The sequence below is a fragment of the Acidovorax radicis N35 genome (assembly GCF_000204195.1).
Taxonomy (GTDB): domain Bacteria; phylum Pseudomonadota; class Gammaproteobacteria; order Burkholderiales; family Burkholderiaceae_C; genus Acidovorax; species Acidovorax radicis.
This window is the reverse complement of sequence record NZ_AFBG01000022.1, coordinates 171701-226219: the sequence shown is the minus strand read 5'-3', so window position 1 is coordinate 226219 and position 54519 is coordinate 171701. Positions and strand designations below refer to the sequence as shown.

61 protein-coding genes and 1 other RNA gene (2 of these 62 only partly in view) are annotated in these 54519 nt (G+C 63.5%); 36 read left to right on the top strand and 26 right to left on the bottom strand.

The annotated features are described in order from the left end of the window. From ARADN35_RS0121150 to gyrA, 11 genes are all read right to left on the bottom strand, one after another. A protein-coding gene (locus ARADN35_RS0121150) for a monovalent cation/H+ antiporter subunit A (protein ID WP_010465753.1) crosses the window boundary here: on the bottom strand, positions 1-1598 show its 5' portion. 1360 nt of this gene lie to the left of the window's left edge; only the first 1598 of its 2958 coding nucleotides appear in the window; it begins with the start codon at positions 1596-1598; its stop codon lies off the left edge, out of view. Positions 1599-1713: 115 nt separating this feature from the next. After that, positions 1714-2145, bottom strand: coding sequence for a helix-hairpin-helix domain-containing protein (locus tag ARADN35_RS0121145; protein WP_010465752.1), 432 nt, complete (start codon positions 2143-2145; stop codon positions 1714-1716). A gap of 136 nt (positions 2146-2281) precedes the next feature. Beyond that, on the bottom strand, positions 2282-3439 hold the full coding sequence (gene lapB / locus ARADN35_RS0121140; protein ID WP_010465751.1) for a lipopolysaccharide assembly protein LapB: 1158 nt from the start codon (positions 3437-3439) through the stop codon (positions 2282-2284). Beyond that, positions 3429-3758 (bottom strand): LapA family protein, encoded by a 330-nt coding sequence (locus ARADN35_RS0121135; RefSeq protein ID WP_010465750.1) that lies wholly within the window; start codon positions 3756-3758, stop codon positions 3429-3431. Before ARADN35_RS0121135 ends, lapB begins: the two co-directional genes overlap by 11 nt. A 121-nt stretch (positions 3759-3879) precedes the next feature. Further along, complete coding sequence (locus tag ARADN35_RS0121130; RefSeq protein ID WP_444547883.1) at positions 3880-4215, bottom strand: integration host factor subunit beta; 336 nt, start codon at positions 4213-4215, stop codon at positions 3880-3882. 100 nt (positions 4216-4315) lie between these two features. Beyond that, positions 4316-6001 carry a 30S ribosomal protein S1 gene (gene rpsA, locus ARADN35_RS0121125; RefSeq protein WP_010465748.1) on the bottom strand — a complete coding sequence of 562 codons (1686 nt, stop codon included), beginning with the start codon at positions 5999-6001 and terminating at the stop codon, positions 4316-4318. A gap of 209 nt (positions 6002-6210) precedes the next feature. Beyond that, positions 6211-8253 carry a bifunctional 3-phosphoshikimate 1-carboxyvinyltransferase/cytidylate kinase gene (locus tag ARADN35_RS0121120; protein ID WP_010465747.1) on the bottom strand — a complete coding sequence of 681 codons (2043 nt, stop codon included), beginning with the start codon at positions 8251-8253 and terminating at the stop codon, positions 6211-6213. A 50-nt stretch (positions 8254-8303) separates the two neighbouring features. Then, positions 8304-9188 (bottom strand): prephenate dehydrogenase, encoded by an 885-nt coding sequence (locus ARADN35_RS0121115; protein WP_010465746.1) that lies wholly within the window; start codon positions 9186-9188, stop codon positions 8304-8306. Between the two features lie 12 nt (positions 9189-9200). Beyond that, positions 9201-10298, bottom strand: coding sequence for a prephenate dehydratase (gene pheA / locus ARADN35_RS0121110; RefSeq protein WP_010465745.1), 1098 nt, complete (start codon positions 10296-10298; stop codon positions 9201-9203). Between the two features lie 68 nt (positions 10299-10366). Continuing rightward, the gene (gene serC / locus ARADN35_RS0121105) at positions 10367-11476 is read right to left on the bottom strand and encodes a 3-phosphoserine/phosphohydroxythreonine transaminase (RefSeq protein WP_010465744.1); all 1110 of its coding nucleotides are present in this window, start codon (positions 11474-11476) and stop codon (positions 10367-10369) included. A gap of 109 nt (positions 11477-11585) precedes the next feature. Further along, a complete protein-coding gene (gene gyrA, locus ARADN35_RS0121100) occupies positions 11586-14258 on the bottom strand; it encodes a DNA gyrase subunit A (protein WP_010465743.1) in 2673 nt (890 codons plus the stop codon). A gap of 224 nt (positions 14259-14482) precedes the next feature. On the opposite strand from gyrA, the gene ompA reads away from it, so the two are divergent. From ompA to ssrA, 4 genes are all read left to right on the top strand, one after another. Continuing rightward, positions 14483-15124: an outer membrane protein OmpA gene (ompA, locus tag ARADN35_RS0121095; protein ID WP_029414265.1), complete on the top strand. Its 642-nt coding sequence runs from the start codon at positions 14483-14485 to the stop codon at positions 15122-15124. A gap of 92 nt (positions 15125-15216) precedes the next feature. After that, positions 15217-15927 (top strand): bifunctional 2-polyprenyl-6-hydroxyphenol methylase/3-demethylubiquinol 3-O-methyltransferase UbiG, encoded by a 711-nt coding sequence (ubiG, locus tag ARADN35_RS0121090; RefSeq protein ID WP_010465738.1) that lies wholly within the window; start codon positions 15217-15219, stop codon positions 15925-15927. An 11-nt stretch (positions 15928-15938) separates the two neighbouring features. Then, positions 15939-16604 (top strand): HAD family hydrolase, encoded by a 666-nt coding sequence (locus ARADN35_RS0121085; protein WP_010465737.1) that lies wholly within the window; start codon positions 15939-15941, stop codon positions 16602-16604. 12 nt (positions 16605-16616) lie between these two features. Next, positions 16617-17003, top strand: a transfer-messenger RNA (tmRNA) gene (ssrA, locus tag ARADN35_RS27535). A gap of 112 nt (positions 17004-17115) precedes the next feature. Here ssrA and ARADN35_RS0121080 read toward each other — a convergent pair. The 5 genes from ARADN35_RS0121080 to ARADN35_RS0121060 form a co-directional block, all read right to left on the bottom strand. Further along, a complete protein-coding gene (locus ARADN35_RS0121080; RefSeq protein WP_029414264.1) occupies positions 17116-18297 on the bottom strand; it encodes a site-specific integrase in 1182 nt (393 codons plus the stop codon). Continuing rightward, positions 18258-18518, bottom strand: a complete 261-nt coding sequence (locus ARADN35_RS0121075) for a hypothetical protein (RefSeq protein ID WP_029414263.1) — start codon at positions 18516-18518, stop codon at positions 18258-18260. Before ARADN35_RS0121075 ends, ARADN35_RS0121080 begins: the two co-directional genes overlap by 40 nt. A gap of 111 nt (positions 18519-18629) precedes the next feature. After that, positions 18630-18761: a hypothetical protein gene (locus tag ARADN35_RS28720; RefSeq protein WP_258070079.1), complete on the bottom strand. Its 132-nt coding sequence runs from the start codon at positions 18759-18761 to the stop codon at positions 18630-18632. Between the two features lie 36 nt (positions 18762-18797). Continuing rightward, a complete protein-coding gene (locus ARADN35_RS0121065; RefSeq protein WP_010465730.1) occupies positions 18798-19091 on the bottom strand; it encodes a hypothetical protein in 294 nt (97 codons plus the stop codon). Next, complete coding sequence (locus tag ARADN35_RS0121060) at positions 19088-19699, bottom strand: hypothetical protein (RefSeq protein ID WP_139019222.1); 612 nt, start codon at positions 19697-19699, stop codon at positions 19088-19090. The genes ARADN35_RS0121065 and ARADN35_RS0121060 overlap by 4 nt, the downstream gene beginning before the upstream one ends. Before the next feature lie 39 nt (positions 19700-19738). On the opposite strand from ARADN35_RS0121060, the gene ARADN35_RS0121055 reads away from it, so the two are divergent. The 7 genes from ARADN35_RS0121055 to ARADN35_RS28715 all read left to right on the top strand — a co-directional run bounded on the left by ARADN35_RS0121055 (position 19739) and on the right by ARADN35_RS28715 (position 22809). After that, on the top strand, positions 19739-20179 hold the full coding sequence (locus ARADN35_RS0121055) for a discoidin domain-containing protein (RefSeq protein WP_029414262.1): 441 nt from the start codon (positions 19739-19741) through the stop codon (positions 20177-20179). Continuing rightward, positions 20176-20808: a hypothetical protein gene (locus ARADN35_RS28605; protein WP_010465725.1), complete on the top strand. Its 633-nt coding sequence runs from the start codon at positions 20176-20178 to the stop codon at positions 20806-20808. Before ARADN35_RS0121055 ends, ARADN35_RS28605 begins: the two co-directional genes overlap by 4 nt. After that, positions 20805-21074 carry a holin gene (locus ARADN35_RS0121045; protein ID WP_010465723.1) on the top strand — a complete coding sequence of 90 codons (270 nt, stop codon included), beginning with the start codon at positions 20805-20807 and terminating at the stop codon, positions 21072-21074. The genes ARADN35_RS28605 and ARADN35_RS0121045 overlap by 4 nt, the downstream gene beginning before the upstream one ends. Then, positions 21071-21697, top strand: coding sequence for a glycoside hydrolase family 108 protein (locus ARADN35_RS0121040; protein ID WP_010465721.1), 627 nt, complete (start codon positions 21071-21073; stop codon positions 21695-21697). The genes ARADN35_RS0121045 and ARADN35_RS0121040 overlap by 4 nt, the downstream gene beginning before the upstream one ends. Beyond that, on the top strand, positions 21694-22059 hold the full coding sequence (locus ARADN35_RS0121035; RefSeq protein WP_010465719.1) for a hypothetical protein: 366 nt from the start codon (positions 21694-21696) through the stop codon (positions 22057-22059). Before ARADN35_RS0121040 ends, ARADN35_RS0121035 begins: the two co-directional genes overlap by 4 nt. Continuing rightward, complete coding sequence (locus ARADN35_RS0121030; RefSeq protein WP_029414260.1) at positions 22056-22331, top strand: hypothetical protein; 276 nt, start codon at positions 22056-22058, stop codon at positions 22329-22331. The genes ARADN35_RS0121035 and ARADN35_RS0121030 overlap by 4 nt, the downstream gene beginning before the upstream one ends. A 355-nt stretch (positions 22332-22686) precedes the next feature. Further along, entirely contained in the window at positions 22687-22809 is a 123-nt protein-coding gene (locus tag ARADN35_RS28715; protein ID WP_010465715.1) for a hypothetical protein, read from the top strand. 280 nt (positions 22810-23089) lie between these two features. Here the strand turns inward: ARADN35_RS28715 and ARADN35_RS0121020 are convergent, their stop codons facing one another. Genes ARADN35_RS0121020 through ARADN35_RS0121010 form a run of 3 tightly spaced genes read right to left on the bottom strand, consistent with a single transcriptional unit; the run spans position 23090 to position 24927 of the window. Then, a complete protein-coding gene (locus ARADN35_RS0121020; protein ID WP_010465713.1) occupies positions 23090-23569 on the bottom strand; it encodes a hypothetical protein in 480 nt (159 codons plus the stop codon). A 10-nt stretch (positions 23570-23579) separates the two neighbouring features. Then, a complete protein-coding gene (locus ARADN35_RS0121015) occupies positions 23580-23900 on the bottom strand; it encodes an STAS-like domain-containing protein (protein WP_010465711.1) in 321 nt (106 codons plus the stop codon). Position 23901: 1 nt separating this feature from the next. Then, a complete protein-coding gene (locus tag ARADN35_RS0121010) occupies positions 23902-24927 on the bottom strand; it encodes an ATP-binding protein (protein ID WP_139019221.1) in 1026 nt (341 codons plus the stop codon). A gap of 605 nt (positions 24928-25532) precedes the next feature. Between ARADN35_RS0121010 and ARADN35_RS0121005 the strand changes: the two genes are divergently transcribed. The 25 genes from ARADN35_RS0121005 to ARADN35_RS0120880 all read left to right on the top strand — a co-directional run bounded on the left by ARADN35_RS0121005 (position 25533) and on the right by ARADN35_RS0120880 (position 48289). Then, positions 25533-25844 carry a type II toxin-antitoxin system HigB family toxin gene (locus ARADN35_RS0121005; protein WP_010465707.1) on the top strand — a complete coding sequence of 104 codons (312 nt, stop codon included), beginning with the start codon at positions 25533-25535 and terminating at the stop codon, positions 25842-25844. 16 nt (positions 25845-25860) lie between these two features. Beyond that, positions 25861-26232, top strand: coding sequence for a helix-turn-helix domain-containing protein (locus ARADN35_RS0121000; protein ID WP_010465705.1), 372 nt, complete (start codon positions 25861-25863; stop codon positions 26230-26232). Between the two features lie 1322 nt (positions 26233-27554). Then, entirely contained in the window at positions 27555-27815 is a 261-nt protein-coding gene (locus tag ARADN35_RS27525; protein WP_081474688.1) for a hypothetical protein, read from the top strand. A 633-nt stretch (positions 27816-28448) separates the two neighbouring features. Continuing rightward, positions 28449-28649: a hypothetical protein gene (locus ARADN35_RS28080; RefSeq protein WP_139019220.1), complete on the top strand. Its 201-nt coding sequence runs from the start codon at positions 28449-28451 to the stop codon at positions 28647-28649. Positions 28650-28657: 8 nt separating this feature from the next. After that, entirely contained in the window at positions 28658-28966 is a 309-nt protein-coding gene (locus ARADN35_RS28600) for a hypothetical protein (RefSeq protein WP_244265934.1), read from the top strand. A gap of 161 nt (positions 28967-29127) precedes the next feature. Continuing rightward, complete coding sequence (locus ARADN35_RS0120975) at positions 29128-29595, top strand: Spy/CpxP family protein refolding chaperone (RefSeq protein WP_010465699.1); 468 nt, start codon at positions 29128-29130, stop codon at positions 29593-29595. Positions 29596-29612: 17 nt separating this feature from the next. Beyond that, entirely contained in the window at positions 29613-29939 is a 327-nt protein-coding gene (locus ARADN35_RS0120970) for a hypothetical protein (RefSeq protein WP_035198355.1), read from the top strand. Between the two features lie 17 nt (positions 29940-29956). Beyond that, positions 29957-30682: a response regulator transcription factor gene (locus ARADN35_RS0120965; RefSeq protein WP_010465696.1), complete on the top strand. Its 726-nt coding sequence runs from the start codon at positions 29957-29959 to the stop codon at positions 30680-30682. Continuing rightward, complete coding sequence (locus ARADN35_RS0120960; protein ID WP_010465694.1) at positions 30679-32082, top strand: HAMP domain-containing sensor histidine kinase; 1404 nt, start codon at positions 30679-30681, stop codon at positions 32080-32082. Before ARADN35_RS0120965 ends, ARADN35_RS0120960 begins: the two co-directional genes overlap by 4 nt. Positions 32083-32492: 410 nt before the next feature. Next, positions 32493-33458, top strand: a complete 966-nt coding sequence (locus tag ARADN35_RS0120955) for an ABC transporter substrate-binding protein (protein WP_029414257.1) — start codon at positions 32493-32495, stop codon at positions 33456-33458. A gap of 136 nt (positions 33459-33594) precedes the next feature. Next, positions 33595-34431 (top strand): ABC transporter permease, encoded by an 837-nt coding sequence (locus ARADN35_RS0120950; protein WP_010465690.1) that lies wholly within the window; start codon positions 33595-33597, stop codon positions 34429-34431. Further along, the gene (locus ARADN35_RS0120945; RefSeq protein WP_010465688.1) at positions 34428-35207 is read left to right on the top strand and encodes an ABC transporter ATP-binding protein; all 780 of its coding nucleotides are present in this window, start codon (positions 34428-34430) and stop codon (positions 35205-35207) included. The genes ARADN35_RS0120950 and ARADN35_RS0120945 overlap by 4 nt, the downstream gene beginning before the upstream one ends. Positions 35208-35213: 6 nt before the next feature. Then, complete coding sequence (gene hutC / locus ARADN35_RS0120940) at positions 35214-36032, top strand: histidine utilization repressor (protein ID WP_010465686.1); 819 nt, start codon at positions 35214-35216, stop codon at positions 36030-36032. Between the two features lie 182 nt (positions 36033-36214). After that, complete coding sequence (gene hutH, locus ARADN35_RS0120935; RefSeq protein WP_010465684.1) at positions 36215-37759, top strand: histidine ammonia-lyase; 1545 nt, start codon at positions 36215-36217, stop codon at positions 37757-37759. A 40-nt stretch (positions 37760-37799) separates the two neighbouring features. After that, positions 37800-39536, top strand: a complete 1737-nt coding sequence (hutU, locus tag ARADN35_RS0120930) for a urocanate hydratase (RefSeq protein ID WP_010465680.1) — start codon at positions 37800-37802, stop codon at positions 39534-39536. A gap of 105 nt (positions 39537-39641) precedes the next feature. Then, the gene (locus tag ARADN35_RS0120925; RefSeq protein ID WP_010465679.1) at positions 39642-40388 is read left to right on the top strand and encodes an IclR family transcriptional regulator; all 747 of its coding nucleotides are present in this window, start codon (positions 39642-39644) and stop codon (positions 40386-40388) included. 31 nt (positions 40389-40419) lie between these two features. Continuing rightward, on the top strand, positions 40420-41169 hold the full coding sequence (locus ARADN35_RS0120920; protein ID WP_010465677.1) for a glutamine ABC transporter substrate-binding protein: 750 nt from the start codon (positions 40420-40422) through the stop codon (positions 41167-41169). 29 nt (positions 41170-41198) lie between these two features. Continuing rightward, positions 41199-41867, top strand: a complete 669-nt coding sequence (locus tag ARADN35_RS0120915; RefSeq protein WP_010465675.1) for an amino acid ABC transporter permease — start codon at positions 41199-41201, stop codon at positions 41865-41867. Then, positions 41864-42658, top strand: coding sequence for an amino acid ABC transporter ATP-binding protein (locus ARADN35_RS0120910; RefSeq protein ID WP_279626872.1), 795 nt, complete (start codon positions 41864-41866; stop codon positions 42656-42658). The genes ARADN35_RS0120915 and ARADN35_RS0120910 overlap by 4 nt, the downstream gene beginning before the upstream one ends. 58 nt (positions 42659-42716) lie before the next feature. Beyond that, entirely contained in the window at positions 42717-43604 is an 888-nt protein-coding gene (locus ARADN35_RS0120905; RefSeq protein ID WP_010465671.1) for a phytanoyl-CoA dioxygenase family protein, read from the top strand. Between the two features lie 17 nt (positions 43605-43621). After that, on the top strand, positions 43622-44242 hold the full coding sequence (locus ARADN35_RS0120900) for a HutD/Ves family protein (RefSeq protein ID WP_010465669.1): 621 nt from the start codon (positions 43622-43624) through the stop codon (positions 44240-44242). 88 nt (positions 44243-44330) lie between these two features. After that, a complete protein-coding gene (hutI, locus tag ARADN35_RS0120895; protein WP_050812565.1) occupies positions 44331-45665 on the top strand; it encodes an imidazolonepropionase in 1335 nt (444 codons plus the stop codon). Then, positions 45655-47052 carry a formimidoylglutamate deiminase gene (locus tag ARADN35_RS0120890; RefSeq protein ID WP_010465666.1) on the top strand — a complete coding sequence of 466 codons (1398 nt, stop codon included), beginning with the start codon at positions 45655-45657 and terminating at the stop codon, positions 47050-47052. The genes hutI and ARADN35_RS0120890 overlap by 11 nt, the downstream gene beginning before the upstream one ends. A gap of 29 nt (positions 47053-47081) precedes the next feature. Further along, positions 47082-47903 carry an N-formylglutamate deformylase gene (gene hutG, locus ARADN35_RS0120885; protein ID WP_010465664.1) on the top strand — a complete coding sequence of 274 codons (822 nt, stop codon included), beginning with the start codon at positions 47082-47084 and terminating at the stop codon, positions 47901-47903. 176 nt (positions 47904-48079) lie between these two features. After that, on the top strand, positions 48080-48289 hold the full coding sequence (locus tag ARADN35_RS0120880) for a hypothetical protein (RefSeq protein ID WP_010465662.1): 210 nt from the start codon (positions 48080-48082) through the stop codon (positions 48287-48289). Between the two features lie 36 nt (positions 48290-48325). Here ARADN35_RS0120880 and asd read toward each other — a convergent pair whose 3' ends face one another. From asd to ARADN35_RS0120845, 7 genes are all read right to left on the bottom strand, one after another. Further along, complete coding sequence (asd, locus tag ARADN35_RS0120875; protein WP_029414252.1) at positions 48326-49177, bottom strand: archaetidylserine decarboxylase; 852 nt, start codon at positions 49175-49177, stop codon at positions 48326-48328. 63 nt (positions 49178-49240) lie between these two features. Beyond that, positions 49241-49954: an ABC transporter ATP-binding protein gene (locus ARADN35_RS0120870; protein WP_010465657.1), complete on the bottom strand. Its 714-nt coding sequence runs from the start codon at positions 49952-49954 to the stop codon at positions 49241-49243. A gap of 1 nt (position 49955) precedes the next feature. Then, on the bottom strand, positions 49956-50729 hold the full coding sequence (locus ARADN35_RS0120865; protein ID WP_010465656.1) for an ABC transporter ATP-binding protein: 774 nt from the start codon (positions 50727-50729) through the stop codon (positions 49956-49958). Then, complete coding sequence (locus ARADN35_RS0120860; protein WP_010465654.1) at positions 50722-51720, bottom strand: branched-chain amino acid ABC transporter permease; 999 nt, start codon at positions 51718-51720, stop codon at positions 50722-50724. The genes ARADN35_RS0120865 and ARADN35_RS0120860 overlap by 8 nt, the downstream gene beginning before the upstream one ends. Positions 51721-51778: 58 nt before the next feature. Then, positions 51779-52642: a branched-chain amino acid ABC transporter permease gene (locus ARADN35_RS0120855; protein WP_010465652.1), complete on the bottom strand. Its 864-nt coding sequence runs from the start codon at positions 52640-52642 to the stop codon at positions 51779-51781. 21 nt (positions 52643-52663) lie between these two features. After that, positions 52664-53305 carry a LysE family translocator gene (locus ARADN35_RS0120850; protein WP_010465650.1) on the bottom strand — a complete coding sequence of 214 codons (642 nt, stop codon included), beginning with the start codon at positions 53303-53305 and terminating at the stop codon, positions 52664-52666. 157 nt (positions 53306-53462) lie between these two features. Further along, a protein-coding gene (locus ARADN35_RS0120845; protein WP_010465649.1) for an ABC transporter substrate-binding protein crosses the window boundary here: on the bottom strand, positions 53463-54519 show its 3' portion. Its footprint extends 131 nt past the window's final position; 1057 of the gene's 1188 nt are visible here — the last part of the coding sequence; its start codon lies off the right edge, out of view; the stop codon is at positions 53463-53465.

The window sequence follows — 54519 nt, the reverse complement described above, 5'->3', positions numbered from 1 at the left end:
TCCAGCACGCCTTTTTCGCGCTGCCAGCGCAGCAGGGCATACAGCGCGATGCCCCCGCCCAGGGCCACCAGGCTCATCACGAACGGTGTGTTGAACCCGTGCCAGACCGCCAGGCTGTAGGTGGGCAGCTCGCCCCCCACCACCGGCCGCGCGGCTGCGGCCAGGTAGGCGCCTACGGACCAGGCAGGCAGCGTGCCCACCACGAGGCAGGCCAGCACCAGCAGCTCGACCGGCACCCGCATCCAGTGCGGCGGCTCGTGGGGCGGGCGCGGCAGGTCGGTGGCGGGCGGGCCCCAGAACACATCGACCGTGAAGCGCAGCGAATACGCCACGCTGAACATGCCCGCCACGGTGGCGGCCACGGGCAGCAGCCATTCCAGCATCGGCGTGGTGTTCACGTACACCGTTTCGGCAAAGAACATTTCCTTGGACAGGAAGCCGTTGAGCAGCGGCACGCCTGCCATCGCAGCACTGGCCACCATGGCCAGGGTGGCTGTGATGGGCATCATCTTGCGCAGCCCGGAGAGCCTCCGTATGTCCCGCGTGCCACTTTCATGGTCCACGATGCCCACGGCCATGAACAGCGAGGCTTTGAAGGTGGCGTGGTTCATGATGTGGAACACGGCGGCCACGGCGGCCAGCGGGCTGTTCAGGCCCAGCAGCAAGGTGATGAGGCCCAGGTGCGAAATGGTGGAATACGCCAGCAGACCTTTGAGGTCGTTCTGGAACATCGCCGCATAGCCACCCACCAGCAAGGTGCACAGGCCCGCGCCACCCACCAGCCAGAACCACTCCTCGGTGCCCGCCAGCGCAGGCCACAGGCGCGCCATCAGAAACACGCCCGCCTTGACCATGGTGGCCGAGTGCAGGTACGCCGAAACGGGCGTGGGTGCGGCCATGGCATGGGGCAGCCAGAAGTGAAAAGGGAACTGCGCGCTTTTGGTCAGCGCGCCCAGCAGGATCAGCACCAGCGCGGTCAGGTACAGCGGGTGCGCCTTGATCAGCGTGCCTGCGGCCAGCACGTGATCGAGGTCGTAGCTGCCGACGATGTGGCCCAGCACCAGCATGCCAGCCAGCATGCACAGGCCGCCCGTGCCTGTCACCGTCAGCGCCATGCGCGCGCCGCGCCGGGCATCCTTGCGGTGGTGCCAGTAGCCGATCAGCAAGAAGGAAAACAGGCTGGTCAGTTCCCAGAAGAACGCAATCTGGAGGATGTTGCCCGACAGCACCACGCCCACCATGGCCCCCATGAACGCCAGAAAGAACGCAAAAAAGCGCGGCACCGGGTCGGCCGCCGACATGTAATAGCGCGCATACAGCACCACCAGGCTGCCCACGCCCAGCACCAGCATGCTGAACATCCATGCAAAGCCATCCATGCGGATGACGAGGTTCAGGCCCAGGGCGGGGAGCCACGCCAACTCCTGTCGCAGCACGCCGCCATCGGCAATCTCGGGAAAGTAGAGCGCCACCTGCACGGTGCAGAACAAGGCGATCAGGCCTGCCAGCGTGGACTCGGTGTTGCGGGCATTGGCGGGCAGTACCGCTGCCAGCAGGCTGCCGATGAAGGGGAGGAGGATGAGGGTGATCAGGGGCATGCGCGAACAATTTTAGGGGCACCCCCCAAAGTCCCTGCCCAGGCCTTGCCGTTGCGCAACCCATGGCCCAAAAAAACAAGCCCGCCGAGGCGGGCTTGTAGCTTGCGGTGCGTGCTTAGTTTTTGCTAGCGCTGGCGGCGGAAGTGGACTCTGGCGGCGGGGTCACCGGGGCCGCCACATCTTTTCCTGGGCCCTCTTGGGCCTTGCGGTCAGCGCCCTGTGCCGGGGCCTGTTTCTTGTGGCCGCGCTGGTTCTTCGCTTCGGCCTTGGCGGCCGCCGCTGCGCTGTACTTTTTACCACCCACGGTGAGGCCTTCCTTGGAGAAGTTCACCGCGCTTTTGTGGCCCACACCACCCACGCGGCCGACGAAGTCGTTCCAGTCCTTGAAAGGTGCACTTCTGCGTTCTTCCAGGATGCGGCCCGACAGGCCTGGCCCGATGCCCTTGATGCCGTCGAGCTCCGCCTCGGTGGCCGTGTTCACGTCCACGGCGGCGAAAGATGCCACGGCAAACAGCATGGCGACGAGGGTGAGCAGTTTTTTCAGCATGGTGATTGATTTACCGGTGTTCGTGGCGAGGTGCGACCGAAGGATTTCAGACATGACTTACGCAAACCAGGCCTCAGGCACGCGGATTGCCCCAGGGCAAGGCGGCTCTGTTGCATCCCGGTTTGCGCAAGTCTTATCAGAGTTCTTCGACACGGCGGGCGGGGTAGCTGTCCCAGGTCTGGCAGCCGGGGCACTGCCAGAAATGCTGGCGTGCCTCGAAGCCGCAGGCCGCACAGCGGTAGCGTGTGAGCGGCTTGACGGCATGTTCCAGCGCACGCTGGACCTGGGGATGAAATTCTTCGTGCTCCAGCTTCTCGGTGGCCAACCATTTGGCGGCGGCGACCAGCGAGCGTTCCTTGTCCAGGTGCTGCACGTAGCGCTGCCGGGCGGACCCACGGGTGGCCTCGTTGGCGGTCTCCATGGCCACGATGCTCTCCAGCACATCCAGCGAAGGGGCTTGCGCATAGTGGGCCTGCAGCAATGCCTGCACTTCAGGCGTGCGCCCCGTGGCGGTGGCCGCCTCGACCATCAACGGAGCGGCCAGAGGCAGGGCGGCCGGATTGCGCTCGCCCAGCGTTTTCAGGGTGGCCAACACGGCGGCGGGCTGGCCCATGAGGCGCTGCAGCCGCGCCAGCTCGATGCGTGCACGGGCGGCTTCGGGGGCGGCGGCCACGGCCTGCTCCAGCAGGGCCTGGGCGCCGGGAAGGTCGCCCTGTGCACTCAGAGCCAGGGCCTGCTCGCACAGGTAGTGGGCCTGGCGGGTGCTGAAGTCGCCCTGATCGGCGTCGTGCATCTTGCGGGCGATGGTGGCGGCATGGGGCCAATCGCGTGAACGCTCATAAATGGCCAGCAGCGCCAGGCGGGCCTGGGCCTCGAAGGGGGTGCCTTCCAGGCGGTGCAAGGCTTCTTCCGCCCGGTCGAGCAGGCCGGCCTTGAGGAAGTCGAGCGCCAGTGCGTGCTGGGCACGTTCGCGGTCGGTGCGGCTCAGGTCGCCGCGCGAGAGCAGGTGCTCGTGCACGCGCACGGCACGGTCGTATTCGCCCCGGCGGCGGAACAGGTTGCCCAGTGCAAAGTGCAGTTCGGAGGTGTCAGGGTCGTTTTGCACGGCCTCGATGAAGGCGTCGATCGCCTGGTCTTGTTGCTCGTTGAGCAGGAAGTTCAGGCCTTTGAAGTACGCCTTGGGTGCGCGGCGGTTTTCGGCGCGCAGCTGGCGCAGGTCAAAACGCGAAGCCAGCCAGCCCAGCACAAAGGCCACGGGCAGACCCAGCAGGATCCAGGTCAGGTCAAATTCCATGGGCGGAAGGCAGGTCTGGCGGTGGTGGCGGTGCAGGGGGGGTTGTCGTGGCTGCGGCGGGGGAGGCAACGGGCGTGGGCACGGCCACTGCTGCATGGGCGCGGCGCGCTGCGGCGCGGTGCCTCCACCAGCGCGGCACCATGCCCAGCACACCCACGGCGAGCCCGGCCGAGAAGGCCGTCAGCACCACCAGCACCAACGGCGCGCGCCATTGCGTGCCAAAGAAGAAGTGCACGGTGGCGTCCTGCTGGTTGTTCAGCGCGAAGGCAAAAAGTGTAAAAAAAATGGCTGCCTTGAGCAGCCACAGGAGGTATTTCATCGGTCTCCCCAGTGGTGGGGCGATTCTAAGAGCTTGGGCCTGGGGGGCTGCACGGCCCTTGCAGGATAAGAATTCAGATCAAATGTGCCTCTGGCGCTTATCCATAAAGCGCTGGAAGCTATCATTTTTGAATGGACGTGCTGCCGGCTGCCCCGGAGTTTTCTTCCATTTCGGCAGTGCGCTTGTCCACGGCCTCGCGCAGGGCCTTGCCGGGCTTGAAATGGGGCACACGTTTTTCGGGAATGGCCACGGCCTCGCCGCTGCGCGGATTGCGGCCCATGCGGGGGGGGCGGTGGTTCACCGAGAAGCTGCCAAAACCCCGGATCTCGATGCGGTGCCCGCGCACGAGGGCTTCGCCCACGGCGTCCAGGATGGTCTTGACGGCGTATTCGGCATCGCGGTGTGTCAGCTGGCCAAAACGTGCGGCCAGTTCTTCAACGAGGTCTGAGCGGGTCATGGAGTCTTGGGGCATAGGCGGACTGCGGTTGGCAGGTCTTTGCTGAAAAAAGAGCGGGCGCCGAGGCGCCCGCTGTCTGACCGTTTAACGGGTCAGCGCTTTACTTTTCCGAGTTGTCCAGCTTGGCGCGCAGCAGGGCGCCCAGGCTGGTCGTGCCGGCGCTTTCGCGGCTGGACTGTTGGCTCAGGTTGGCCATGGCGCCTTGTTCGTCAGCCATGTCCTTTTGCTTGATCGACAGCTGGATGTTGCGGGTCTTGCGATCCACATTGACCACCACAGCGGTGACTTCGTCGCCTTCCTTGAGCACGTTGCGGGCATCTTCCACGCGGTCGCGGGAGATTTCCGAAGCGCGCAGGTAGCCCACGATGTCTTCGCCGAGGTCGATTTCAGCGCCACGGGCGTCCACGGTCTTGACCTTGCCGGTCACCGTCTGGCCCTTGTCGTTCACGGTCACGAAGGTCGTGAATGGGTCGCCGTCGAGCTGCTTGATGCCCAGCGAGATGCGTTCACGGTCCACGTCCACGGCCAGCACGATGGCTTCCACTTCCTGGCCCTTCTTGTAGTTACGAACCGCGGCTTCGCCGGCTTCGTTCCACGACAGGTCGGACAAGTGCACCAGGCCGTCGATGCCGGCAGCCAGGCCCACGAACACGCCAAAGTCGGTGATCGACTTGATAGGACCCTTGACGCGGTCGCCGCGCTTCGTGTCCTGTGCGAATTCTTGCCATGGGTTGGCCTTGCACTGCTTCATGCCCAGGCTGATGCGGCGCTTGTCTTCGTCGATTTCCAGAACCATGACTTCGACTTCGTCGCCCAGCGAAACCAGCTTGGCGGGAGCGATGTTCTTGTTGGTCCAGTCCATTTCGGAGACGTGCACCAGGCCTTCGATGCCGGGTTCGAGTTCCACGAATGCGCCGTAGTCGGCGATGTTCGTGATCTTGCCGAACAGGCGGGTCGATTGTGGGTAGCGGCGGTTCACGCCCATCCATGGGTCGTCGCCCATTTGCTTCAGACCCAGCGAGACACGGTTCTTTTCGGTGTCGAACTTCAGGATCTTGGCCGTGATTTCCTGACCAGCCGTCACCACTTCGGAAGGGTGACGCACGCGGCGCCATGCCATGTCGGTGATGTGCAGCAGGCCGTCGATGCCGCCCAGGTCCACGAACGCACCGTATTCGGTGATGTTCTTGACCACGCCTTGAACGATGGAGCCTTCCTTCAGGGTTTCCATCAGCTTGGCGCGCTCTTCGCCCATGGAGGCTTCCACCACAGCGCGGCGGCTCAGCACCACGTTGTTGCGCTTGCGGTCCAGCTTGATGACCTTGAATTCCATGGTCTTGTTTTCGTACGGCGTCAGATCCTTGATCGGACGCGTATCGATCAGCGAGCCGGGCAGGAATGCGCGGATGCCGTTGACCAGGACGGTCAGGCCGCCCTTGACCTTGCCGCTGGTCGTGCCAGTGACGAATTCGCCGGATTCGAGGGCCTTTTCCAGGCTCATCCACGAAGCCAGACGCTTGGCCGTGTCGCGCGACAGGATGGTGTCGCCGTAGCCGTTTTCGATGGAACCAATGGCCACCGACACGAAGTCACCCACTTGGACTTCGACTTCACCCTTGTCGTTCTTGAACTCTTCCAGCGGCACGTAGGCTTCGGACTTGAGTCCAGCGTTCACGACCACGAAGTTGTGCTCGACGCGCACGACTTCAGCGGTGATGACTTCGCCTGGGCGCATTTCCGTGCGCGTCAAAGATTCTTCAAAAAGGGCGGCAAAAGATTCGGACATGTGTTTCCTTGCCACAAACAGGATTCCGGGAGCACTATTGCTACCGTTTTTATAGCTGCTTGCGGTGGTTTTTTGCGGTAGAACCGCGGGTTAGGTTATCGATCCACACAACCTGTGCGCTGGCGCGCGAGAGGGGTTGCGTGGGCCTGTTGCAGGGCCTTTCAGCCTTGCTTGCGGAGCCCCGTTTTTGACGAAAGGCCCCACACGTTTCAACCTTGCGCAGACCCTGCGAAAGGTTGGCGCTCCTGCCACCAGGCCAGCACCTGCTCGACGGCTTCATCAATCGTCAAGGTGGAGTTGTCCAGGACCAGAGCGTCCTGCGCGGGCTTGAGAGGAGCGACGCTGCGGGTACTGTCCCGGGCGTCGCGCGCTTCCAGATCTGCGCGAAGGTCTTCGATACTAGCCGAAAAACCCTTTGAAATCAACTGTTTATAACGCCGCTCGGCGCGACACGCCGCGCTGGCCGTCAAATACACCTTGAGAGGGGCCTCTGGAAAGATCACCGTGCCCATGTCGCGGCCGTCGGCCACCAGCCCGGGCAAGCGCCGGAAGCTGTGTTGCAGGTCTACCAGGGCCTCGCGCACAGCGGGCAGGGCGGAGACGCGGGACGCGTTCATGCCGGCCTCCTCGGTACGAATGGCTTCCGTCACATCGTCGCTGCCCAGCCACACCCGGCCGTTTTCGAAGCGCACGGGCAGCGTCTGGGCCATGGCCGCAATGCGGGCTTCGTGGGCCGCATCGATGGCCAGGCCGGCGCGCAGGGCGGCCAACGCGGTGATACGGTACATCGCGCCCGAATCCAAAAACCGGTAGCCCAGGCGCTGTGCGACAGCGGCTGCCACGGTGCCCTTGCCTGAGGCCGTGGGGCCGTCAATGCAGATCACTGGGATGTGGTCCGTGGCAGCTTTTGCCACCGAGAACAGGGCTTCAAAGTAGTCAGGGAAGGTCTTGGCCACGCATTTGGGATCTTCGATGCGCACGGGCAGGCCTGCCGGGTTGAAGGCTGCCAGCGAGAAACACATGGCCACGCGGTGGTCGTCGTAGGTGTGGATGCTGGCGGGTTTCCAGTCGGCCCTTTGCGCGGGCGGGGTCACGCGGATGAAATCCGCGCCCTCTTCGACCTTGGCGCCGAGCTTGCGCAGCTCGTTGGCCATGGCGGCGATGCGGTCGGTCTCCTTCACACGCCAGCTGGCGATGTTGCGCAGGGTGGTGGTTCCCTCGGCATACAGCGCCATCACGGCCAGGGTCATGGCGGCATCGGGGATGTGGTTGCAGTCCAGGTCGATGGCCTTGAGCGGCCAGCCCTGGCCAGGCTCGCCCCGCTGGATGTGCAGCCAGTTGGGGCCGCCGGTGATCACGGCGCCCATGGCACGGGCCGCTTCGACAAAGCGGATGTCACCCTGGATCGACTCCAGGCCCACGCCCTGAATTTTGATGCCTTTTTGGCCGCTAGCGCTTGATGTGATTGCGCCAAGCGCTATGAAATAGCTAGCGGACGAGGCGTCGGCCTCGACATGGATGGCGCCTGGCGACTGGTAGCGGCTGCCCGCTGCAATCGTGAACCGCTGCCAGTTCTGGTGCTCGACCACGATGCCAAAGCGTGCGAGCAACTGGAGCGTGATCGCGATGTAGGGCTTGGAAATCAGCTCTCCCACCACATCGATCACGATGTTCTGGGAGCCAGCCGCCAGGGGCAGTGCCATGAGCAGGGCGGTGAGGAACTGGCTTGACACATCGCCGCGCACGCGGATGGGGGTGGCGAGCGCCAAGGCGGGCACACCGTCGGCGTGGGCGATGCGCAGCGGCGGGTAGCCGTCGTTGCCCAGGTAGTCGATCTGGCAGCCGAGCTGGCGCAGCGCGTCCACCAGGTCGCCGATAGGGCGTTCGTGCATGCGCGGGACGCCAGACAGCTCGAATTCGCCCCCCAGCAAGGCCAGCGCGGCCGTGAGGGGGCGCATGGCGGTGCCGGCGTTGCCCATGAAGAGCTGGGCTGGCGATTGGGGTGCGCGGCCGCCCAGGCCTGTGATGTGCACGGTGCTGCCCGCTTCATCCACCGTGCAGCCGATCTGGCGCAGCGCATCAAGCATCACGCGGGTGTCGTCGGACGCCAGCAGGTCGTGCACGGTGGTGGTGCCGTTGCTCAGCGCGGCCAGCAGCAGCACACGGTTGGAGATGCTCTTGGAGCCGGGCAGGTGGACTTCGCCTCCGGCAGCGTCAAGCGCAGGAAGGTCGAGGAAGGCGGTGCTGAACATGGGGGCTAGGGAGCAGGTGGTGCGCGCTGGCGCAGCAGTGGGTGGGCGGGTCAGCGCTGTTTGGAGGTTCTTTGGGCCCCCATGCGCCAGTGGGCACGGGTCTCGCTGGCCAGGGTCAGCATGTCTTCCAGCGCCTGGGCATCGCCCTTTTGCATGGCCTGCTCCAGGGTGTGCAGCGCCTGCTGGAACAGCTTGGACTGGGCGATCAGCTCTTCGCGGTTGGACAGCAGGATATCGCGCCACACCTTGGGGTCACTGGCGGCGATGCGCGTGAAGTCGCGGAAACCCGGGCCCGCCAGCGACAGGAAGTCGTCACCGTGTGCCTGGCCCGTGATGCTGTTCATCATGGCGAACGCCAGCACATGGGGCAGGTGGCTGACGGCCGCGAAAGCTGCATCGTGCGACTCGGGCGACATGCTGGAGACGCGGCTGCCCAGCGCTGTCCAGATCTCCTGGGCTTTCTGCAGCTGTGCGGTGAAGGTGCGCTCGGTGGGGGTCAGGATGACCTGGCGCCCGCTGTAGAGATCGGCCTCGGCATGTTCCACGCCCGAAACTTCGCGTCCTGTGATGGGGTGTGCGGGCACAAAGGAGCCCACCTGGTCGCGCAAGGCGCGGCGCGCGGCCTGCACCACGTCGGCCTTGGTGGAGCCCACGTCCATGATCAGCATCTGGGGGGTGACCAGGTGCTTGATGGCCTTGAGCGTGGCTTCGGTGGCGGCCACGGGCACGGCCACCAGCACGATGTCTGCACCGGCCACGGCCAGCAAGGCGGAGGGGGCCTCGACATCGATCACACCCATTTGGCGGGCGCGGTCGGTGGTGGAAGGCGACTTGCTGTAGCCCACCACACGCTTGACGAGGCCGGCCTTCTTCATGGCCAGCGCAAACGAGCCGCCCATGAGCCCGCAGCCGATCAATCCCAATTGTTCAAACATGGCGGCGGCTCCTTACGAGGACACGGGGTAGGTTCCCAGGACCTTGTAGAACGCGCACAGGCTGCGCAGTTCTTCCAGGGCCCGTGCCACGTGGGGCTGGGCGGGGTGGCCGTCGAGGTCGATGTAGAAGTAATACTCCCACTGGCCCGTGCGTGCGGGGCGCGATTCAAAACGCGTCATCGACACGCCATGTGTTTTGAGCGGCACGAGCAGGTCATGCACGGCGCCGGGCTGGTTGGGCACCGAGACGACCAGGCTGGTGCAGTCCTTGCCCGAGGGCGGTGGCGTCTGCAGCGTGTGGGGCAGGCAGATGATGGCAAAACGCGTGCGGTTGTACGCGTCGTCCTGGATGGCGTGGGCGACGATATGCAGGCCAAATTGTGTGGCAGCACGTTCGCTCGACAGCCCGGCCCAGGCCGGGTTGGTGGTGGCCAGCCGGGCACCTTCGGCGTTGCTCGATACGGGGCGGCGCTCGGCATGCGGCAGGTGCTTGGTCAACCACGCCTGGCATTGGGCCAGCGCTTGCGGGTGGGCCAGCACCACCTCGATGCCGTCCAGCGAGTTGCTGGTGCGCAGCAGGTTGTGGCGCACCAGCAGGCTGACTTCACCCACCACATGGGTGGGGGTGTGCAGGAACAGGTCGAGCGAGCGGGTCACCACGCCTTCGGTGGAATTCTCTACCCCCACCACGCCGTACTGGGCGCTGCCAGCCGCGGTGGCGTGGAACACCTCGTCGAAGTTGGCGCAGTACATCAGGTCGGCCGCGCCGCCAAAGAATTCGATGGCGGCCTGCTCGCAGAAAGTGCCTTCGGGGCCGAGCACGGCCACGCGCTGGGGCGATTCAAGCGCCAGGCAGGCGGACATGATTTCGCGCCAGATGGCGGCCACGTGGGGCCCCTTGAGCGGGCCAGGGTTGGCCGTCTGGATCTTCTCGATCACCTGCGCCACGCGGTCAGGGCGAAAGAATGGCGTGCCTTCGCGCTTTTTCACTTCGCCTACCTGCTCTGCCACCAGCGCCCGCTGGTTCAGCAGCGTCAGTAGTTGCTGGTCGATGGAGTCGATCTGCACGCGCAGGCTGGCGAGGTCGGGTGAGGCTTGCGGAGTGTTCATGAATGGGGAAATGTCTTCTTGCTGCGGGGCTGTTTTTTGGCCGGTGTGTCGCCAGCGTTCACGCCTTCTCAGGCGTGTTTTTGCTCAAATTCTCGCATGTAGTCCACCAGTGTCTGCACACCCGCCAGCGGCATGGCGTTGTAGATGCTGGCACGCATGCCACCCACGGACTTGTGGCCCTTGAGTTGCAACAGGCCGCGTTCCTTGGCGCCGGCCAGGAAGGCGTCATTGCGGCTTTCGTCGCGCAGGAAGAAGGGGACGTTCATGCGCGAGCGGCAGTTGGCCGCCACCTTGTTCACATACAGCTGCGAGCTGTCGATGGCGCCGTAGAGAAGCTCGGCCTTGGCCACGTTGCGCTGCTCCATGGCTTCGACGCCGCTCAACGCCCCTTCGGTCTGGCGCTTGAGCCACTGGAAGGTCAGGCCCGCAACGTAGATGCCCCAAGTGGGGGGGGTGTTGTACATCGACTGGTTCTCTGCCACCACGCGGTAGTCAAACGCGCTGGGGCAGGCGGGCAGGGCATGGCCCAGCAGGTCTTCGCGCACGATCACCAGCGTAAGGCCGGCAGGCCCCAGGTTCTTCTGCGCACCGCCAAAGGCCAGCCCGACACGCGACCAGTCCACCGGCCGCGATGCGACATGGGACGAAAAATCAATGACCAGGGGGGCATCGGTGCCCAGCGCCTTCAGGTCGGGCAGCTGGTGGAACTCGGTGCCATTGATGGTCTCGTTGCTGCAGAGGTGCAGGTAGCTAGCGCCCCGGCTGACCGTCCAGGAGGCCGGGTCGGGCAGGGTGGTGAAGCCGGTGTCTTCTGCGGAGGCCACGATGTTCACTTCGGACGCGTATTTGCGAGCTTCCTTCTGCGACTTCTGGCTCCAGCTGCCGGTCACCACAAAATCGACCACGCCAGCGCGCGAGAGATTGAGCGGGACGATGGCGTTCTCGGCCAGGCCACCGCCTTGCATGAACAGGATCTTGAAATGCGAGGGCACGGCCAGAAGTGCACGCAGATCAGCTTCTGCCTGTTCGTAGATGGACAGGAACTCCTTGCCCCGGTGGCTCATTTCCATCACGCCCATGCCGCTGCCATGCCAATCCAGCATCTCGGCAGCTGCCTGCTCCAGGACTTCGGTGGGTATGGCGGCCGGGCCGGCCGAGAAGTTGTACGGGCGTGTCATGTTTTTTGAATCAAAAAGGCTGCTGGCGCTTATTGGGTAAGCGCCAGCAGCTTCAGTTTTAATAGCATACTGGGTGCGGAACCATGGGCGCCGCACCCGCCGGGCTGGCTCAGGCGTCTGGTGTTTCCGGGGTGTCTGCGGCTGGCGGGGCTTCGCCGTCGGAGGTGCCTTCACCATCAGCTTCGGGGTCGGCCACGTTGGCATCGTTTTCAACAATGCGCTGCAGGCCGCTGAGCTTGGAGCCTTCGTCCAGCGCGATCAGCGTCACGCCCTGCGTGGCGCGGCCCAGTTCCCGGATCTCGGAGACCCGGGTGCGCACCAGCACGCCCTTGTCGGTGATCAGCATGATCTCGTCGTCCGCATGCACCAGCGTGGCGGCCACCACCTTGCCATTGCGCTCGCTTTGCTGGATGGCGATCATGCCCTTGGTGCCACGGCCGTGGCGGGTGTATTCGACGATGCTGGTGCGCTTGCCGTAGCCGTTCTCGGTGGCGGTGAGCACGCTTTGCGTTTCATCCTCAGCCACCAGCATGGCGATCACGCTCTGGCCATCTTCCAGCATCATGCCGCGCACGCCGCGGGCCTGGCGACCCAGGGGGCGCACGTCGTTTTCGTCGAAGCGCACCGCCTTGCCGCCGTCGCTGAACAGCATCACGTCGTGCTGGCCATCGGTCAGCGCCGCGCCGATCAGGTAGTCGCCATCGTCCAGGTTGACGGCGATGATGCCGCCCTTGCGCGGGTTGCTGAATTCATCGAGCGCCGTTTTCTTCACGGTGCCCATGCTGGTGCCCATAAAGACATAGCGATCTGCCGGGAAGGTGCGCATGTCGCCCGTGAGCGGCAGCACCACATTGATCTTTTCGCCGTCCTGCAGCGGGAACATGTTGACGATGGGGCGGCCCCGCGAGCCGCGCGAGCCAGCAGGCACTTCCCAGACCTTGAGCCAGTACAGGCGGCCGCGGTTCGAGAAGCACAGGATGTAGTCGTGCGTATTGGCGATGAAGAGCTGATCGATCCAGTCGTCTTCCTTGGTCGCCGTGGCCTGTTTGCCGCGGCCACCGCGTTTTTGCGCGCGGTACTCGGACAAAGGCTGGCTCTTGATATAGCCCGTGTGGCTGAGCGTGACCACCATGTCGGTGGGGGTGATCAGGTCTTCGGTGGAGAGGTCCTGTGCGCTGTATTCGACGATGCTGCGGCGGGCACCCAGCTTGTGCTGGCCGAATTCCGTCTTGATCGAGGTAAGTTCGTCGCCGATGATGACCGATACGCGCTCGGGCTTCGCCAGGATGTCCAGCAGGTCTTCGATGACCGCCATGACTTCCTTGTACTCGGCCACGATCTTGTCCTGCTCCAGGCCAGTCAGGCGCTGCAGGCGCATCTGCAGGATTTCCTGGGCCTGCGTTTCCGACAGGCGGTACAGGCCGTCCTGGCCCATGCCAAGTTCCTTTTCCAGGCCGTCGGGCCGGTAGTCGTCGGCGTTGACCACGCCGCCGTCAGCACGGGTGCGGGTTAGCATCTCGCGCACCAGCTTGCTGTCCCACGGGCGGGCCATCAGCTCGGCCTTAGCCACTGGCGGGGTGGGGGCGTTGCGGATGATGGCGATGAAGTCGTCGATGTTGGCCAGGGCCACGGCCAGGCCTTCGAGCACATGGCCGCGGTCGCGCGCCTTGCGCAGCTCGAACACCGTGCGGCGGGTGACAACCTCGCGGCGGTGTTGCAGGAAGACGCTGATCAAGTCGCGCAGGTTGCACAGGCGGGGCTGGCCGTCGATCAGCGCCACCATGTTCATGCCGAAGGTGTCCTGCAGCTGCGTCTGCTTGTACAGGTTGTTGAGCACCACCTCGGGCACTTCGCCGCGCTTGAGTTCGATCACCAGGCGCATGCCCGACTTGTCGGACTCATCCTGGATGTGGCTGATGCCTTCGATCTTCTTCTCGTGCACCAGCTCGGCCATGCGCTCCTGCAGCGTCTTCTTGTTGACCTGGTAGGGCAGCTCATCCACGATGATCGCTTGGCGCTGTCCGCGATCAATGTCCTCGAAGTGGCACTTGGCACGCATGATCACGCGCCCGCGCCCTGTGCGGTAGCCGTCCTTCACGCCATTGATGCCGTAGATGATGCCGGCGGTGGGGAAGTCAGGTGCCGGGATGATCTCCATCAACTCGTCGATAGATACATCCGGGTTGCGCAGCATGTGCAGGCAGGCATCCACCACTTCATTGAGGTTGTGCGGCGGGATGTTGGTGGCCATGCCCACTGCAATACCGGCCGATCCATTCACCAGCAGATTGGGGAGTTTGCTGGGCAATACCAGCGGCTCCTTTTCGCTGCCGTCATAGTTGGGGCCGAAATCGACCGTTTCCTTGTCGATATCGCCCAGCATTTCATGCGCGATTTTGGCCAGGCGGATTTCGGTATACCGCATTGCAGCAGCGTTATCTCCATCCACTGAGCCGAAATTTCCCTGGCCGTCTACCAGCATGTGGCGCAGCGAAAAATCCTGCGCCATTCGCACGATGGTGTCGTAGACAGCAGAATCACCGTGGGGGTGGTATTTACCAATCACGTCGCCCACGATACGGGCCGACTTTTTATAGGGTCGGTTCCAGTCGTTGTTGAGCTCGTGCATCGCAAAAAGTACGCGGCGGTGCACAGGCTTCAAGCCATCGCGCGCGTCGGGCAGGGCCCGGCCCACGATCACGCTCATCGCGTAATCAAGGTAACTGCGCCGCATCTCTTCTTCGAGGCTGATCGGCAGGGTTTCTTTGGCAAACTGGGTCATTGGGGACGGCGGTGGCGGCGAAGGAGAACCATTTTAGAGGTAAGACCGTGTAGCGACCACGCAACATATCGAAGCAATTCCGGTTTTGTCCTACGGGCCCCAGGTGGGTGCCCCCGCTTTTGCCCTGTTACGTATGGCACAATCGTTTGAACGCTTTGGGTGATGGTCACTCCAAGCGTCCTGATTCGCAGCGCGGCTGCGGCTTTTTCCCCAAGAGGAGAACCATGAAGAAACTGAACAAAGTGGCGATGTTGTTTGCCTCTGCAGCGCTCGCAACCGCCGCTGGCGCACAAACCGTTGACAACTGGAGAGATGCTTCTGGCCAACTGGTCTGGAAGAACGGCACCAACGAATACTGCTGGCGCAATGCCAACTGGACGCCTGCAACGGCTGCTCCAGGTTGCGATGGCGCTATCGCTGCTCCAGCTCCTGCTGCCGCCGCTCCAGCTGCCACCCCAGCTCCTGCTGCCGCTGCTCCAGCCCCAGCTGCTCCAGCACCCGCTGTGGCCACCAAGGTGACCTACGCCGCTGACGCATTCTTCGACTTCGACAAGTCGGTGCTGAAGCCAGAAGGCAAGGCCAAGCTGGATGACCTGGTCTCCAAGGTCAAGGACATCAACCTGGAAGTGATCATTGCCGTGGGTCACACTGACTCCGTGGGCTCCGATGCTTACAACCAGAAGCTGTCGGTGCGTCGTTCCGAAGCCGTGAAGGCTTACTTGGTGTCCAAGGGCATCGAAAAGAACCGCGTTTACACCGAAGGCAAGGGTGAAAAGCAACCCGTCGCCGACAACAAGACTGCCGAAGGCCGTGCGAAGAACCGTCGCGTGGAAATCGAAGTGGTTGGTACCCGCGCTTCCAAGTAATCCTCGGATTGCTTCACAAAAAAGCCCCGGTAACGGGGCTTTTTTGCGTTTGGGGTTTTATCCATTGTCTTGCGTCGTGGAGAATCAGCGACATGAGTGAAACTGTTAATGCAGACCCGGCCGAACTGGCCAAGTTCTCGGAGTTGGCCCATCGCTGGTGGGACCCTGAAAGTGAATTTCGCCCTTTGCACCAGATCAACCCGTTGCGACTTGATTGGATCAATGCGCAGTGCAACTTGTCGGGCAAACGCGTACTGGACGTCGGCTGCGGTGGTGGCATCCTGGCTGATTCCATGGCGTGGAAGGGCGCGGATGTGACCGGTATTGACCTGGCCTCCAAGGCCCTGCGAGTGGCGCAGTTGCATGCGCTGGAGGCCCAAACCACCCACATCCAGTACCGGGAAGTCAGTGTGGAGGCGCTTGCCAAAGAACAGCCAGCCAGTTTTGACGTGGTGACCTGCATGGAAATGCTGGAACACGTGCCTGACCCGGCGTCTGTGGTGCGTGCCTGCGCTGAACTGGTGAAGCCGGGCGGATGGGTGTTTTTTTCCACCATTCATCGCAACGCCAAGGCTTTTATGTTGGCCATCGTGGGCGCCGAATATGTCTTGAACATGCTACCTCGTGGAACACACGAATACGCCAAAATGATTCGGCCCAGCGAACTGGCGGCCAGTTGTCGCGGTGCGGGCCTCAATGTTCAGAGCACCAGGGGCCTGGAGTACAACCCTCTCACGCGGCGTTACTGGCTGAGTGACGACACCAGCGTGAACTACCTATTTGCCACCCGCCGCACTGCCTGACACCGAAAGCTATGTTTCAAAATATTCGCGCGGTGCTGTTTGATCTGGATGGAACGCTGATTGACAGTGCCCCAGATTTAGGTGCTGCTGCTGACAAGATGCGGACGGACCGGGGCTTGCCATCCCTGCCACTGGCGCGGTATCGCCCTATGGCGGGGGCTGGTGCCCGCGGCATGTTGGGTGAGGCATTTGGCATGGCGCCCGACCATCCAGAATTTTTAACCATGCGCGAGGAGTTCTTCGTGAACTACGAGTTGCGCATGACAGAGCACACCAGCATTTTTGAAGGAGTGCCAGAACTGGTGTCCCAGATCCTGCAGCGCAAGCTTGCATGGGGTGTCGTCACCAACAAGGCGGCCCGTTTTACCGATCCCCTGACCCGTGCGATCCCATTGTTTGCGACCGCAGGAGCCGTGGTCAGTGGAGACACCACTCCTCATGCAAAACCCCATCCTGCCCCTTTGCTAGAAGCGGCATCCCGCTTGAAAATTGAACCCGGCCAGTGCATCTACGTAGGCGACGATGAGCGCGACATTGTGGCGGGCCTCGCTGCGGGCATGGGGACTGTTGCGGCAACCTACGGATATCTGGGGGCCAAGACGAACCCGATGGAATGGGGTGCCCACGCGGCAATTAAATCTCCGTCCGAGCTCTTGCAATTGCTCGGGACCGCCTAAAATAGAAGTTCTGGGGCTGTCCTGGTTTCGACGTGGGTTCGGAATCGGTGTGGTGCATGTCGAGCTTGAGTCACGCTCGTAAATCTCGATTTAAAAAACTAACTGCAAACGACGAACGTTTCGCACTCGCTGCTTAATTGCCAGTGAGCCTTGCAACAGTTGGCCGATGGGCTGGGCAAGGGGGTTCTGAGTAATCAGCGCCTCCCGGCTGCAAGGATAATTACATGGGCTGGCTCTGATCCGGGTACCTTGGGTTGGGGCAAGAAAATAGGGTACTGGCGGCCTGTGTAGCGTGCGACTGCGCGACACAGGTAGCGAGATTCAAATCAGACCGCTAAACATGTAGATCTGCCCGATGAAGGCTTACGGACGCGGGTTCAATTCCCGCCAGCTCCACCATACAAGACACCGCCACACACTGGAAACCCCAGTCTGTGGCGGTTTTTCTTTGCCCTGAAGTGTCTGGCGGGGTGCTGAAATTCACACCGAAATCACACCGAATTCACACCGGTCAGGAATTTCCCGCAATGCGCAATTCCGGCTTCGGCTTCTGGTAGTCCTCTCGGATGAAGCGGCCGTAGGTCCGGAAAACCATCTCCACATCCTCATGGCCAAGCTGCGCGGCGACATACCAGGGGTTGTGCCCGTCCATGAGCAGGGTTGATGCGTAGGTGTGCCGGACTTGGTACGGGTTGCGGTAGTCCACCCCAGAACGTGTGCACACAGGAAGCCAAAAGGTCTTTCGCACCTGGGCATCAGTAGTCCATGGCTTTCCATCCCGGGGGTTGAGCCAGATTCGGGCGCCCTTTGCCTCAGACAATGGCCGCTGGACCTGCAGCGCGGCGATCGCGCTGGTGTCGAGGTCTACGTCGCGGATGCCGGCCGCCGTCTTCGGCGCTTTGATGACCCCGGCCACCTGGTTGATTTCGATGCGCGCCACCTTCCTTTCCCAGTCGATGTGTCGCCATTCCAGTGCCTGTAGCTCGCCGGGGCGCAGGCCGCTGCTGAACCAGAACTGGAGCATGGGCCGCTCGTCGGAGCGGCAGGCCTCCAGCAGCGCCGTGCGCTCTGCCGCGTTGAAGGGGTTCACTACGTAGTCGCTGGCCTTGGCCGTTTGGCGGATGAGCTTGGCGAGCGCGATGCGGTCGAACGGGTTGAAGTCGATCAGCTCATCGTTCAGCGCATCTTCAAACACGCTACGTAGCGGCGTCAGTGTGTTTCGGATCGCTTTGCTGGTGCAGTCCATCTCGGCGACCCATTCGCGCAGCATGCTGGGCGTCACGCCTCGGACCTGCAGGCCGTGCCACCTCCGCATGCGCGCGCCGTTGATGGCCTTGGCGTAGCCCCGGTAGGTCGAAGGCGACATTTTTTGATTCGAAACCTGGCGCTCGTACGTTTCGAGCTGCTGTTGCAGCAACTCCTCCATCAGCGTGCTGCTCTTTTCGGGCCCGGCAGCCCGGGGGCTCTCCGGGAAATAGGTCGCGTAGTCGAACGTCCCTTCCTTGATCTTGCGCCGGATCTCCTCCCGGAGGGATGCCGCGCGCTGCACGCTGGATTTATTGATGGGGCAGGGTGGCAGAAGCTCCCGGCATTGCTCGCCATTGAAGGTGAACGCAATCTGAAGCCGGTCCCCTGCGACGAATTGCCGGATCTTTACGCCCGACGGGGTTGGGGGAGTTGGTCGTTTATCCACTGGTCGGCCGCTTTGATATTGACGTAAAGGCGTCTGGCGACGACGGCAACCTGTTGCCCCTCTTTCCAGACCCCGCTTTTCTTCCGTTGCTTCACCGTTTCACGGGTGACGCCGGTCAGGTCCTGGTACTTTTTGGCCAGAACCCATTCGGGCTGCATCGCCAATGTGCTGTTGCCTGAGCTGGTCTCTGTATCGGGGTGTTTCTCAGCTGGAGGGGTCACGGTGTCTTTCTCCTGTGTTCTGCCACCTTGCGGGCTGCGCTCGCCTCGTGCAATTGGTTGGGCGGGGGGCTCATCCGGAGCACTGCCGGGCGAGCTTTTCGAAAGCTGAGGTCATGCATGCTTTTCCAGAGGGCTGGGCCAGTTTTCACAGGCGTGGTCCACCAGCTGCTTGGCGGATTCGAGGAGGTACGTGACTGCGTACAGCACGGCGTTGTCCATGTTGTGCTCGTTCAGGCGCTTCACGGTGGGGAGCACTATCGACAGAGCGCAGGAGATGTCTCATGCAATCCCGTTGGGGCCGCCCAGATCGGGCAGATCTGCCGCATCGCCAAAACGGTTCACTATGTCTTCAACGAGGATGCGGACCCCGCGCAATTCGTCTTCACCCGTGGCATCGATGCCAAGCTCCACTGTGTCCAAGGCGCTTTGGATGCGGTAGCTTGCCTGGTTGATGGCCTCACGCTGGGCGGACAAGTCGTCCACATTGCCGGTGGGTGCCGCAACTGGCGCAGGTGCTTTGCTCAGGCCTCTGGTCTTTGCCTGTGGAGCTGGTTTTCCAAGGACGGCGTTCATGCTGCACCTGCCTTTCCCTGAGCAAGGCGTCGCGCTTTCGCGGCCTCTCGACCTGCGCGCAGTCGGGCGGCAAGGGCGGCCTTCCGCTCTGCTTCGCGCTCAGACCAGGTAACTTGCAGCTCTTCATTGCGGTTGATTTGCGCTGTGAGCCAGGCAGGATTCAGTTGGCGGGACCCAACAGCAATCAGCGTTTCAATCACCTCCATGAATCCGCTGGCCACGTTGGCCACTTCGGCTTTTTGCATGTTCCCGTGGGAGTTCTCGCAACGTTCAAAGGCTTGGCGGATGATCTCGGTAAGCGGGAGCTTGGCAGATTTGTGAGCTCGAAAAAAATCCACCACCTCGCTGGCCATCCGCATGCCTTGCGCGCGGCCGGAGTAGTAGTCCATTGGCTGCGCATCAAAGAACACGCGTTGATAGCTTTGCTTGCGCGATCCCGCCTCGCGGGTGACTGCGTAGTGAAAGCTCAGCTCCGAGTATTCGCGCACTTCCCCGCTGGGTTCCGTGAAGGTGCGCGCGGCAGTTTCTGCATTTCGCCGAAGCTCCATCACGGTATCAATGTGGTGTGCGACTGCCGCAAGTGCATCTTTATCCAGAGGGCTGGGCACAGCAGGCTGGTACGCATCTGCTCTCGCGGCGTACGCGGCATGAACCGTGGCATGGCGCTGTCCGCACGCCGGGATCACTTCCGGTTCTGGGGCTTGCTTTTGCAATCGACCAACGGCGGGCCGGAATTCGGCATCACCGAAGTGGAGCTGCGCGCCACCGTGGGCGGTGCTGATGTCACCACGTCGAGCACGCCAGCCACAGCGACCAGCACGTTCGCTCCATTCACCGCCAGCCTGACGGTGGACAACAGTACCTCCACCTATTGGAGGTCCACCAGTCCAACGAACCAGCGGCTGGCGTACGACCTGGGCGCCCCCACCGTGATCCGGCAAGTTGCGATCTACCCCTACGCCGTCATTTCCTACAACCCAAACGCCTTCGTGATCCAGGGCTCGCACGACGGGGTGTCGTGGGTCAGCTTGCGTGAACTGACGGATCTGTTCTGGACCGCTGGCGTGCAAAGAACTTTCAGCCTATGACTGCTCAAATTTTCTTCATTGACACGGCGTCCGGTGAATATCCCGTGACGCTCGCCCAGATCCGTGCGGCCCACCCGCTGACGGTGTTCCCGGAGCCGTTCAACGAGGCGTTCGCGGTGTTCGCCCCTGTGGCCGCCGTCGCACAGCCTGAGCACAACGCGGCCACGCACAAGGCTGTGGAGCTTCAGCCCGTCGAGGCCAGTGGCGGATGGGCGCAGGCCTGGATGGTTGTGCCACTCGCTGCAGACGACATCGCCCAGGTGCGGGCGGGGCTGCTGGCTGCCCTGAATGCGGAGTACGAGCGCCGCATGCAGGTGATCGCCGGGGGCTACCCCTTGAGCGAGCGCGAGAGCTGGCATGTGCAGACGGCAGAGGCGCGAGCGCTGATCGCCGATGTGCACGCCCTCACGCCCTGGATCAACGGGGCTGCAGCCGCCCGGCAGATCGACCGCCTGGTGCTGGCCCAGCGCATCGCCGCCAAAGACGACCAGTACCGAGCCATACACGGTGCTCTCACGGGTGCGCGCCAGCGCATCGAGGACCAGATTGATACGGCAGGCGAGGACGCTCAGGCCCTGCAGCTGATTGACGTGCTGGCCGGGTGGCCAGGCCAGGAGGAAAACCAATGAAGACTGAAACGATTGAACAGGTCGGCGGCGCCGCCAACAAGGTGACTCTGGCTGGCGCGGGCATGACGGGCTGGGGCTGGCTCGCCTCGAATGAGTTCCTGGGCTTGGTGGGCGCACTCGTTGCCGTCGGCGGCCTGGTGGTCACCTGGTACTACAAGCGCGAGGCCAACAAACGCCACGCCGACGAGCACCGGCTGCGCATGGCCCGCCTGCGCCGTGGCATGGACAGCGATACGGACCTGGGCGAGCTGGGAGCCGAAGAATGAGCGCGCAGGGCGGCCAAGGGAAGGGCAAGGTGTGGGCCAGCCTGGGCGGCGCCGTCCTGGCCGTGGTGGCCGGGGTGTTCGCGGTCGAGGGCGGATACAGCAACAACCCAGCCGACCCGGGCGGCGAGACGAACCACGGCGTGACAGTGCAGGTGGCCCGGGACCACGGGTACACCGCCCCCATGCGCGAGCTGCCCAAGGAGTTCGCCCAACAGATCTACGTGCGCGACTACATCGAGCGGCCTAACTTCCACCGGGTCATCGAGCTTTCACCCGCCGTCGGCGAAAAGCTGGTGGACGCCGGGGTGAACGCCGGGCCCGGCCGGTCCGCGCGCTGGTTCCAGCAGTCGCTGAACCACCTTAGCCGGGGCGGCGCTGACTTCCGCCCGGTTGCGGTGGACGGCCAGCTTGGCGCTCAGTCCCTGGCCGCCTATCAAGCGTTGGAGCGCAAGCGGGGCAGGGTGAAGGCCTGCGAGCTGACGCTCAAGCTCTTTGACGCACAGCAGGGCGCCCACTACATGAGCCTGAACAAGCCCATGTTCATCGTCGGGTGGACAGACACTCGGCTGGGGAATGTGCCGCTGGCGCGTTGTGCTGAGTCCGTGCAAGCGGGGCGGCCATGAGCCCCGGGCAAATCCTCATCCTGGCCAGCCTGGCCGCGAATGCCGTGCTGGGCTGGGCCTACCTGGGCCAGCGCGACGAAACCGCCACGGCGCGGGCCGACCTGCGAGGCATGAAAGGGCAGCGCGACGGCGCCCGCCAGATGGCCAGCGAATGCAGCGACAGCGTGGACGACCTGCGCGAGATGGCCGACAAGCGGGCCCGCGAGGCGGAGCCAGCACGCTCCGTTGCGGCTGCCACGGCGAAGACGCACAACCAGCGCGCCGACACGATCCTATCGACTCCCGCACCCGTGCCGGGCGACTTGTGCGCCAGCGCGCTGGTCCGAGTGGACGAATGGCTTAAAGGGAGGGTGAAACCGTGAAATCCACTATTTTTTTGATAGCTTTAAGTGCATGCCTGTCGGGCTGCGAGACTGCACCACGCGTGGAAATACAGCGGGTGAACGTGGCCGTTCCCGTGGAGTGCAAGGAGCCAATCCCGGACCGGCCCGTGATGCCTACTGAGGCTCTGCGGCCGGGCGCCACGGTGGACCAGTTCACCCAGGCTGCCCAAGCGGAGATTGAACGTCGCGAGGGCTATGAGGTGCAGTTACGCACGGCGCTGGTGAACTGTGCGAAGCCCGTAGATCCTTGATTGGGAACATTCAAGCGCGTAGGTTTCGGTCGTGATAATGTTTGTTCAAGCAATTTCATGGAGTCAAGCGTGGGCGTTCAACGGATCTATGACAGGCTAGTCAAGCAGTGGGGGCGCGATCTCGCAAATGAAATATGGGCCAAGCGCGCAACGAGGCCACCTAAAAAAAAGCGCCTCACTAGATCTCGCAGGAAATCGGATGACATGCTCGATTCGCGTGCTCGCTTGCCGGGTGGTTTTGAAACTGGTGCTCGCCGGTAGTCACCGCTGACGAGCGGCTGGATTCATCCGAAGTCGAATAGGGCGGTGTGAGTGCGGAGTGCCGTTGTTTTGCCCAGTTGTGCAAACGCTCCGCATGCCCATCGATCAATTCGTCCAAACCGCCATCGCCCTCATGGGCCCGACTGCCATCTGGCTGTCGCAGAGCCGCAGCCAGCGGTTCCAGCGGTGGGCCTGCATCGTGGGGCTCATCAGTTAGCCGTTCTGGTTCTGGGCCGTGATGGAGAGTGGTCAGTGGGGTGCTGCAATGGTTCCCATCGCATGCGCCATAGCCTGGCTGAAATGCCTGTGGGTCCACTGGCTGGCGCCACGCCCCCTTACACGCGTCGGGCCGCTGGCACTGCCGCCGGAAAGTCGTTTGAAGTGATCGAGTTCGGCGTGGACGACGGAGTCTTAGTGAGAAGCCGACAGAAGAGGAGGAAAGGTGGGCGGTCGCCGGGCGGCTCGTGCCCACGCTTTATGCGTGCGGGGGCAACCCATCATGGATAGGTCAGTGCGAAGCCCGCTTCCAGTTGATCAATGAGCTGGTGAGTCCAATGTTCGATGTTGGATATCACCGAATCGGAATGGGCCCGCACAGGGCGAGTAGCGCTTTCGAAATCCCCGCCGGTAGCCGCGTCTTGCAGTTCACTCCAGGTGCCCTGAACTTCAAACTTTGGACAAGCCTTTTCAAGCCGCTCGACTCGCTGAGCAAGCCTGTATAGCTCGAACTTTATTTCCCGCTCAAGCTTCAACGATTCGGCGTCGCTGGGATCTTTGGTGTAGTAGGTCCGGGCTTTCACAAGAATTTCTGCAGCCATCTTGCAGCATGCATCGACTTCCGTCCGACGCTCTTTCCGAACTTCCCGTTGAGCGGCCTGCTTGGCCACAATCGACCAACCAAGAATTGTCAACAGCGGTGGAGCGAACGGGAGAAAGTCTTTTTGTAAGTCGCTTAGAGCCTGCCTAAGATCATCCATAGATGATCCATCACTCGGGACGTGCTTCTCGAATGTACTTCTCCACCTTCTCTCTGTAAGACCGAAGTGGTGAAACGATTTCGAACTTGCTCCCTAGGGCAGCGCTAGTGATGATTTTCTTTCTGACCAAGCCACCAAACGCTTCGTCTAGAAAAGAGCTGCCGAAACCAAACACTCCGGTGAGATCAACCACGACCTTGTCGTTCTCTCTTAACGCGGGCACGAGCAGCTCGTCCCGAAAGCGTTCGCCCGAAAAGGGGCCGTCCGTTACGAATCGGCCTGCCGGCGTCCGCGAAAAATCATTCGCAATACTTATTGTCCTGCTAGTCATATCAATCCTTCGCCGTTTTCAAGGACCAGAGCAGCAAGGTCCCTTCCATGGGCGTCGGGAGCGATGCTCTTTCTTCCCGATCTTTTCCTGAATCGCAGTGAAAAACGCCTTTGCGGCTAAAAATGGTCAGGCTTGAACCAGCCATCCGCTTGGTGGACTCTAGCATTTCCGGAAGACCCTTGCCTCTGTAACTTAACCGTGTCCGCGACTTGCCCCCCATGGCAGCATGGAGCATTCTTGCGTCAACTTTCTTCTTACCCCACGTCCACTTCCGTATCTGGTCTCGAACTCCAGGCTTTTCAAGAAGGGTGCCAGGGATGGAGCGGCCAGCATCGAGAATCGACACAAACACGCGGTCGTCACTGAATGACGCGAACATCCACCATCGCTTAGCGACCTCGTCATCGTAGGCGTGGTGGGTAACATTCGTGATCGCCTCCGCTATGCTGTCATACAGCCGCATTTGGTCCACCTCACCGAGCTTTGACTTTGCAGCCTCCATAAAGGGAACCATGACGCTTGCGTCTGCTGTCTCACCTTTGAAGAAGTACCAGCGCGTCACATCATCACTGTCTACCTTTTTACGCGGATTCAAGCCTAGACGCTCGAGCATACCGACACTCTGGAGCATCTGCTCCACTACATCGTCATGCGGATAAGCAGCGCTGAGTTGCTCTGGGTAGCTCATAACCCACGTCCTCACGTGAGACAGCAACAGGAGGACCCCGCACGGATGAAGCAGTTCGACATCTGAAAAGTCGATCCTGACCTTGTGCCCATCCAACAAATGCCCGGAGATTACTTGGGTAAACCTTCGAAAAATGCTTTGAGTCTCAGGGGATTGGGCAAATATCAAGTGGTTCGGCGGCTTAACCTGGAACAGCCGCGCCCGCCAGGGGCGGTTGGTAGTTTTGCGCCCTTTGCGCATACGACGTTGGATCGCCTTCCGCTCTTTCGCTGCCCGATACAAGGTGTAGCGTCTGAGGCGAAGCTGACGGTCTTTTTGTTTTGTTGATAGCTTTCTCACGTGACTCCCCTCCAAGTCACCATTACAGCATCTGGCTGGCGGAAATTGCTAGTGGGTCAGACCGGGTCTTTTGCGGCTCACAACTTCACCATGTTGCTCACTCTGCACATCATCAAGATCAAGTCCGGGGACTACCGCGCCCACGTGATGGAAGGGGCAGCACCTGGGCGACTACGAGGTCAGCTACAACTCACATTCTGGGCGGCTGACCCACAGGGTCTGCGCCTTCATCCTCAACTTCGCCAACGTGGTCTGGTCCAGACTGTGGGAGCTGAGGCTCTGGTGGCAGAGTCGGCGTCTCAGTGCTGGGTGGTAGATCGCCCGGCGGCAGAGGGTAGGTCTCGGGGACCTTGTGTGCGGGGTGTTCGTTCGGGTCGGTGGCCATGGTGCGCTCCTTGTGAAAGAGGTCCATTGAGCTCCGTGCCGCTACGCAATGCCGTAGGAGGCGGGCCGAACATGGGGTAGCTCCGTTGGCTGTTTGGGCCAATAGGGCGTCGGTAGCGTTCACCTGCCTGTATTGCTGACAGCAAGGGGAAATCGGGCCGCAGTGATGGGAGGCTGATTCTGTATTTGTATTGGTCCCAAATTGGGACTAAAATTCACCCATGCACATCGTCGCGCACTCAGCACTGGTCAACTTCTACAGCCAGCCCCAGTACCAGGACGCACGAGGGGCGCTGGAAGCGTGGCACGAGACAGTCAAGTTCGCCCAATGGACGAGCCCGGCAGATGTGAAGGCCCAGTTTGGGAGCGCCAGCATTGTTGGCAACAACCGCGTGGTGTTCAACATCAAGGGCAATGACTATCGTCTTATCGTGGCCATCGCCTATCGCATGCAATGGGTCTACATCAAGTTCATTGGGACCCATGCGCAATACGACCGCGTGGATGCGGCCACCGTAGATCAGACAAAGTGACCCAAGGAGAATCGACATGGAAGTCAAAGCCATTCGCAACGAAGAAACGTACCGCGCAACACTGGCGCGCGTTTCTGACCTCATCGACCTTGATCCGGTGGCTGAATCACCAGAAGGCGAAGAGCTGGAAATTCTGGGTACGCTGGTCGAAGCCTACGAGGCCAAACATTTCCCCATCGGCCTTCCAGACCCCATTGAAGCCATCAAGTTTCAGATGGAGCAGAGCGGTATCACCGTGAAGGATCTGGAGCCCATCATTGGCAAGAGCAATCGTGTTTATGAGGTGCTGGCCCGCAAGCGCCCGCTCACGTTGGGCATGATTCGGCGCCTCAATGCGAATCTAGGCATCCCAGCGACCGTGCTGATTGCGGACTACGCTCACGCCTGAGCCCTGCTTAGGCCTCCCACCTTGAGCGTAGGAGACGGGCCGTATCGAAAGCCCGGGCGGGGCGAGCAATGAGTCTGCATGAGGGTAGCCAGTGCCTCTTGTTGTTGATCTCAATAGGGGATCGAGATTGCAATTGGTAGCAAATATGGTGTCTGACGGTGTCGGTCATGGTGCCGAAAATCACACCGTTTTCACACCGATTTGACGGGAGCCGCTTCCAGTAAGGAGCGGACGCGGGTTCAATTCCCGCCAGCCCACCACCATACCGTCCAAGGGCGTCCACACTAATCCAGTGGACGCCCTTTTTCTTTGGTAAATCAAGGGCTTAGCGTCCATGGCCGTCCATGGCTTGCCCATCCCCAGCCAACGCAAACTGGGGGTGCAATTGGGGGTACAAACCGAGAAATCTGGTGAAATCGGTGTTGTGTACCCCCACTTCCCTCTTTCGAAAGGGGGTTGTCATAGGAGACTCTGTACCTGCAACCAAACAACCTCCTGAGCTCAGCCCTTGCCTTCAGCGCTTCGGTTTTTCGGGTGGTCGCGAGAAATTTTCGGAGTTGATTGCGAGGGGGGCGATAGGTCGTCCGACTCGCAAAGCACCAGATCGTCTCATCTACGGCGTGGGGAGCAGCTGTCCCTTTCTCGTTTTTGATCTTCGGTAGCTGATCGGTTGTCAATGAATGGCTATGCTCCAAATGAGCTGGCTTCAGCTTCCATGGCGTCAACGTCCAGAAGTGAAAAAAATAGCCCGCACGAGGCGGGCTAAATCATTGCATCACTCGCACAGGGGGGGCGAACCGCCGGATTTGACGGTAGGTGCATCCTAAGCCGGGTTTCGAACCGCGCAGCAGGGGTGCAGCTTGCAATCGTGAAATAAGTCCGTATTGCCCAGATTGCTGAAGTGCCAACTGCGATGGCGCTGCAGGTTCCTCGCGTTTCGGAAGACGGATGCAGATGGCGTGGTGGTGTTCGTCCATGTCCGGGGCTTGTTGAGCAGTTCTCCGCCATGAAGGCAGGTGGTTCAACGACTTCGTCTCTGCGCAATGGCGGTAAAGCACCGCGGCCGCCATGGATTGCTCCTGAAGAAGATCACAAAAATCGGCATGGGCTTGTGGCCCATTCTTTGGCGGACCAAGCGCCTGTCTAAATGGCAACAGTTGGGGTGTGGGTTTTAGGGCGTCACGGGCCCGCCACCAAGCTACACGGGCACTTCATTGGTAATGCGGCGTGCAGGAGCTGCAAGGTTGTAGCTTCTTGTATCAATTCTTGAGCGGCAGAGGCTCGCGCTTCACAATCTTTCCTCGTTCAAGCCGGAGGCCACCATGCCAATGGAGTACTTAAGGGAGCTGGAGCGCGACGCGCTTCCCCTGATTGAATCGGATGTCGTCAACATCGACAAACTGCGTGTCTTGCGCGCTGCTGGAATGGTGGAGGTGCAGCTTCCGCCGGTTGATTCCCCCCACCAGAAAGCCCAGGTGCTTTACATCACCGGCCTCGGCTGTGCAACGCTGAGAGCCTACGGATCTCGTGTGAGAGCGCCCCGTCGGGAGCCACATTGTGATCTGGAGTCCTCCTACGATTGATTGCCAAGCCATGGCGATGCCCGGCAGCACCTGAGGCATTGGAAGAATCTGTCCTACAGATTGATGCGCTGCACAAGAAGTGCCGTAGTCGCAGGCCAAAAATACGATGAACGTTCCGTATTACTGGCACGACCACACGAAAGGCGCATATGAGCAGTTGGTACAAATTGGCTCTGGGCAATGACGAACAGGCTTTCGAGCCAGCTTTGCGGATCCAGCAGATGTTCATGTCAAAGTTTCTGATGTGCCCTCCAGGGTCAGGGAGGGCGCTTTTTTCTTGCTATGACAAAGAGCACGACAACCTCTGGTTGTATTTTTCGCCAGCGGCCGAAGACATTGCATTGCGTGTGTATGCAGAGCCTTGTGACCCGCCGACTGCGCTGGACTCCATCGGACTGCTGGCCGGGGAAGGTGATGCCTTGGGGGACAGACGAACTCCCAGCGCTGACCACAGCAGCGTACCGCCCCACCTCGCAAGGGCGACCTCCCAGCTTTTGCCCGCACATGTCACTTAACTGGGGCTGTAGGCGCAGTCTTACGTCTGTCCCCATGGGGCTCTGACATGGGCCCCGGCGGGCCCGGACCTTAATGTCCTGACGGGGCTTTTTAAAAGCCCAGCCTTTGGAGTGCACCATGTTTTTCTTCCATCCAACGTTCCACCATCTCGAAGCTTGCCCAGAGGCCCCGTTGATGCAGATGGGTCAGCCCACTGACACACTCCTGCAGCGCCAGCAAACCGACAACCTGTGTCCTGACCGCCATGACGGCCACGGTCTGGAGCGGGAGTTGCAATTTGCAGACCTTGAATATCGAGAGCTGCAAGCAATGGGTTGAATGGTGTTGTGTCTGAAGACGGATTCGTATGGGAAAAAGCGATGTCAGTGCTGACGCTGCATATCCGGCCGGAGGGGGCTCAGCAGTATCTGGCAAGGGTATTCGATGGAAAACTGCTGCTGGGCGTGCCCAGTTTGCACCCCGAAATAGACCAGGCGATCCAGGCGTATGGACAGGGCGCAGGCTTTCCTGGCGTCACGGCGTTTGACATCTGGTACGGCGGTTGGAGTGTGGGCACCATACCGCTGGACCAGATGCGTACCGGGGCCTCAGAGCTGGCAGACCGCTTGGTTGTTCTATCGGCCGTGTTGCGTTGAAATGCCCGGCTTGCCCCGTGGGCAGGCGCTGGGCAGTTGTCACACCATGCCGTGACGGCGAAACAAAATGAAATAAACCGAAACTGCGTCGAGACCACATCGGCACGCTCTGTCGGCACCATCAGGGTCATGTTCAACACCGTCCATGAAAGGACTGCACCATGAAACCCTGGATCAAGAAAACCCTGGCGGGCATCTTCGGCGTCTCTATCGCGGTAGGCGGTTTGACGGCCTGCTCCAGCGGCCACCATCACCATGGCCCGATGAGTGCCGAAAAGATGGCCGAAGTGCGTGGCAAGGTCGTCGAGCGGGTCAGCAGCAAGCTAGACCTGAACGATGCGCAAAAGCTCAAGCTCAATGTACTGGCCGACAAAATGGAGGCGCAGCGTACAGCCTTCATCGGCAAGGCTGCAGACCCCCGCGCAGAGATGCAGGCCATCGTGGCAGGTGCCACATTCGACCGTGTGCGGGCGCAGACGCTGCTGGAGGAAAAGACCCGCGCAGTCCAGGCCAATAGCCCTGAAGTGATCAGCGCATTGGCCGATTTTTACGACAGCCTGAACCCCGACCAGCAGCAGAAAGTGCGCGAGCTGATGCAGCGGCGCAAGGGCTGGATGGCGCGCGGCTGATGGCGGGGGGCTTTCACATGTCACCCACGCTGGAACCCATCCACCGCCTGGCACAGGGCGTGCGCAAACATGGGCCTGCGCTGCTGGCGGGCATGCCCGATCCCCACGATGAGTTGATGTCGCTGGTCTGGGGGCCGCGTTTTGACCGTGAACATGCACTGGGCTTGGTTGCCCGCCGGCCCGCAACGGCGGCCCAGACCTTGCCCGCTCTGTTGGCCGCCGCTGACCACTTTGACACACTCCACTCCGGCGCACAGGGCCGCCTTCGCAAGTTGATCGTGCGACACCGCGCATTGCGTGTGGTGGACTGTGCGGGAGGGGTGGCCCATGGAGCTAGCGCCTGACGGTGTGAGAATTGCTCATGCACCGCATCCTGCTTATTGACGACGACGCGCAGCTTGGCCCCCCGCTGGCTATCTATTTTCAGCGGTTCGAGCTGGAGTTGATTCACGCACTCAAACCCAGCGACGGACTGGCCCAGCTGGCAGCGGGCGGGTTTGACGCCGCCATCCTGGATGTCATGCTGCCTGAAATGGATGGGTTTGAACTGTGCCGCACCATCCGCAAGCAGGGCGATCTGCCCATCGTGATGCTGACGGCCCGGGGTGAGGTGATGGATCGTGTGGTAGGGCTGGAGCTGGGTGCGGATGATTACTTGCCAAAGCCCTTTGAACCGCGCGAGCTGGTGGCCCGGCTGCAGACAGTGCTGCGCCGCCGCCGTACCAGCACACCTGGCAGCGTTGCCGATGCCACGTTGGAGTTTGAAGGCCTGAGCATTGACGCAGCCCGCCGCAGCGTGGTGCGCCAGGGGGCGGTGTTGGAGCTGACAGGCACTGAGTTCGACCTGCTACACCTGTTGGCGAGGGAGCCGGGCAAGGTGTTCAGCCGGGATGACATCCTCAACCAGCTGCGCGGGCACGAGGCCGAGCTGTACACGCGGGCAGTGGACATTGTGGTCAGCCGCCTGCGCAAGAAGCTGGAGCCGTTGGACTGCATCAAGACGCTGCGCAACGCGGGATATTCGCTGGCGCTGCGCAGGGCGGCAAGCGCGTCTGGCGCCCCATCCTCGACATCGATCTCGTCATGAAGTCCTCTGATTCGCTGCCTGGGCACGATCCCGGTTGTCCCTGGCACCAGCGCGCGCGCGACGCTGTCGGGTATTCGCTGCGCATCCGCCTGGTGTTGGTGTTCATGGCCCTGGCCGTGACCGTCGCGGTGGTCTTCATGGGGGGCATGCAGAAGGTGGTGGCGCTGGGCTGGAAGGAAGCCGCGCGCCCGCTGCTGATGGACTATGTGGATCGTCTCACCGCCGAGATCGGCAGTCCTCCCAGCATCGAGCGGGCCCAGGCCATTGCGAACCGGCTGCCAGTGACGTTGCGCATCGACGGGCCGCAGGTCCACTGGGATTCGCATCCCGACCGGGCGCGCCCTGACTGGATGAGCGACAAGGTGGAGCGCCAGGACCACTGGAGCCGGGAAGACACCGGCTACCGGCTGCTGCAGCGCACCACGGCCGATGGTCACCACATCGAATTCGGGCTCAACGCGCTGTCGTGGGACAAGCGTCCACGCATTGCGTGGGGCACGCTCACGGTATTGTTGTTGCTCACCGCGCTGGCCTATGTGTATGTGCGCCACCTGTTGCGGCCCCTGGACGACATCCGGCATGGCGCACGGCGCTTTGGCAATGGCGACTTTGGCGAGCCGATTCCGGTGCGCCACGCGCACCGGCCCGACGAGCTGGGCCAGCTGGCGGGCACGATCAACACCATGGGCGAAGACATCCACCAGATGCTGGAGGCCAAGCGGGCCCTGCTGCTGGCCATGAGCCACGAACTGCGCAGCCCCCTCACGCGGGCGCGCCTGAACACCGAGCTGCTGCCCGAGTCGCCCGATGTACTGGCTCAGCGTGCAGCCCTGATGCGCGATCTGGGTGAGATGGCTCGGCTCATCACCGACCTGCTCGAAAGCGAGCGCCTGGCCGGACGCCATGCGGCCCTGCACCGCGAACCCACCAACCTGGCCGAACTCGCGCGGGAGGTAGTGGCGGAGCTGGAAGTGCGGCACCCCGGGGCTACGGCGATCACGCTGCTGGTGACCGGCACCTTGCCCACCTGCATGCTCGACCGATCCCGCGTGCGCCTGCTGATGCGCAATCTGCTGGACAACAGCCTGCGCCACAACGACCCGGCGGCCCAGCCGCCGCAGATCGAATTGCGGCTGCACGAAGGCGTGGTAGAGATCGAGGTGCGGGACCACGGCCCTGGCGTACCGCCCGAGCATCTGCCACATCTGGCCCAGGCGTTCTACCGCCCTGACACTGCGCGCCAGCGCACCACGGGTGGGGTGGGGCTGGGGCTGTACCTGTGTCGCCTGGTCACGCAAGCCCACGGCGGCACGCTGCTGGTGCGCAACGCCGAACCGGGCCTGCGGGTGACTGCGCGCCTGCCGTGCCCGGACGATACATCGCAGGGCGCTGCGGGCTGAATGCCGGTTGAGTACGGTGCGGTCGCCTGCCCGCTGAGGCATGGCGCACTGGGGTGGTGCGAGCGCAGCCGCCATCGGAGTGCAGTGCTGGGTTTGGCCTCCATGCCCCTGTGGAGGTTCTGGCGCTCTGTCAAACTAAAAAAATGGATCAAATTGGCCGCTAGCGCTTTATAGGTGTGCGCTGGTAGCTATTGTTTTGATAGTTTCTTGATCGGGCTGTTCGGGCGTCAAACCGCTCGTGCATTTGGCTGGCCCCGATCTTGCTGAACCTGGGTACCACCCCCAACACGGTGAGAGTCTAGCGTTTACCCTGTATATACAGGTATGCTTGGGCTGTCATCATGGCGGCTGGAAGCGGGTGCGACCCGGCCGGAGTGGGCAAAGGTACTTTCTTCAAACAGGAGCAGATGATGACTCGATCGGTTGTGAAATGGACGTCGCTGGCAGCGGCAGCGGCTTGCGCAATGGCACTGGCTGCACCGGCCCAAGCGCAAGAGACCAAGATTGTTTTGGGCATGTCCGGCTGGACGGGCTTTGCGCCACTCACCCTGGCCGACAAGGCCGGCATCTTCAAGAAGAACGGCCTCGATGTGGAGATCAAGATGATCCCGCAGAAGGACCGCCACCTGGCCCTGGCCTCTAAGTCCATCCAGTGCGCTGCCACCACGGTCGAGACGCACGTGGCCTGGAACGCCAACGGCGTGCCGATCGTGCAGATCTTCCAGATGGACAAGTCCTACGGTGCTGACGGCATCGCAGTGCGCGGCGACATCAAGGGCTTTGCGGACCTGAAGGGCAAGACCATCGGCGTGGACGCGCCGGGCACCGCCCCGTACTTCGGCCTGGCCTGGATGCTCAGCAAGAACGGCATGAGCCTCAAGGACGTGAAGACCACCACGCTGTCGCCCCAGGCGGCCGCGCAGGCTTTCGTGGCCGGCCAGAACGACGCCGCCATGACGTACGAGCCCTACCTCTCCACCGTGCGCGACAACCCTGCCGCGGGCAAGATTTTGGCCACCACGCTCGACTACCCCATGGTGATGGACACCGTGGGCTGCGACCCCACCTGGCTCAAGGCCAACGCCAAGGCCGCACAGGCCCTGGCCAACTCTTACTTCCAGGCGCTCGACATGATCAAAGCCGATCCGACCAAGTCCAACGAGATCATGGGCGCGGCCGTCAAGCAGACGGGTGAGCAGTTCGCCAAGTCGTCGTCCTTCCTGCGCTGGCAGGACAAGGCCGCCAACCAGAAGTTCTTTGCGGGCGAGCTGCAGACTTTCATGAAGGACGCCACGGCCATCCTGCTGGAGGCCGGCATCATCCGCAAAGCGAATGAAGACTTGGCCGTCACATTCGACGCGAGCTTCATCAAGTAACAGGCGTGGCCAACACAACTCCTCTGGCGTCGTTGCAACCTCTTGTCGTACTAACGTACTGTCTGCGAGGCTGCGCCTAGCCAGAGCCGCTTCGCTGAGTTGTCTTGGCCACTCCAAACCCTAGAAAAACTGCGCCATGTCTGCTGTGCAACCCCTGTCCGCCACCGAGCCCCACGCCCCCGTGCGCCGGCGTTCGCTCGCTCCCCTGGAGCCTGTGACTGCCCGCGCCCGCTGGATGCTGGGCTTCGGCTTTTTTGTGTTGTTCGTGCTGGTGTGGGCGTTCTTCACGCTGGGCGGCTTCGTGTCGCCCACCTTCCTGGCCAGCCCCGTCACCATGGCCAAGGAAGGCTGGCTTTTGTTCAGCGAATACGGCTTTCACAAGGACATCGGCATGACGGTGTGGCGCGTGTTCGGCGGCTTCATCCTGGCCGCTGTAGTGGCCGTGCCGCTGGGCATCGCGATGGGCGCGTACAAGGGCATCGAAGCGTTCTTCGAGCCCTTCGTCTCGTTTTGCCGCTACCTGCCTGCGTCGGCCTTCATTCCACTGTTGATCCTGTGGGCCGGCATTGGCGAGACGCAGAAGATCCTCGTCATCTTCATCGGCTCGGTCTTTCAGATCACGCTGATGGTGGCCGTCACCGTGGGTGGCGCGCGGCGCGACCTGGTGGAGGCTGCGTACACGCTGGGTGCGGGTCACAAGGGCATCGTTACCCGCGTTCTCATCCCCGGCGCCGCCCCCGAGATCGCCGAGACCCTGCGCCTGGTGCTGGGCTGGGCCTGGACCTACGTCATCGTGGCCGAGCTGATCGGGTCATCGAGCGGCATCGGCCACATGATCACCGACAGCCAGTCGCTGCTCAACACCGGCCAGATCATCTTCGGCATCATCATCATCGGCCTCATCGGGCTGGTGTCCGACTTCGCCTTCAAGGCGCTCAACCACCGTCTGTTTGCTTGGAGTTTTGTGCGATGAGCCGCGTTTCCATACAAGCCGTTTCGCGCGTCTTCGAGACCGCCAAGGGCCAGCGCACGCAGGCGCTGCAGCCGGTCGACTTCGAAGTGCAGGACAACGACTTCGTCACCATCCTCGGCCCGTCGGGCTGCGGCAAGTCCACGCTGCTGCGCATCGTCGCAGGGCTGGACCACGCCACCAGCGGCCGCGTGCTGCTCGATGGCGCACCGGTCGAAGGCCCCGGGCCCGAGCGCGGCATGGTGTTCCAGAGCTACACGCTGTTCCCCTGGCTCACCATCGAGCAGAACATCCGCTTCGGCCTGCGCGAGCGCGGCATGCCCGAATCGCAGCAGAAAGAGCGCGCCGCGTACTTCATCGCCAAGGTGGGTCTGCGCGGCTTCGAGCAGCACTTTCCCAAGCAGCTGTCGGGCGGCATGCAGCAGCGCACCGCGATTGCGCGCGCGCTGGCCAACGACCCCAAGATCCTGCTGATGGACGAGCCCTTCGGCGCGCTCGACAACCAGACCCGCGTGCTCATGCAGGAGCTGCTGCTGGGCATCTGGGAGGCCGAGCGCAAGACCGTGCTGTTTGTGACCCACGACATCGACGAGGCTATCTTCATGGCCAACCGCGTGGCCGTGTTCAGCGCCCGGCCCGGCCGCATCAAGACCGAGCTGGCAGTGGACCTGCCGCACCCGCGCCATTACACGATCAAGACCAGCCCCGAGTTCATGGACCTCAAGGCGCGCTTGACGGAAGAGATCCGCGCCGAGTCCATGGCGGCGGACCTGCATTAAGGCTTTATGAGCGCCCGTCCTTCCCGCCGTCCTGCAGATGCTCCGCGCAGCGGGCCCCGTGCCGCCGCAGCCAAGGCGGTCGTGGCCGTGGCCGCGCCCGCGCAGGCCATGGCGCTGTACGAGCAGGTCAAGGACCACATCTCGCGCAAGATCCAGGAAGGCATCTGGCGCGCGGGCGACCGCCTGCCCTCCGAGAACGAGCTGGTCACCCAGTTCGGCATCTCGCGCATGACGGTGAACCGCGCGCTGCGCGAACTGGTGGAACAGGGCCGCATCGTGCGCGTGGCCGGGGTGGGCAGCTTCGTGGCCGAAGACAAGCCCCAGTCCACGCTGCTGCAGATCGCCAACCTGGCCGGCGAGATCCGCCAGCGTGGGCATGACTACCGCTGCGACGTGCTGGCGGTGGAGCGCATCTCGGCCACGCTCGAAGTTGCCGCCGCGCTGGACCTGCGCACGGGCGAGTCGGTGTTCCACTCGCTGTGCATCCACCGCGAAGACGGCGTGCCCGTGCAACTGGAAGACCGCCACGTGAACCCGCGCCAGGTGCCCCAGTTCGCCGCGCAGGACTTCACGCTGCTGCAGCCCTCCGAGTACTTGGTGCGCAACGTGCCGTTCGACCAGATCGAGCATGTGGTCGATGCCGTCATGCCCACCGCCGAGCAGGCGACGCTGCTGGAGATGTCTCCGCAGGAGCCCTGCCTGCTGCTCACCCGCCGCACCTGGTCGCGTGGCGTGCCGATCACCGTGGTGCGCTGCCTGCACCCCGCCACCCGTTACCGCCTGGGCAGCCGCTTTCGGGCGGATGGCAATCCCGTCGCAGGGTGAACGAGATGCCGATGTTCCTCCTCAGCCGACTCCCCCCCAACCCGTTCGGGCTGAGCCTGTCGAAGCCAGGGCGCGAACACCGCAGCCCTTCGACAAGCTCAGGGCGAACGGGCTGAGTGACTGACCAGCGTTGACTGACTGATTTCTCGCTTGTACCTACTTGTATATACAGGATGACCCCAATGACAAAAACAACCGCTTCGACCTCCATCACCCTGCACCCCGGCCGCGTGCCGCTGGCCGCGCTGCGCAGCATCTACGCCGCGCCCGTGCAGCTGTCGCTCGACCCGTCCGCGCGCGCCCTCATGCAGGCATCGCTGGCCACGGTGCAGCGCATCGTGGACGAAGACCAGGTGGTCTACGGCATCAACACCGGCTTCGGCAAGCTCGCCAGCACCAAGATCGCCCACGAGCGCCTGGCCGAACTGCAGCGCAACCTGGTGCTGTCGCACAGCGTGGGCACGGGCGATGCGCTGGCGGACGATGTGGTGCGCCTCATCCTCGCGACCAAGGCCATCAGCCTGGCGCGCGGCCACTCCGGCATTCGGCCCGAGATCGTGTATGCGCTGCTGGCCATGGCCAATGCCAACGTGCTGCCCGTGATCCCGGCCAAGGGCTCGGTGGGCGCGTCGGGCGACCTGGCGCCGCTGGCACACCTGGCCTGCGTGCTGATCGGCGAAGGCCAGGCCAAGGTCAACGGCACGGTGGTGTCCGGGGCTGACGCCATGCGCTCCATCGGTCTTGCTCCGTTCGTGCTGGGCCCCAAGGAAGGGCTTGCGCTGCTCAACGGCACGCAGGTGTCCACCTCGCTCGCGTTGGCCGGGTTGTTCGGCGCAGAGAGCGTGTTCGCGGCCGCGCTGGTAGCAGGCTGCCTGTCGCTGGAGGCCATCAAGGGCTCGGTCAAACCGTTCGACGCACGCATCCACGAAGCGCGTGGCCAGGCCGGGCAGATCGCTGTAGCGGCCGCCGTGCGCGCCTTGCTGGACGGCAGCGCCATCGACACCTCGCACCCGAACTGCGGCCGCGTGCAGGACCCGTACTCCATCCGCTGCGTGCCGCAGGTGATGGGCGCGTGCCTCGACAACCTGCACCACGCCGCGCGCGTGCTGACCATCGAGGCGAATGCGGCTTCCGACAACCCCCTGGTGTTCGACAACGGGGACGTCATCTCCGGCGGAAACTTCCACGCCGAGCCCGTGGCCTTTGTGGCGGACATCATCGCGCTGGCCGTGGCCGAGATCGGTGCCATCTCCGAACGCCGCCTGTCGCTGCTGCTCGATCCGGGCCTCTCGGGCCTGCCCGCATTTCTGATCCGCGACAGCGGCGTGAACTCGGGCTTCATGATCGCGCAGGTCACCGCCGCCGCGCTGGCGGCCGAGAACCAGTGCCTGGCCAACCCCAGCAGCGTGACCAGCCTGCCCACCTCGGCCAACCAGGAAGACCACGTCTCCATGGCCACCTACGGCGCGCGGCGCCTGGGCGACATGGTGCGCAATGCGGCGGTGATGGTGGGCATCGAGGCCATGGCCGCTGCCCAGGGCATGGAGTTCGACCGTGCCTTGAAGTCATCGCCTTTGGTGGAAGACCAGTTCACCGCCATCCGCCAGCGCGTGGCCTATCTGGAGCAAGACCGCTACCTCGCCACGGACATCGAAGCCATGCGCGAGTGGGCGATGCACACACCGTGGCCTGCGGCGCTGCTGCAGTGCCTGCCCAGCCACGCCTGATTTCCTTCCATTCACACCCATCGATTCCCAGGAGCCCACCATGAACGCCAACGACGCCATCATCGCTGCCGCAGCTTCCTCCACCCCCAGCACCGACTCCCGCCACGACGCCAGCCGCGTGATCCGCGCGCCGCGCGGCAACCAGCTCACCTGCAAGAGCTGGCTCACCGAGGCCGCCTACCGCATGATCCAGAACAACCTGGACTCCGAAGTGGCCGAGCGCCCGCAGGACCTGGTGGTGTACGGCGGCATCGGCCGCGCGGCGCGCAACTGGGAGTGCTATGACCAGATCCTCGCCTCGCTCAAGGAGCTGAACGACGACGAAACCCTGCTCATCCAGTCCGGCAAGCCCGTGGGCGTCTTCAAGACCCACGCCAACGCGCCCCGCGTGCTGCTGGCCAATTCCAACCTGGTGCCCAAGTGGGCCAACTGGGAGCACTTCAGCGAACTGGACCAGAAGGGCCTGTTCATGTACGGCCAGATGACCGCCGGCAGCTGGATCTACATCGGCACGCAGGGCATCGTGCAGGGCACCTACGAGACCTTTGCCGAGGCCGGCCGCAAGCATTACGGCGGCTCGCTCGAAGGCAAATGGATCCTGACCGCCGGCTTGGGCGGCATGGGCGGCGCACAGCCGCTGGCAGCCACGTTTGCGGGCGCGGTGTCGCTCAACATCGAATGCCAGCAAAGCAGCATCGACTTTCGCCTGCGCACACGCTATGTGGACAAACAGGCGCGCGACATCGACCATGCGTTCGAGCTCATCCAGCAGCACACGGCGGCCAAGGAGGCCATCTCCATCGCGCTGCTGGGCAACGCCGCCGACGTGCTGCCCGAACTTGTCAAACGCGCCCACGCCGGTGGTTTGAAGCCCGACCTCGTCACCGACCAGACCTCGGCCCACGACCTCGTCAACGGCTACCTGCCCGCGGGCTGGACGGTGGAGCAGTGGCGCGCCGCGCAGCAGGACGTGACCCAGCACGAGGCGCTGAAAAAAGCCGCAGCCCGCTCGTGCGCCGTGCACGTGCAGGCCATGCTCGACTTCCAGTCCATGGGCATCCCCACCGTGGACTACGGCAACAACATCCGCCAGGTGGCGTTCGACGAAGGCGTGAAGAATGCGTTCGACTTCCCCGGCTTCGTCCCCGCGTACATCCGCCCGCTGTTCTGCGAGGGCAAGGGTCCGTTCCGCTGGGTGGCCCTGTCGGGCGACCCCGAGGACATCCGCAAGACCGACGCCAAGATTAAGGAGCTGTTCCCCGAGAATAAGCACGTGCACCGCTGGCTCGACATGGCCGGCGAGCGCATCGCCTTCCAGGGCCTTCCCGCACGCATCTGCTGGCTGGGCCTGGGCGAGCGCCACATCGCGGGCCTGGCCTTCAACGAGATGGTCAAGAGCGGTGAGCTGAAGGCCCCCATCGTCATCGGCCGCGACCACCTGGACACCGGCAGCGTGGCCAGCCCCAACCGCGAGACCGAAGCCATGAAGGACGGCACCGATGCCGTGAGCGACTGGCCGCTGCTCAACGCGCTGCTCAACACCTCGGGCGGCGCCACCTGGGTCAGCCTGCACCACGGCGGCGGCGTGGGCATGGGCTACTCGCAGCACTCGGGCATGGTCATCGTGGCCGACGGCACCGACGCCGCGGCCGAGCGCCTGGCGCGCGTGCTGGTCAACGACTGCGGCAGCGGCGTGATGCGCCATGCTGATGCGGGTTATGAACTGGCTGTGGAAACGGCCAGGAAGCAGGGCTTGAAGCTGCCGATGGTGAAGTGAAGGGGCGAGGGAGGGAATGACAGGAATGTGAAAAAAGGGAACTGCATTCCCATTCACTGGGAATGTTGGGTTTGAATGCCACAGCAATCCTTTGATACTGAGTCCATGACCGCCCGTGGACTGACCTCCGTTGCCGCCGCCGACCGTGTTCTGCACGTGCTGGCCGTGCTGGCGCAGCATGGTCAGCCCATGTCGGCGGCCGAGCTGGTGGAGGCCACGGGCTTGGCACGCAGCACGTTGTATCGCCAACTGGCGCGGCTCAAGCTGTGGGGCTTTGTGCTGGAGAGCAGCGGGCACTACGCGCCAGGGCCGCTCAGCCTGCAACTGGCCCTGGGCTTTGACATGGCGTCGCACCTTGTGCACCACGCGCGGCCCGATATGCAGGCCCTGGCCCGGCAGTCCCACGAAAGCGTGGGGCTGGTGGTGGCCGTGAACGACAGTGTGGTGTGCCTGGACATGGTGGACAGTACGCAGGCCCTGCGCTGCTCGTTTGAAAAAGGGCGCAGCGTGCCGTTGCGCGCGGGTGCCTCCGCCAAGTGCCTGCTCGCCCATGTGGCCCCGACCACGCGCAATGCCATTCTGGACCTGCATTACGGTGCAGGCACTGCTGAGCGCCAGGCGGCGCTGACCGAGCTGGAAGGTATTGCCAAGGCCGGCTACGCGGTCAGCTCCGGCGAGGTGGATGCCGGTGTCTGGGGTGTCAGCGTGCCCGTGTTCGGTTCACCCCGGCAGGCGGCCGGGGCCATCACCCTGATGGCCCCGATCTTGCGAGCCCAGGGGCAGGAGGCCGCGCTTACCGGCATGGCCGTCGTCTCCGCAGCGCGCATCTCCCGCCAGCTCACTTCTCCCTGATTTCCCTCACCCCTCCTCAGGAGCTTTCCCCATGAACCTTCGCCGCAACCTTCTTCTGGCCAGCCTGGCCGCCGCAGCCTTTTGCACCACGGGTGCACAGGCCCAGGACAACGTCCTGCGTGTGGGCACCGATGCCACGTTCCCGCCCATGGAGTTTGTCGAAAACGGAAAACGCACGGGCTTCGACATCGAGCTGGTGGAGGCCATTGCCAAGACCATGGGCAAGCAGGTCGAGTGGGTGGACATCGACTTCAAGGGCCTGATCCCCGGCCTGATATCCAAGCGTTTTGACATGGCGGTCTCGGCCATCTACATCACCGACGAGCGCAAGAAGGTGGTGGACTTCACCGACTCCTACTATGCCGGCGGCCTGGTGGTGATGGTGAAGGCCGACAACAAGGCCATCAACAAGCTCGCCGACCTGGACGGCAAGAAGGTCAGCGTGCAGGTGGGCACCAAGTCGGTGGCGTACCTGACCGAGAAATTCCCCAAGGTGCAGCGCGTTGAGGTCGAAAAGAACCAGGAGATGTTCAACCTGGTGGACATCGGCCGCGCTGACGCTGCCGTGACCGGCAAGCCCGCCGCGTTCCAGTATGTGCGCACCCGTCCTGGCCTGCGCGTGCTCGACGAGCAGCTCACCACCGAAGAGTACGGCATGGCCCTGCGCAAGGACACGCCTGAGCTGACGAAGGCCGTCAACGGTGCCATCACCAAGCTCAAGGCGGACGGCACCTATGCTGCCATCGTCAAGAAGTGGTTCAGCAACAGCGCTGCCAAGTAAACCGCAGCCACACGTTGCCGAACTGAGCCATGGAACTCGATTTTTCTCCTGTCTGGGCCGGACTCCCCCAGTTGCTGGCGGGTGCGCTGGTCACTGTGGAAATCACGGCTGCCTCGCTGCTGCTGGGCTGCGTCATGGGCCTGCTGGTGGGCATTGGCCGCCTGAACCCCAAGCGCCGCGTGGTCTACGCCCTGTGCACCGCCTACGTGGCCGCCATCCGTGGCACGCCGCTGCTGGTGCAGCTGTTCATCCTGTTCTTTGGCCTGCCGCAGTTCGGCATCCTGCTGCCCGCTTTTGTGTGCGGCGTGATCGGCCTGGGCATCTACTCGGGCGCCTATGTGTCCGAGGTGGTGCGCGGCGCCATCCAGTCCATTGACAAGGGGCAGATGGAGGCGGCGCGTTCCATCGGCATGTCGTCGGGCCTGGCCATGCGCACCGTGGTGCTGCCGCAGGCCGTGGTGCGCATGATTCCGCCACTGGGCAATGAGTTCATCGCGCTGATCAAGAACTCGGCGCTGGTGTCGCTGCTCACCATCCACGACCTGATGCACGAAGGGCAGAAGATCATCAGTGTGTCGTACCGCTCGCTGGAGGTGTACCTGGCGATTGCGGTGGTGTATTTCATCCTCACGGGTGTCACTTCGCTGGTGCTGCGACGCATGGAGCTGCGCCTGCGTGCCGGGGGGATGGTGCAATGAAGAAAAATTCTGTGATGACCGGAGCAAGCCCATCCGCCGAGCCCATCGTGCGCATTCGCGGACTGCGCAAGTCGTTTGGCAGCCACGTGGTGCTGAACGGCATCGACTTTGACGTGCTGCCGTCGCAGGTGGTGGTGGTGATCGGGCCCAGCGGCTCGGGAAAGAGCACTTTCCTGCGCTGCTGCAACGGACTGGAGCAGCCCGAAGGCGGCACGGTCGAGATCTGTGGCCGCACGCTGGTGCAGGACGGCCGCATGCTGCCCGATCATGACCTGAACGCCCTGCGCGAAGAGGTGGGCATGGTGTTCCAGTCGTTCAACCTGTTTCCGCACCTGTCGGTGCTCGACAACGTCACGCTGGGCCCGCGCAAGCTGCGCGGCCTCTCGCGCAAGGAGGCCGACGAGCGCGCACAGGCCCTGCTGACCAAGGTGGGCCTGGCGCACAAGGCTTCGGCCATGCCAGCAAGCCTGTCGGGCGGGCAAAAGCAGCGTGTGGCCATTGCCCGCGCGCTGGCCATGGAGCCGCGTGTGATGCTGTTCGACGAGCCCACGTCGGCGCTGGACCCGGAACTGGTGGGCGAGGTGCTGCAGGTCATGAAGCTGCTGGCCAGCGAAGGCATGACCATGATGGTGGTCACGCACGAGATGGACTTTGCACGCGAGGTGGGCGATGTGGTCGTGGTGATGGACGGCGGCGGCATCATTGAGGCGGGCGTGCCCGCCACCATCTTCACCAACCCCACGCAGGAGCGCACGCGCTCCTTCCTGCAGGCCGTGCTCACGCGCGCCTGAGGCTGGGTGTGGCGTGGTGCACGACAACGGTCAACAACACAACAGGAGACAAGCCCGCATGCCCCCGCTATCACCCGCCATGGACCCGCGCTTGCAAGAGCGCTTTCACCAGCGTTTGCAGGCACGCCTGACCGCAGACGACATTGCCCGCTTCGACCGCGACGGCGCGTTGTGCATCAAGCAGCTGCTCACGCCCGAAGAGGTAGCGCTGCTGCGTGAGGGCATCGACGCCAACCTGGCCGCGCCCAGCCCGCGCGCCAAGGTGGCCAGCCGGCCCGATGACCCGGGCCGGTTCTTCGAGGACTTTTGCAACTGGCAGGACATTCCGCAGTTCGGCCGCTTTGTGCACGAGACGCCGCTGGCCCTGGCCGCGCAGCGCCTCATGCAGTCGCGCACCGTGCGGCTGTACCACGACCATGTGCTGGTGAAGGAGCCGGGCACGCGCCAGCGCACGCCCTGGCACCAGGACCAGCCTTACTACAACATCGATGGCCAGCAGAACATCAGCATGTGGATTCCGGTCGATCCAGTGTCGCGCGCGGCCACGCTCGAATTTGTGGCCGGTTCGCACAAGGGCCCCTGGCTCATGCCTCGCACCTTCATGGACAACCAGGCGAAGTGGTTCCCCGAAGGCAGCCTGCAAGATTTGCCCGATGTCGAGGCCGACCGCGACGCCTTCCCCATCGTGGGCTGGGAGATCGAGCCCGGCGATGTGGTGTGTTTCCACATGCTCACGCTGCATGCGGCGGGTGGGGTGGAGGGCACTAACCGCCGCCGCGTGTTCTCGGTGCGCTTTCTGGGTGACGACACGCGCCATGCGCCCCGGCCGTGGAAGACTTCGCCTGAGTTTCCGGGCCTGGCTGGCGAGTTGCCCGCTGGCGCGGAGATGGACCACCCGCTGTTTCCGCTGCTGGTCACAGGTGCAGGGCAGATAGCAACATCATGATGAACACGACAACAACGATGGTGATGAACTTCTTTGACCTGGCCACTACTCCGAGTACGCCCTGGAAGAACGGCGGTGGCAGCACGCAGGAGCTGGCCTGCTGGCCCCCCGGTGCGGACATGAACGGCTTTGAGTGGCGCGTGAGCCTGGCCACGGTGGACTGGCCCGGTCCGTTCTCCGTGTTCCCGGGCATTGACCGCCAGATCATGCTGCTGGGCGGCGACGGCCTGCACTTGCGCAGCCCTGGCTGGGAGCACCGGCTGGACCAGCGCTGGCAGCCGTTTGCTTTCTCGGGCGACGACGCGGTGGACGGCGCCATGCTGGGGGGCACGTCCAAGGATTTCAACCTCATGCTGCGCCGCGGCGTATGGCAGGGCGCGCTGCGGGTGGTCGGTGATGACCAGGCGCTTGGGGGCGCTGCCGCTGGCTTTTGCATGGCGCTGCACGGCGACTGGCAATGGTTGGACGCGCAGGGCGGCAATCACCGCGTACTGCGGTCCGGGCAGGGCTTCTGGTGGGCTGGCGAAGCGGGGTCGGTGCAAGGGCTCCTTGCGCCCGTGCACGCCGGCAGCGCGGCCGGCGCCCCCGCCTTGGTGTGGATAGCGCTGGAGCACAGCTCCGGCGAAAAATACGAATAAAAATAGCCCCTGGCGCTTGATGGACAAGCGCTAGTTGCTATTTATTTTGTAGCAATTGACGCCCATGATTTCTTCGGTAGACAAAGACATGCAACCTCCACACACCCGTGCGCCGCTCCCCGGCAGCACCAACAGCGCCAACAGCTTCGACAGCCCTCGCAGCGCTGATGGCATATGGGTGAACCTGAAGCCCGTGCCAGGCCTTGCCGTGGCCGACGTGCCCGTGTCCGAGGGAGAGCCTATCTGCGTGGTGGTGCAGGGTGGCAGCATGGCCTGGGTGGGGCCCGAAGCACAGCTGCCTGCCGACTACCAGGCTCTGCGCCGTTGGAACGCACAGGGCGCCCTGGCCACGCCCGGCCTCGTGGACTGCCACACCCACCTGGTCTATGGCGGCCAGCGGGCCAACGAATTCGCCATGCGACTGGCGGGCGCCACATACGAAGAAGTGGCCAAGGCCGGCGGTGGCATCGTGTCGTCCGTCAAGGCCACGCGCGAGGCGTCCGAAGACGAACTCTTCGCCCTCGCAGCACCCCGCCTGCAAGCCCTGCTCGACGAAGGCGTCTGCGCCATCGAGATCAAGTCCGGCTACGGCCTGGCGCTGGAGCATGAGCGCAAGCAACTGCGCGTGGCCCGCCGCCTGGGCGCTGCATTCGGCGTCACGGTGCGCACCACCTTCCTCGGCGCGCATGCCCTGCCGCCCGAATACGCAGGCCGCAGTGGCGACTACACCGACCTGGTCTGCAATGAGATGCTGCCCGCGCTCGCGGCGGAAGGCCTGGTCGATGCGGTGGATGTGTTCTGCGAACGCATCGCCTTCACGCTGGCCGAAACGGAGCAGGTGTTCCAGGCTGCGCAAAAGCTCGGCATCCCCGTCAAACTGCATGCCGAGCAACTCTCCGACATGGGCGGCGCGGCCCTGGCCGCGCGCTACGGCGCGCTGTCGTGCGACCACATCGAGCACCTGTCGCAGGACGGCATCGCCGCCATGAAGGCCGCCGGCACCGTGGCCGTGCTGCTGCCCGGCGCCTACTACACGCTGCGCGACACGCACCTGCCGCCCATCGCGCAGCTGCGGGAAGCCGGCGTGCCCATGGCGGTGTCCACCGACCACAACCCCGGCACATCCCCCGCGCTCAGTCTGTTGCTCATGGCCAACATGGCGTGCACGCTGTTTCGCCTGACGGTGCCCGAGGCCCTGGCCGGCATCACCACGCACGCCGCGCGCGCGCTGGGGCTGCAGGACACGCACGGCCTCATCGCCGCCGGCCGGCCTGCCCACTTCGTGCTGTGGCCGCTGGCCGACGCTGCCGAGCTGGCCTACTGGTACGGCCACAAGCCCGCCTGCACCGTCGTGCGGCAGGGGCGCGTGGCGGCCGACGGCCTGGGCATTCACACGCATCAGGAGACACCCCATGGCGCTTGACGCACCGCACAGCCTTTTCGCCGCCGATGCGCTGCTGCCCACCGGCTGGGCGCGCAACGTGCTGTTGCAGTGGGATGGGGCAGGGCGCTTCACCAGCGTGGCCGCAGATGCTGCCGCGCCCGCGGGCACGCCGGTGGCTGCGGGCCCGGTGATCCCGGGCATGCCCAACCTGCATTCGCATGCGTTCCAGCGTGCGTTCGCGGGGCTGACGGAATACCGCGGCGAAAGCCAGGACAGCTTCTGGAGCTGGCGCAACCTGATGTACCGCTTTGCCGCCCGCATCACGCCCGAGTCGCTGGAGGCCATCGCCACCTGGCTCTATGTGGAGATGCTGGAGGCGGGCTACACCTCGGTGTGCGAGTTCCACTACGTGCACCACGATCAGGGCGGCACGCCGTATGCCGACGACGCCACTCTGTCGCTGGCCCTGCTGCGCGCGGCGCGCAACGCGGGCATCGGCATCACGCTGCTGCCGGTGCTGTACCAGACCAGCGGCTTTGGCGCCAAGCCGCCGCGGGTGGACCAGGCCCGCTTCATCCGCAGCACGGACAACATGCTCTCCTTGTTGGAGCGCCTCGCGCCCGCTGCGCAAGCGCAAGGGGCCGGTCTGGGCCTGGCGCCGCACTCGCTGCGCGCCGTGCCGCCGGACAGCCTGCGTGCCGCCGTGCAGGGCCTCACCGCCCTGAACCCGCAGGCGCCCATCCACATCCATATCGCCGAGCAGACGCAGGAGGTCGACGACTGCATCTCCTGGAGCGGCCAGCGCCCCGTGCAGTGGCTGCTCGACCACGCCCCGGTGGACGCACGCTGGTGCCTGGTGCATGCCACGCACATGACGGTGGATGAATACGCAGCCGCCGCGCGCTCGGGCGCCGTGGCGGGCATCTGCCCCACGACCGAAGCCAATTTGGGCGATGGCATCTTCGACATGCCACTGTGGCTAAAACATGGCGGCCGCTGGGGCGTGGGCTCGGACAGCCACGCCTGCGTGAATGCGGCCGAAGAGCTGCTGATGCTCGAGTACGGCCAGCGCCTGTCGCGCCGCCAGCGCAACGTGCTGGCCAGCAGCACCCAGGCCGAGGTGGCGACCGCTATGACGCTGCAGGCTGTGGCCGGTGGTGCGCAGGCTTCGGGCCGCGCCGTCAAGGGACTTGCCGTGGGCCAGCAGGCCGATCTGGTGGTGTTGGACGCGCAGCATGTGGCGCTGCGCGACCTGCCCGCGCACAGCATGTTGTCGGCCCATGTGTTCGGCAGCCATCGCACCTCGGCCATCGACAGCCTGTGGGTGGCCGGCGTGCGCCGCGTGTCCGACGGCCAGCACACGCTTCACGAATCCGCCGCCAATGCCTTTGTGGCTGCCCGGACGGCCACCATCGCGCCGGACTGAGCTGTCTTTGTCTTATTTCTGAACCCGCCATGACCGAAAAAAATATACCGCCCCCGTTTGTCTTTCACCAAGGCACGCAGCCGCTGCTGATCTCCATGCCCCATGCCGGCACCTATGTGCCCCCGGCGCTGGCAGCGCGATTTACCGAGGATGCCCGCCATGTGCCCGACACCGACTGGCACATGGACCGGCTGTATGGGTTTGCCAAGGACCTGGGCGCGTCCATCCTGGTGGCCACGCACTCGCGTTATGTGGTCGATCTGAACCGTCCGCCCGACGGCGCCAGCCTGTACCCCGGCCAGAGCGTCACCGGCCTGTGCCCGGTCGACACCTTTGACGACACGCCCATCTATGCCAACGGTGATGTGCCCGATGACGCAGAAGTTGCTGCGCGGCGTGATGCAGTCTGGGTGCCGTACCACGCGCAACTGCGTACCGAGTTGGATCGCATCCGCGCCCAACACGGTGTGGCGGTGTTGTGGGACGCCCATTCGATCCGCTCGGTGTTGCCCCGCTTTTTTGAAGGCAAGCTGCCGGACCTGAACCTGGGCTCGGCCAATGGTGAAAGCTGCGACCCCGCACTGGCACAGCAGCTGCTGTCCATTGCAAAGGAAGCCAGTGGCTATACCGCCGTGCTCAATGGCCGCTTCAAGGGTGGGCACATCACGCGCCACTATGGCCAGCCGGGGCAGGGCGTACACGCGATCCAGCTGGAGATGACGCAGTGCAGTTACATGCAGGAAGTCTTGCCGTTTGACTACCTGCCCGAGGTGGCGGCGCGCGTGCAGCCGCACCTGGAGCGCATGCTGCGGGCCGTGCTCGCTTTTGCGGCTTCACATGGTGCGCGGTGATTCATCGCGCGTGCCATGGGGATGTTGATATTGCTCAATTTTTTGTAGCGGCCGGTCCAGTGCGGCCAAGCTTTGATGCTAGTATGGATTGAGCGGTCCCTCCACGGGATCGTCGGGCGGGCGCTTCTTGTTTTCAGCCCCACCCTGCCAGCCAATGCGGAAGGAGCCGCAGCCCCATGGACCCAGCGGCTTATTACTACATGCCCCTTTTCAAGCCCGGTGCCTCCGTGCAATGGGGGCAACGGCGCGAGACGGTCAGCCATGTGGTGGTGCGCCGCAATGCGCTCATGATCTACTTGGTGGGCCTGGATTCGCCCGTGCACCCGGACTCCCTCCAGGTGGAGCCCACGGCTTTTCACCTCACACGCGTTCCCGACAGGTTCTGACAGCAGAAATCCGCCGCACCACGGTGTGCTGAATCTTCACCTCGCCGTGTGCTGCGCCATGGCCTCGCCCAGCTGGATGGGCCTTGTGGGTGCCCACTGCGGGTTGAACTGCAGCGGCCCCGCCGGGAACAGCATGACCACCGTCGAGCCCAGCAGGAAGCGTCCCATTTCTTCGCCCTGCCGCAGGCTCACCTGCCCCTTGGCGTAGTCCCACTGCCGCAGCGTGCCCGTGCGGGGCGGATTCACCTGGCCATGCCACACTGTGGCCATGCTGCCCACAATGGTGGCGCCCACCAGCACCAGTACGAACGGGCCCTGGGCCGATTCAAAAAAGCACACCACGCGCTCATTGCGCGCAAACAGACCCGGCACGCCACGCGCCGTAGTCGGGTTGACCGAAAACAGATCGCCGGGCACATGCACCATGCGCGTCAACTCGCCCGCGCACGGCATGTGAATGCGGTGGTAGTCGCGCGGGCTCAGGTACAGCGTGGCGAAGTGGCCGTTGTCAAAACGGGCTGCCGCTGCCGCATCTCCACCCACCAGGGCGGTGGTGGAATAGGTGTGGCCCTTGGCCTGGAAGACCTGGTCCTTGGCGATGGGGCCCAACTGGCTGATGGCGCCATCCACCGGGCAGATCAGGTCTGCCGTGGCCAGCGGGCGAGCTCCTGGCCTCAACGCCCTGGTGAAGAAGTCGTTGAACGATGCGTAGCTGGTGATGTCGGGATTGGCCGCCTCGGCCATGTTGACGTTGTAGCGGGCCACAAAACGGCGGATCACCGAGGTGGTCAGGCTGCCCAACCGGGCCGACGCAAATTTGCCAGCCAGGGTGGTCAGTGCCTGCTTGGGCATGAGGTATTGCGGCAGAACTGCCAGGCGATCAGACACGGGCGAACCCCTCGAAGACGAAAGCGAACGATTCTATCGGCGGGGCACCGTCACCCGCATGCTTCATACCCCGAGGTACTGGTCCAGCAGCTGTGGCTGCGCGTGCAGCGCGTCCGAACTGCCCTCGAACACCACTTGGCCCTTGACCAGGATGATGTTGCGGTCGGTGATCTGCGTGACGTGTTTCCAGTTCTTGTCCACGATCACGCTGCTGATGCCACTGTCCTTGATGAGGCTGCAGATGCGCCATATCTCGCGGGCGATCAGCGGGGCCAGGCCCTCGGTCGCTTCGTCGAGGATGAGCACATCCGGGTTGGTCATCAGCGCACGGCCAATGGTCAGCATCTGCTGCTCGCCGCCGCTCAGTTGCTGGCCGCCGTGGCCCAGGCGTTCCTTCAGGCGCGGAAATGTCTCCAGCACCCGGTCATAGGTCCAGTCGCGCTGGCCACGTGTACCTGCGCGCGCCGCCATCTGCAGGTTCTCGACCACGCTGAGGTTGCCGAAGATGCCGCGGCCTTCGGGCACGTAGGCGATGCCCAACCGGGCGACCTCGAACGGAGGCTTGCCGGTCATGTTGCGGCCTGACACCGTCACGCTGCCCGAGCGCGGCTTGACGAGCCCCATGAGCGACTTGAGCAAGGTGCTCTTGCCCATGCCGTTGCGGCCCATGAGGCCGATGGTTTCCCCCTGGCCCACCGTAAAGTCCACGCCATGCAGGATGTGGCTGCTGCCGTAGAAAGTGTGGATGCCACGGGCATCAATCCATGGAGTGCTCATCTCAGTGATCCTCCCCCAGGTAGGCGGCTTGCACCGTGGCGTCGGCGCGCACCTCGGGCGGTGTGCCATGGGCGATCACTTCACCATTGACCATCACGGTGAGGTGGTCGGCCAGTGCAAACACGGCGTCCATGTCGTGCTCCACCAGCATGATGGCGTGGGCGGGCTTGAGGCGCTGCAGCAGCTCCACCATGCGTTCCGCCTCAGCCACGCCCATGCCGGCCAGCGGCTCGTCGAGCAGCAACACCTGCGGCTCGGTGGCCAGGGTCATCGCAATTTCGAGCTGGCGCTGCTCGCCGTGGCTCATGGCGCCGGCAATGGCTGTGCGCCGGTCTTTCAAGCCGGAAAGCTCGATAGCGCTTTCCAGTCTTGCGTTGGTAGCTCTGTTTTTGATAGTGTTTGCACGCGTGTCCTTCCACCAGCGCAGCGGGTTCCAGGGCTGCTGTGGGTCTCGGGACTGCGCGGCCAGGCGCACGTTTTCATGCACGGTAAGCGGCAAGAAGATGTTGGTCTTCTGGTAGCTGCGGCCCAGTCCCTGGCGCGAGATGCGTTCGGGTGCCCAGCCGGTCACGTCGGAGCTCCCAAGCTGCACCTGCCCCGAACTGGGTGGAAGGTCGCCCGATAGCAGGTTGGTAAGCGTGGACTTGCCCGCGCCGTTGGGGCCGATCACGGCATGGATCTGACCACGCCACAGGTCCAGCGATACGCCGTTGACGGCGGCCAGGCCTCCGAAGCGTTTGGTGAGCTGGCGGGCCGAGAGCAGGGCGTCAGCCATGGTGTGGGTCCTCCTGCGCCTTGGCGGCCCGGCGCTGCCCCAGCATGCCCAGCAGCCCGCGCGGCGCGGCCACCACCACCAGCACGATGAAGCTGCCCATCAGCAGTTGCCAGTGTTTGGTGATGTCCTTGAATACATGCAACAGATACTCGAAGGCAAAGGCGCCCACGATGGCCCCGGCAAAATTGCCCATGCCGCCCAGGATGATCATCATGATGGCGTGGGCGCTCATGTGAAAGCCCATCAGCTCCGGGTTCACATAGCCCGTCTGCGCCCCCCACAGGTAGCCCGCCAGCCCCGCGAGCGCACCCGCCACGGTGAAGGCGGTGAGCTTGTAGCCGCGTGTGCCAAAGCCCATGGCGCGCATCCGGTGCTCGTTGATGCGGATGCCTGACAGTGCGCGGCCCAGCGGGCTCCAGAGCAGGCGGCGCAGCAGCACATAGACGATCACTACCAGCGCAAGCGTGAAGTAGTAGAAGGTCTTGCGGCCTTCCAGGTCGAACGGCAGCCAGCCGAAGATGGAGGCGTCGGGCCGGAAGTTGATGTACAGGCCGTCCGAGCCGCCCAGCACCTTGTTGTCGAAGAACAGATAGAACACCATCTGTGCGAACGCCATGGTGACCATGATGAAGTAGATGCCGTGCGTGCGCACCACGAAGAAACCGATGATCAGGGCCACCAGTCCGGCGCCCACCACCGCCAGGGGCAGCGACCACCACAGGCTCACCGGCGTATCGGCGGGCGTGAGAAAGGCCAGCGCATAGCCCGCCACGCCAAAGTAGGCGGCATGGCCCAGCGACACCAGGCCGGTCACGCCCTGCAGCAGATCGAGGCTCATCGCGAAGATGGCCATGATCATCATGCGTGTGACCATCTGCACGTAGAAGTCGCTGCCGACCACCGGGAACAGCAGCAGCGCCGCCAGCCCCAGTGCCAGGGAAAACTGCACGCTGCGCGGCAGCACCTCGATATTGGCGCGCGGGGTGCTCATAGGTGGCCGCCGGGCTGCGAAGCGTGTGGTGCGCGCGAAGTGACAAGCATCGGGGTCATCATTGTTTAAAGAGGCCTTCGGGTTTCCACAGCAGCACGGCTGCCATCAGCATGTAGACCAGCATCCCGGCCATCGATGGCAGCAACACCTTGCCAAAGGTATCCACCAGCCCCACGAGCAGGGCGGAGATCAGCGCGCCACGCACGGAACCGATGCCCCCGATCACCACCACCACAAAACACATGATGAGCACGGACGACCCCATGTTGGGATAGACACTGGATACCGGCGCGGCCACCATGCCTGCGACGGCCGCCAGGCCCACGCCCAGGGCAAAGACGATGGCGTGGATCAGCTTGATGTTCACCCCCAGCGACTCGGCCATGTCGCGGTTGAAGGCTCCGGCACGGATCTTCATGCCCAGCCGTGTTTTGGAGATCAGCAGATACAGGCCCAGCGCCAGCGCCATACAGACGCCTGAGATGAACAGCCGGTAGACCGGGTAAGAGAGGGTGTCGGTAAGCGGAATGGACCAGTCCAGCATCGCGGGGATCGGGACGCCGTGCACGTCGTCGCCCCAGAGGATGGAGCGCAGTTCCTCGAAGATGTAGATGAGACCGAAGGTCAGCAGCACCTGATCCAGGTGGTCACGATGGTAGAAGTGGCGAAACAGCAGCCATTCCAGCGCGAGGCCAAACACCACTGCCAGCACAGCCCCGCCCAGGATGGCGAGCGTGAGGCTGCCAAAGTGGCCCGACAGCGAATAGCCCAGGTAGGCCCCCAGCATGTAGAAGCTGCCGTGTGCCAGGTTCACCACGCCCATGATCCCGAAGATCAGCGTAAGGCCGGCAGCCAGCATGAACAACAGCAGCCCGTATTGCACGCTGTTGAGCAGCTGGATCAGGAAGGTGGCGAAGTCCATGGTGGGCAAACAGACAGTGGATCAGGTGGCGCGGCGCGTGGCCAGCAGCAGGGTGCCCATCAGCGTGAACAGGCCGCCCGAGATGCGGTTGAACCAGCGCATGCGTGCGCCGGAGCGCAGCACGGGTGCCAAGCGCGCCACGCCCAGCGCACACAGCGTGAGCACCGTGAATTCAAAGGCCACGAAGGTGCTTGCCAGCACGGCAAACTGCGGCGCCCATGCGGCGGTCGGGTCCAGAAACTGGGGAAAAAATGCCGTGAAGAACAGCAGAGCCTTGGGGTTGCTGCCGCCCACGATCAGACCCTGGATGTAGAGCTTGCGTGCGGGCACCACGGCCTTGGCTGGCGTGCCGCTGGCGGGCATCTCGTCAAACACTGTGGTCTTGCTGCGAAACGTCTTGATGCCAAGCCAGATCAGATACGCTGCGCCCGCCGCCTTGAGTACCCAGAAGGCAGTTTCCGATGCCGCCAGCAGCGCCCCCAGGCCCAGGGCCGAGAGCAGCATGGTACCGAGGACTGCTGTCACGCTGCCCGCAGCAGCGGCCAGGGCCTTGCGCGGGCCGTGCTGGAGGGAATTGGTCATGCACATGAGCATCGTCGGGCCGGGCGAAAGAACCAGCAAGGCCACTGCGGCGAGGTAGAGCAGGTAGGTACTGAGCGACATAGGAGGGGATGGGGAAAGCAAGGTGGCCGCAAAGTCCGGGCGCACAGCAGACAGGCCTGCCGTGGCGGCAGTCCATCAGTGCATTGTGTCAAAACCGCGGGGCGAACCGGACCCAAGGTCCAGTGCGCGCCGTGGCCCGGTCAGTGGGGTGGGCGCGTCAGCCCATGCGGCACCCGGCACCGCTGTCGGCCAGGGCCTTGGCGGCAATGCCGATCACCTTGTTTTCCTTGTTTTCTACACGGCGCAGGTAGATGTCCTGCACGGGGTTGTGGGCCTTGCTCATGGTCCACTTGCCGCGTGGGCTGTCGATGGTGGCGCTCTCCATGGCCTTGATGATGGTGGGCTTGGCGGACAGGTCGCCCTTGACGGCGTTGGCCCCTTGCACCAGCAGCAGGCCCGTGTCGTAGCCTTGCACCGCATAGACATCGGGCTGGCTGCGGAAAGCCTTGGCGTACTCGAGGCGGAACTGCTTGTTGCGTGGCGTGTCGAGCGAGTCGCTGTAGTGCATCGTCGTGATGATCCCGTCGGCGGCGGGGCCTGCAGCGTCCAGCACGCCTTCGGTGAGGAAGCCCGAGCCATACAGCGGAATCTTGTCCTTGAGGCCTGCGGCCGCATAGTCGCGGATGAATTTGGCAGCCCCCCCGCCCGCAAAGAAGCAGGCGACGGCGTCAGGCTTGAGGGCGGCAATTTCGGTCAGCAGCGCCTGGAACTCCACGTTGGGGAAGGGCAGGCCCAGTTCCTTCACGATGGTACCGCCCGCTGCGGTGTAGCTTTGCTTGAAGCCTTCGAAGGCCTCGTCCCCTGCTGCGTATTTCCAGGTGATCCACACCGCCTTCTTGTGGCCCTTTTCGACCATGGCCTTGCCCAGGGCCAGCGTGGGCTGGGAATTGCTGAACGAGGTGCGGAACACGTTGGGGGCACACAGTGCGCGCGTGGCGGCATGCACGCCGGCGTTGGGAATCAGATTGAGCACGCCGGTGTCGCGCGCCACCTTCTGGATGCCCATCTGCACGCCCGAATGTACGGTGCCAATCAGCACATCCACCTTGTCGCGCTGCACCAGCTTGCTGGCGTTCTCGACCCCCTTGCTGGGCTCGGATTCGTCATCCACCTTGAACCACTCGATCTCGCGGCCCCCGAGTTTTCCACCCTGCTGGTCGATGGCCAGGCGTACGCCGTTCTCGATGGCTACGCCCAGTTGGGCAAAGGTGCCG

What these genes read in the sequence shown, in the direction of transcription:
- ARADN35_RS0121145 (WP_010465752.1), bottom strand. Translation starts at nt 2,145, where the DNA reads ATGCTGAAAAAACTGCTCACCCTCGTCGCCATGCTGTTTGCCGTGGCA.
- lapB (WP_010465751.1), bottom strand. Translation starts at nt 3,439, where the DNA reads ATGGAATTTGACCTGACCTGGATCCTGCTGGGTCTGCCCGTGGCCTTT.
- ARADN35_RS0121135 (WP_010465750.1), bottom strand. Translation starts at nt 3,758, where the DNA reads ATGAAATACCTCCTGTGGCTGCTCAAGGCAGCCATTTTTTTTACACTT.
- ARADN35_RS0121130 (WP_444547883.1), bottom strand. Translation starts at nt 4,215, where the DNA reads ATGACCCGCTCAGACCTCGTTGAAGAACTGGCCGCACGTTTTGGCCAG.
- rpsA (WP_010465748.1), bottom strand. Translation starts at nt 6,001, where the DNA reads ATGTCCGAATCTTTTGCCGCCCTTTTTGAAGAATCTTTGACGCGCACG.
- ARADN35_RS0121120 (WP_010465747.1), bottom strand. Translation starts at nt 8,253, where the DNA reads ATGTTCAGCACCGCCTTCCTCGACCTTCCTGCGCTTGACGCTGCCGGA.
- ARADN35_RS0121115 (WP_010465746.1), bottom strand. Translation starts at nt 9,188, where the DNA reads ATGTTTGAACAATTGGGATTGATCGGCTGCGGGCTCATGGGCGGCTCG.
- pheA (WP_010465745.1), bottom strand. Translation starts at nt 10,298, where the DNA reads ATGAACACTCCGCAAGCCTCACCCGACCTCGCCAGCCTGCGCGTGCAG.
- serC (WP_010465744.1), bottom strand. Translation starts at nt 11,476, where the DNA reads ATGACACGCCCGTACAACTTCTCGGCCGGCCCGGCCGCCATACCCACC.
- gyrA (WP_010465743.1), bottom strand. Translation starts at nt 14,258, where the DNA reads ATGACCCAGTTTGCCAAAGAAACCCTGCCGATCAGCCTCGAAGAAGAG.
- ompA (WP_029414265.1), top strand. Translation starts at nt 14,483, where the DNA reads ATGAAGAAACTGAACAAAGTGGCGATGTTGTTTGCCTCTGCAGCGCTC.
- ubiG (WP_010465738.1), top strand. Translation starts at nt 15,217, where the DNA reads ATGAGTGAAACTGTTAATGCAGACCCGGCCGAACTGGCCAAGTTCTCG.
- ARADN35_RS0121085 (WP_010465737.1), top strand. Translation starts at nt 15,939, where the DNA reads ATGTTTCAAAATATTCGCGCGGTGCTGTTTGATCTGGATGGAACGCTG.
- ARADN35_RS0121065 (WP_010465730.1), bottom strand. Translation starts at nt 19,091, where the DNA reads ATGAACGCCGTCCTTGGAAAACCAGCTCCACAGGCAAAGACCAGAGGC.
- ARADN35_RS0121055 (WP_029414262.1), top strand. Translation starts at nt 19,739, where the DNA reads ATGAACCGTGGCATGGCGCTGTCCGCACGCCGGGATCACTTCCGGTTC.
- ARADN35_RS28605 (WP_010465725.1), top strand. Translation starts at nt 20,176, where the DNA reads ATGACTGCTCAAATTTTCTTCATTGACACGGCGTCCGGTGAATATCCC.
- ARADN35_RS0121045 (WP_010465723.1), top strand. Translation starts at nt 20,805, where the DNA reads ATGAAGACTGAAACGATTGAACAGGTCGGCGGCGCCGCCAACAAGGTG.
- ARADN35_RS0121040 (WP_010465721.1), top strand. Translation starts at nt 21,071, where the DNA reads ATGAGCGCGCAGGGCGGCCAAGGGAAGGGCAAGGTGTGGGCCAGCCTG.
- ARADN35_RS0121035 (WP_010465719.1), top strand. Translation starts at nt 21,694, where the DNA reads ATGAGCCCCGGGCAAATCCTCATCCTGGCCAGCCTGGCCGCGAATGCC.
- ARADN35_RS28715 (WP_010465715.1), top strand. Translation starts at nt 22,687, where the DNA reads ATGCCCATCGATCAATTCGTCCAAACCGCCATCGCCCTCATGGGCCCG.
- ARADN35_RS0121020 (WP_010465713.1), bottom strand. Translation starts at nt 23,569, where the DNA reads ATGGATGATCTTAGGCAGGCTCTAAGCGACTTACAAAAAGACTTTCTC.
- ARADN35_RS0121015 (WP_010465711.1), bottom strand. Translation starts at nt 23,900, where the DNA reads ATGACTAGCAGGACAATAAGTATTGCGAATGATTTTTCGCGGACGCCG.
- ARADN35_RS0121005 (WP_010465707.1), top strand. Translation starts at nt 25,533, where the DNA reads ATGCACATCGTCGCGCACTCAGCACTGGTCAACTTCTACAGCCAGCCC.
- ARADN35_RS0121000 (WP_010465705.1), top strand. Translation starts at nt 25,861, where the DNA reads ATGGAAGTCAAAGCCATTCGCAACGAAGAAACGTACCGCGCAACACTG.
- ARADN35_RS27525 (WP_081474688.1), top strand. Translation starts at nt 27,555, where the DNA reads ATGCCAATGGAGTACTTAAGGGAGCTGGAGCGCGACGCGCTTCCCCTG.
- ARADN35_RS28080 (WP_139019220.1), top strand. Translation starts at nt 28,449, where the DNA reads ATGTTTTTCTTCCATCCAACGTTCCACCATCTCGAAGCTTGCCCAGAG.
- ARADN35_RS0120975 (WP_010465699.1), top strand. Translation starts at nt 29,128, where the DNA reads ATGAAACCCTGGATCAAGAAAACCCTGGCGGGCATCTTCGGCGTCTCT.
- ARADN35_RS0120970 (WP_035198355.1), top strand. Translation starts at nt 29,613, where the DNA reads ATGTCACCCACGCTGGAACCCATCCACCGCCTGGCACAGGGCGTGCGC.
- ARADN35_RS0120965 (WP_010465696.1), top strand. Translation starts at nt 29,957, where the DNA reads ATGCACCGCATCCTGCTTATTGACGACGACGCGCAGCTTGGCCCCCCG.
- ARADN35_RS0120960 (WP_010465694.1), top strand. Translation starts at nt 30,679, where the DNA reads ATGAAGTCCTCTGATTCGCTGCCTGGGCACGATCCCGGTTGTCCCTGG.
- ARADN35_RS0120955 (WP_029414257.1), top strand. Translation starts at nt 32,493, where the DNA reads ATGACTCGATCGGTTGTGAAATGGACGTCGCTGGCAGCGGCAGCGGCT.
- ARADN35_RS0120950 (WP_010465690.1), top strand. Translation starts at nt 33,595, where the DNA reads ATGTCTGCTGTGCAACCCCTGTCCGCCACCGAGCCCCACGCCCCCGTG.
- ARADN35_RS0120945 (WP_010465688.1), top strand. Translation starts at nt 34,428, where the DNA reads ATGAGCCGCGTTTCCATACAAGCCGTTTCGCGCGTCTTCGAGACCGCC.
- hutC (WP_010465686.1), top strand. Translation starts at nt 35,214, where the DNA reads ATGAGCGCCCGTCCTTCCCGCCGTCCTGCAGATGCTCCGCGCAGCGGG.
- hutH (WP_010465684.1), top strand. Translation starts at nt 36,215, where the DNA reads ATGACAAAAACAACCGCTTCGACCTCCATCACCCTGCACCCCGGCCGC.
- hutU (WP_010465680.1), top strand. Translation starts at nt 37,800, where the DNA reads ATGAACGCCAACGACGCCATCATCGCTGCCGCAGCTTCCTCCACCCCC.
- ARADN35_RS0120925 (WP_010465679.1), top strand. Translation starts at nt 39,642, where the DNA reads ATGACCGCCCGTGGACTGACCTCCGTTGCCGCCGCCGACCGTGTTCTG.
- ARADN35_RS0120920 (WP_010465677.1), top strand. Translation starts at nt 40,420, where the DNA reads ATGAACCTTCGCCGCAACCTTCTTCTGGCCAGCCTGGCCGCCGCAGCC.
- ARADN35_RS0120915 (WP_010465675.1), top strand. Translation starts at nt 41,199, where the DNA reads ATGGAACTCGATTTTTCTCCTGTCTGGGCCGGACTCCCCCAGTTGCTG.
- ARADN35_RS0120910 (WP_279626872.1), top strand. Translation starts at nt 41,864, where the DNA reads ATGAAGAAAAATTCTGTGATGACCGGAGCAAGCCCATCCGCCGAGCCC.
- ARADN35_RS0120905 (WP_010465671.1), top strand. Translation starts at nt 42,717, where the DNA reads ATGCCCCCGCTATCACCCGCCATGGACCCGCGCTTGCAAGAGCGCTTT.
- ARADN35_RS0120900 (WP_010465669.1), top strand. Translation starts at nt 43,622, where the DNA reads ATGGTGATGAACTTCTTTGACCTGGCCACTACTCCGAGTACGCCCTGG.
- hutI (WP_050812565.1), top strand. Translation starts at nt 44,331, where the DNA reads ATGCAACCTCCACACACCCGTGCGCCGCTCCCCGGCAGCACCAACAGC.
- ARADN35_RS0120890 (WP_010465666.1), top strand. Translation starts at nt 45,655, where the DNA reads ATGGCGCTTGACGCACCGCACAGCCTTTTCGCCGCCGATGCGCTGCTG.
- hutG (WP_010465664.1), top strand. Translation starts at nt 47,082, where the DNA reads ATGACCGAAAAAAATATACCGCCCCCGTTTGTCTTTCACCAAGGCACG.
- ARADN35_RS0120880 (WP_010465662.1), top strand. Translation starts at nt 48,080, where the DNA reads ATGGACCCAGCGGCTTATTACTACATGCCCCTTTTCAAGCCCGGTGCC.
- ARADN35_RS0120870 (WP_010465657.1), bottom strand. Translation starts at nt 49,954, where the DNA reads ATGAGCACTCCATGGATTGATGCCCGTGGCATCCACACTTTCTACGGC.
- ARADN35_RS0120865 (WP_010465656.1), bottom strand. Translation starts at nt 50,729, where the DNA reads ATGGCTGACGCCCTGCTCTCGGCCCGCCAGCTCACCAAACGCTTCGGA.
- ARADN35_RS0120860 (WP_010465654.1), bottom strand. Translation starts at nt 51,720, where the DNA reads ATGAGCACCCCGCGCGCCAATATCGAGGTGCTGCCGCGCAGCGTGCAG.
- ARADN35_RS0120855 (WP_010465652.1), bottom strand. Translation starts at nt 52,642, where the DNA reads ATGGACTTCGCCACCTTCCTGATCCAGCTGCTCAACAGCGTGCAATAC.
- ARADN35_RS0120850 (WP_010465650.1), bottom strand. Translation starts at nt 53,305, where the DNA reads ATGTCGCTCAGTACCTACCTGCTCTACCTCGCCGCAGTGGCCTTGCTG.